The 56,701-nt window shown below is 59.9% G+C and carries 50 protein-coding genes, 1 other RNA gene and 1 pseudogene (2 of these 52 only partly in view); 29 read left to right on the plus strand and 23 right to left on the minus strand.

Going from position 1 to position 56,701, the window contains the following annotated elements:
* The 3 genes from F8N62_RS16245 to psrA form a co-directional block, all read right to left on the minus strand.
* Positions 1–438 carry the 5' portion of an S-methyl-5'-thioinosine phosphorylase gene (locus F8N62_RS16245; RefSeq protein WP_150711630.1) on the minus strand. It extends 300 nt beyond the left edge of the window, so 438 of the gene's 738 nt are visible here — the first part of the coding sequence; its start codon is at positions 436–438; the stop codon falls past the left edge of the window.
* A gap of 12 nt (positions 439–450) precedes the next feature.
* The gene (gene nagZ, locus F8N62_RS16250) at positions 451–1,461 is read right to left on the minus strand and encodes a beta-N-acetylhexosaminidase (protein WP_150711631.1); all 1,011 of its coding nucleotides are present in this window, start codon (positions 1,459–1,461) and stop codon (positions 451–453) included.
* 158 nt (positions 1,462–1,619) lie between these two features.
* A complete protein-coding gene (gene psrA, locus F8N62_RS16255) occupies positions 1,620–2,327 on the minus strand; it encodes a transcriptional regulator PsrA (RefSeq protein WP_150711632.1) in 708 nt (235 codons plus the stop codon).
* A gap of 229 nt (positions 2,328–2,556) precedes the next feature.
* Between psrA and lexA the strand changes: the two genes are divergently transcribed.
* A complete protein-coding gene (gene lexA / locus F8N62_RS16260; protein WP_046026989.1) occupies positions 2,557–3,165 on the plus strand; it encodes a transcriptional repressor LexA in 609 nt (202 codons plus the stop codon).
* A gap of 10 nt (positions 3,166–3,175) precedes the next feature.
* Complete coding sequence (sulA, locus tag F8N62_RS16265; RefSeq protein ID WP_150711633.1) at positions 3,176–3,649, plus strand: SOS-induced cell division inhibitor SulA; 474 nt, start codon at positions 3,176–3,178, stop codon at positions 3,647–3,649.
* An 84-nt stretch (positions 3,650–3,733) separates the two neighbouring features.
* On the opposite strand, the gene F8N62_RS16270 is transcribed toward sulA, so the two are convergent.
* The 7 genes from F8N62_RS16270 to F8N62_RS16310 form a co-directional block, all read right to left on the minus strand.
* Entirely contained in the window at positions 3,734–3,967 is a 234-nt protein-coding gene (locus F8N62_RS16270; protein WP_150582097.1) for a hypothetical protein, read from the minus strand.
* A gap of 147 nt (positions 3,968–4,114) precedes the next feature.
* Positions 4,115–4,639, minus strand: a complete 525-nt coding sequence (locus F8N62_RS16275) for a DUF6586 family protein (protein ID WP_150711634.1) — start codon at positions 4,637–4,639, stop codon at positions 4,115–4,117.
* A gap of 155 nt (positions 4,640–4,794) precedes the next feature.
* Entirely contained in the window at positions 4,795–7,422 is a 2,628-nt protein-coding gene (gene topA, locus F8N62_RS16285) for a type I DNA topoisomerase (RefSeq protein WP_150711635.1), read from the minus strand.
* A gap of 114 nt (positions 7,423–7,536) precedes the next feature.
* A complete protein-coding gene (locus F8N62_RS16290) occupies positions 7,537–7,773 on the minus strand; it encodes a DUF1653 domain-containing protein (RefSeq protein ID WP_150711636.1) in 237 nt (78 codons plus the stop codon).
* A 99-nt stretch (positions 7,774–7,872) separates the two neighbouring features.
* Positions 7,873–9,048, minus strand: coding sequence for an acetyl-CoA C-acyltransferase FadA (gene fadA, locus F8N62_RS16295; protein ID WP_008028488.1), 1,176 nt, complete (start codon positions 9,046–9,048; stop codon positions 7,873–7,875).
* A 32-nt stretch (positions 9,049–9,080) separates the two neighbouring features.
* The gene (fadB, locus tag F8N62_RS16300; RefSeq protein WP_150711637.1) at positions 9,081–11,228 is read right to left on the minus strand and encodes a fatty acid oxidation complex subunit alpha FadB; all 2,148 of its coding nucleotides are present in this window, start codon (positions 11,226–11,228) and stop codon (positions 9,081–9,083) included.
* A 626-nt stretch (positions 11,229–11,854) separates the two neighbouring features.
* On the minus strand, positions 11,855–12,292 hold the full coding sequence (locus F8N62_RS16310; RefSeq protein ID WP_150711638.1) for a hypothetical protein: 438 nt from the start codon (positions 12,290–12,292) through the stop codon (positions 11,855–11,857).
* Positions 12,293–12,396: 104 nt separating this feature from the next.
* Here F8N62_RS16310 and F8N62_RS16315 point away from each other — a divergent pair, with 104 nt between their 5' ends.
* Entirely contained in the window at positions 12,397–12,837 is a 441-nt protein-coding gene (locus F8N62_RS16315) for a universal stress protein (RefSeq protein ID WP_150711639.1), read from the plus strand.
* Between the two features lie 189 nt (positions 12,838–13,026).
* Here the strand turns inward: F8N62_RS16315 and F8N62_RS16320 are convergent, their stop codons facing one another.
* Complete coding sequence (locus tag F8N62_RS16320; protein ID WP_150711640.1) at positions 13,027–14,946, minus strand: ATP-binding cassette domain-containing protein; 1,920 nt, start codon at positions 14,944–14,946, stop codon at positions 13,027–13,029.
* Between the two features lie 213 nt (positions 14,947–15,159).
* Here F8N62_RS16320 and F8N62_RS16325 point away from each other — a divergent pair, with 213 nt between their 5' ends.
* Positions 15,160–17,088 carry a transglycosylase SLT domain-containing protein gene (locus tag F8N62_RS16325; RefSeq protein ID WP_150711641.1) on the plus strand — a complete coding sequence of 643 codons (1,929 nt, stop codon included), beginning with the start codon at positions 15,160–15,162 and terminating at the stop codon, positions 17,086–17,088.
* Between the two features lie 137 nt (positions 17,089–17,225).
* Here the strand turns inward: F8N62_RS16325 and F8N62_RS16330 are convergent, their stop codons facing one another.
* Positions 17,226–19,013 carry an ABC transporter transmembrane domain-containing protein gene (locus F8N62_RS16330; RefSeq protein ID WP_191632394.1) on the minus strand — a complete coding sequence of 596 codons (1,788 nt, stop codon included), beginning with the start codon at positions 19,011–19,013 and terminating at the stop codon, positions 17,226–17,228.
* Positions 19,014–19,261: 248 nt separating this feature from the next.
* On the opposite strand from F8N62_RS16330, the gene F8N62_RS16335 reads away from it, so the two are divergent.
* A complete protein-coding gene (locus tag F8N62_RS16335; RefSeq protein WP_150711643.1) occupies positions 19,262–19,441 on the plus strand; it encodes a PA1571 family protein in 180 nt (59 codons plus the stop codon).
* A gap of 173 nt (positions 19,442–19,614) precedes the next feature.
* On the opposite strand, the gene pdxB is transcribed toward F8N62_RS16335, so the two are convergent.
* Positions 19,615–20,757, minus strand: coding sequence for a 4-phosphoerythronate dehydrogenase PdxB (gene pdxB / locus F8N62_RS16345; RefSeq protein WP_150711644.1), 1,143 nt, complete (start codon positions 20,755–20,757; stop codon positions 19,615–19,617).
* Positions 20,758–21,027: 270 nt separating this feature from the next.
* Here pdxB and F8N62_RS16350 point away from each other — a divergent pair, with 270 nt between their 5' ends.
* Positions 21,028–22,479, plus strand: a complete 1,452-nt coding sequence (locus F8N62_RS16350; protein WP_150711645.1) for an MATE family efflux transporter — start codon at positions 21,028–21,030, stop codon at positions 22,477–22,479.
* Between the two features lie 67 nt (positions 22,480–22,546).
* On the opposite strand, the gene tusA is transcribed toward F8N62_RS16350, so the two are convergent.
* Positions 22,547–22,798 carry a sulfurtransferase TusA gene (gene tusA / locus F8N62_RS16355; protein ID WP_150631624.1) on the minus strand — a complete coding sequence of 84 codons (252 nt, stop codon included), beginning with the start codon at positions 22,796–22,798 and terminating at the stop codon, positions 22,547–22,549.
* 177 nt (positions 22,799–22,975) lie between these two features.
* On the minus strand, positions 22,976–24,049 hold the full coding sequence (gene rlmM / locus F8N62_RS16365; RefSeq protein WP_150711646.1) for a 23S rRNA (cytidine(2498)-2'-O)-methyltransferase RlmM: 1,074 nt from the start codon (positions 24,047–24,049) through the stop codon (positions 22,976–22,978).
* A 222-nt stretch (positions 24,050–24,271) separates the two neighbouring features.
* Between rlmM and acnA the strand changes: the two genes are divergently transcribed.
* Both acnA and F8N62_RS16375 read left to right on the plus strand, forming a co-directional pair.
* A complete protein-coding gene (acnA, locus tag F8N62_RS16370; RefSeq protein ID WP_150711647.1) occupies positions 24,272–27,013 on the plus strand; it encodes an aconitate hydratase AcnA in 2,742 nt (913 codons plus the stop codon).
* Between the two features lie 243 nt (positions 27,014–27,256).
* Entirely contained in the window at positions 27,257–28,822 is a 1,566-nt protein-coding gene (locus F8N62_RS16375; RefSeq protein WP_150711648.1) for a methyl-accepting chemotaxis protein, read from the plus strand.
* Positions 28,823–29,025: 203 nt separating this feature from the next.
* Here F8N62_RS16375 and F8N62_RS16380 read toward each other — a convergent pair whose 3' ends face one another.
* Positions 29,026–29,712: an alpha/beta family hydrolase gene (locus F8N62_RS16380; protein WP_150711649.1), complete on the minus strand. Its 687-nt coding sequence runs from the start codon at positions 29,710–29,712 to the stop codon at positions 29,026–29,028.
* Between the two features lie 93 nt (positions 29,713–29,805).
* Here F8N62_RS16380 and ccoN (F8N62_RS16385) point away from each other — a divergent pair, with 93 nt between their 5' ends.
* The 18 genes from ccoN (F8N62_RS16385) (at position 29,806) to F8N62_RS16470 (ending at position 47,041) form a co-directional block, all read left to right on the plus strand.
* Entirely contained in the window at positions 29,806–31,230 is a 1,425-nt protein-coding gene (gene ccoN / locus F8N62_RS16385; RefSeq protein ID WP_150711650.1) for a cytochrome-c oxidase, cbb3-type subunit I, read from the plus strand.
* A 10-nt stretch (positions 31,231–31,240) separates the two neighbouring features.
* Complete coding sequence (ccoO, locus tag F8N62_RS16390; protein ID WP_150711651.1) at positions 31,241–31,849, plus strand: cytochrome-c oxidase, cbb3-type subunit II; 609 nt, start codon at positions 31,241–31,243, stop codon at positions 31,847–31,849.
* Positions 31,850–31,858: 9 nt separating this feature from the next.
* The gene (locus tag F8N62_RS16395; RefSeq protein ID WP_412071977.1) at positions 31,859–32,071 is read left to right on the plus strand and encodes a cbb3-type cytochrome oxidase subunit 3; all 213 of its coding nucleotides are present in this window, start codon (positions 31,859–31,861) and stop codon (positions 32,069–32,071) included.
* Positions 32,068–33,021: a cytochrome-c oxidase, cbb3-type subunit III gene (gene ccoP / locus F8N62_RS16400; protein WP_150711652.1), complete on the plus strand. Its 954-nt coding sequence runs from the start codon at positions 32,068–32,070 to the stop codon at positions 33,019–33,021. The genes F8N62_RS16395 and ccoP (F8N62_RS16400) overlap by 4 nt, the downstream gene beginning before the upstream one ends.
* Positions 33,022–33,503: 482 nt before the next feature.
* Positions 33,504–34,946: a cytochrome-c oxidase, cbb3-type subunit I gene (gene ccoN, locus F8N62_RS16405; RefSeq protein ID WP_150711653.1), complete on the plus strand. Its 1,443-nt coding sequence runs from the start codon at positions 33,504–33,506 to the stop codon at positions 34,944–34,946.
* Positions 34,946–35,554, plus strand: coding sequence for a cytochrome-c oxidase, cbb3-type subunit II (gene ccoO, locus F8N62_RS16410; protein WP_150711654.1), 609 nt, complete (start codon positions 34,946–34,948; stop codon positions 35,552–35,554). The genes ccoN (F8N62_RS16405) and ccoO (F8N62_RS16410) overlap by 1 nt, the downstream gene beginning before the upstream one ends.
* Positions 35,555–35,559: 5 nt before the next feature.
* Positions 35,560–35,745 (plus strand): CcoQ/FixQ family Cbb3-type cytochrome c oxidase assembly chaperone, encoded by a 186-nt coding sequence (locus F8N62_RS16415; protein WP_003175465.1) that lies wholly within the window; start codon positions 35,560–35,562, stop codon positions 35,743–35,745.
* Positions 35,742–36,725 (plus strand): cytochrome-c oxidase, cbb3-type subunit III, encoded by a 984-nt coding sequence (gene ccoP, locus F8N62_RS16420; RefSeq protein ID WP_150711655.1) that lies wholly within the window; start codon positions 35,742–35,744, stop codon positions 36,723–36,725. The genes F8N62_RS16415 and ccoP (F8N62_RS16420) overlap by 4 nt, the downstream gene beginning before the upstream one ends.
* A gap of 200 nt (positions 36,726–36,925) precedes the next feature.
* On the plus strand, positions 36,926–37,927 hold the full coding sequence (locus F8N62_RS16425) for a metallophosphoesterase family protein (protein WP_150711656.1): 1,002 nt from the start codon (positions 36,926–36,928) through the stop codon (positions 37,925–37,927).
* Positions 37,899–38,321, plus strand: coding sequence for a type II toxin-antitoxin system VapC family toxin (locus tag F8N62_RS16430; RefSeq protein WP_224791371.1), 423 nt, complete (start codon positions 37,899–37,901; stop codon positions 38,319–38,321). The genes F8N62_RS16425 and F8N62_RS16430 overlap by 29 nt, the downstream gene beginning before the upstream one ends.
* A gap of 207 nt (positions 38,322–38,528) precedes the next feature.
* On the plus strand, positions 38,529–39,944 hold the full coding sequence (ccoG, locus tag F8N62_RS16435; protein WP_150711657.1) for a cytochrome c oxidase accessory protein CcoG: 1,416 nt from the start codon (positions 38,529–38,531) through the stop codon (positions 39,942–39,944).
* Positions 39,945–39,955: 11 nt separating this feature from the next.
* Positions 39,956–40,489, plus strand: a complete 534-nt coding sequence (locus F8N62_RS16440) for a FixH family protein (RefSeq protein WP_150711658.1) — start codon at positions 39,956–39,958, stop codon at positions 40,487–40,489.
* A 164-nt stretch (positions 40,490–40,653) separates the two neighbouring features.
* The gene (locus F8N62_RS16445) at positions 40,654–43,104 is read left to right on the plus strand and encodes a heavy metal translocating P-type ATPase (protein WP_150711659.1); all 2,451 of its coding nucleotides are present in this window, start codon (positions 40,654–40,656) and stop codon (positions 43,102–43,104) included.
* A gap of 24 nt (positions 43,105–43,128) precedes the next feature.
* Positions 43,129–43,347 carry a cbb3-type cytochrome oxidase assembly protein CcoS gene (gene ccoS / locus F8N62_RS16450; RefSeq protein ID WP_150711660.1) on the plus strand — a complete coding sequence of 73 codons (219 nt, stop codon included), beginning with the start codon at positions 43,129–43,131 and terminating at the stop codon, positions 43,345–43,347.
* On the plus strand, positions 43,340–44,023 hold the full coding sequence (locus F8N62_RS16455; RefSeq protein WP_150711661.1) for a sulfite exporter TauE/SafE family protein: 684 nt from the start codon (positions 43,340–43,342) through the stop codon (positions 44,021–44,023). The genes ccoS and F8N62_RS16455 overlap by 8 nt, the downstream gene beginning before the upstream one ends.
* A 179-nt stretch (positions 44,024–44,202) precedes the next feature.
* On the plus strand, positions 44,203–45,585 hold the full coding sequence (hemN, locus tag F8N62_RS16460) for an oxygen-independent coproporphyrinogen III oxidase (protein ID WP_150711782.1): 1,383 nt from the start codon (positions 44,203–44,205) through the stop codon (positions 45,583–45,585).
* 93 nt (positions 45,586–45,678) lie between these two features.
* Complete coding sequence (gene fnr, locus F8N62_RS16465; protein WP_150711662.1) at positions 45,679–46,413, plus strand: fumarate/nitrate reduction transcriptional regulator Fnr; 735 nt, start codon at positions 45,679–45,681, stop codon at positions 46,411–46,413.
* 79 nt (positions 46,414–46,492) lie between these two features.
* Positions 46,493–47,041 carry an adenine phosphoribosyltransferase gene (locus F8N62_RS16470; protein ID WP_027921719.1) on the plus strand — a complete coding sequence of 183 codons (549 nt, stop codon included), beginning with the start codon at positions 46,493–46,495 and terminating at the stop codon, positions 47,039–47,041.
* Positions 47,042–47,203: 162 nt separating this feature from the next.
* Here the strand turns inward: F8N62_RS16470 and F8N62_RS16475 are convergent, their stop codons facing one another.
* From F8N62_RS16475 to F8N62_RS16485, 3 genes are all read right to left on the minus strand, one after another.
* Complete coding sequence (locus tag F8N62_RS16475) at positions 47,204–48,352, minus strand: acyl-CoA dehydrogenase family protein (RefSeq protein ID WP_150711663.1); 1,149 nt, start codon at positions 48,350–48,352, stop codon at positions 47,204–47,206.
* 166 nt (positions 48,353–48,518) lie between these two features.
* Entirely contained in the window at positions 48,519–49,121 is a 603-nt protein-coding gene (gene recR / locus F8N62_RS16480; RefSeq protein ID WP_133836727.1) for a recombination mediator RecR, read from the minus strand.
* A gap of 65 nt (positions 49,122–49,186) precedes the next feature.
* Positions 49,187–50,221: an NADP-dependent oxidoreductase gene (locus F8N62_RS16485; protein ID WP_150711664.1), complete on the minus strand. Its 1,035-nt coding sequence runs from the start codon at positions 50,219–50,221 to the stop codon at positions 49,187–49,189.
* An 85-nt stretch (positions 50,222–50,306) separates the two neighbouring features.
* Between F8N62_RS16485 and F8N62_RS32315 the strand changes: the two are divergent.
* Positions 50,307–50,402: pseudogene (locus tag F8N62_RS32315) on the plus strand (N-acetyltransferase); the annotation flags it as partial.
* An 84-nt stretch (positions 50,403–50,486) separates the two neighbouring features.
* Here F8N62_RS32315 and F8N62_RS16490 read toward each other — a convergent pair.
* Positions 50,487–50,825, minus strand: coding sequence for a YbaB/EbfC family nucleoid-associated protein (locus tag F8N62_RS16490; protein ID WP_008028561.1), 339 nt, complete (start codon positions 50,823–50,825; stop codon positions 50,487–50,489).
* A 66-nt stretch (positions 50,826–50,891) separates the two neighbouring features.
* On the minus strand, positions 50,892–52,967 hold the full coding sequence (gene dnaX, locus F8N62_RS16495; RefSeq protein ID WP_150711665.1) for a DNA polymerase III subunit gamma/tau: 2,076 nt from the start codon (positions 52,965–52,967) through the stop codon (positions 50,892–50,894).
* 145 nt (positions 52,968–53,112) lie between these two features.
* On the opposite strand from dnaX, the gene F8N62_RS16500 reads away from it, so the two are divergent.
* Positions 53,113–53,847, plus strand: a complete 735-nt coding sequence (locus F8N62_RS16500; RefSeq protein WP_150711666.1) for a substrate-binding periplasmic protein — start codon at positions 53,113–53,115, stop codon at positions 53,845–53,847.
* A 201-nt stretch (positions 53,848–54,048) separates the two neighbouring features.
* Here F8N62_RS16500 and F8N62_RS16505 read toward each other — a convergent pair whose 3' ends face one another.
* A complete protein-coding gene (locus F8N62_RS16505) occupies positions 54,049–55,749 on the minus strand; it encodes a putative bifunctional diguanylate cyclase/phosphodiesterase (protein WP_150711667.1) in 1,701 nt (566 codons plus the stop codon).
* 416 nt (positions 55,750–56,165) lie between these two features.
* Here F8N62_RS16505 and F8N62_RS16510 point away from each other — a divergent pair, with 416 nt between their 5' ends.
* On the plus strand, positions 56,166–56,480 hold the full coding sequence (locus F8N62_RS16510) for a helix-turn-helix domain-containing protein (protein WP_150711668.1): 315 nt from the start codon (positions 56,166–56,168) through the stop codon (positions 56,478–56,480).
* A gap of 185 nt (positions 56,481–56,665) precedes the next feature.
* Here the strand turns inward: F8N62_RS16510 and ffs are convergent.
* Positions 56,666–56,701: signal recognition particle sRNA small type (gene ffs, locus F8N62_RS16515), an RNA gene on the minus strand; it runs 61 nt beyond the window's last position.

Raw genomic sequence — 56,701 nt, forward strand, 5'->3', positions numbered from 1 at the left:
CGCCAACGCCGCGATCAACTGCTGACGCAGCGGTTCGCTGTAGGGATAGCTGAAATCGATGTGGGTCACCTGTTCAAGGTCATCAGCGAAATAGGTGTGTTCGCGACCGCTGGTGTAGTCGATCAGCTGATGTGGCACGCAGAAATGCCCGGTGCCCATCGCGGCATGAATGCCGCCTACCGCATTGACCGCAAGGATCGCCTCGGCGCCCGCCTGCTTCAGCGCCCACAGGTTCGCGCGGTAGTTCACCTGGTGCGGAGGGAAACGGTGAGGATGGCCATGGCGTGCGAGGAACAACACCTCCTTGCCGGCGTACTCACCGATCTGCACTTCGGCTGAAGGAGCGCCGTAGGGGGTGTCCACTGCCAATGACTGCCGAATGTTCAGGCCTTCGAGCTGAGTCAGGCCGGTGCCACCGATAATCGCGTAAACCGTCATAACGACAAATCCTTATCCAATCAGTTGAGCGTCTTTGAGCGCGCCAATGGCGGTCAGCCAACGCGGGTCTTGACGGTATTCAGTGTTGGCGAACGACTGGCCGCGCATCCGCGCTATGCGCTCGGACGGCTTGACCTTCAGACGCTGGGCCGCGCTCAGCGCAAGTTCCGCAGCGGCGCGGTCGTTGCACACCAGGCCCATGTCGCAACCGGCGGTCAGCGCCGCTTCGATACGACTGGCGGCATCACCGACCACGTGAGCACCGGCCATCGACAGGTCGTCGCTGAAGATCACGCCGTCGAATTGCAGCTCCCCGCGCAAGATGTCCTGCAGCCAGCGACGGGAGAACCCGGCGGGCTGGGAATCGACTTGCGGGTAAATGACATGGGCCGGCATGACGGCGGCCAATTGCTTGCTCAACCTGGCGAACGGCACCAGGTCGTTGGCGCGGATCTCATCGAGGCTACGCTCGTCATTCGGGATCGCCACATGGGAATCCGCCTCGGCCCAGCCGTGGCCGGGAAAGTGTTTTCCGGTGGCGGCCATGCCGGCGCTGTTCATACCGCGGATGAATGCACCGGCCAGCAGCGCGGCGCGTTCAGGGTCACCTTCGAACGAGCGGGTGCCGACCACGGCGCTGCGCTGGTAATCCAGATCCAGCACCGGGGCGAAGCTCAAGTCGAGGCCGACCGCCAGCACCTCAGTCGCCATGATCCAGCCGCACTGCTCGGCCAGGTATTCAGCATTCGGATTGTCAGCGATGGCGCGCATGGCTGGCAGTCGCACGAAACCCTGGCGCAGGCGCTGTACCCGGCCACCCTCTTGATCCACCGCCAACAGCAAATCGGGGCGAATGGCGCGAATCGAGGCGCTCAGTTCGCGCACTTGGCGCGGGGTTTCGATATTGCGCGCAAAAATGATCAGGCCACCCACTTCGGGCTGCCGCAACAAGTGGCGATCTTCGGCCGTCAGCCAGGTACCGGCGACGTCCACCATCAACGAGCCTTGCAGACCAGCAGTCATAGAGATTCCTTGGTAACGATGAATTCGACTCGCACGCATTCGCCGCAGGGGGCTTTGCCCGGCAGGTCGGCGAAAATAATGGGGAGTGAGTTCAGAACGAGAGTCGGCATGGGCGGCTAGCTTAGCGGATGTCAGCTGCCGCGCCCACCCGTGTGCGGTCAAACCTTGGCGGCAACCTGTGTCGATTTGCTGCGCGGACGCAACTGCGCGGTGGCCATGGCCATGTCGGTAACGCCGGTTTCAGCGCGCATGCCGGCCGCCAGGAATGGCACCATCAGCCGCATGACCTGTTCGATTGACGTGTTGACCCCGAAATCGGTCTCGGCAATTGCGCGCAGGGCTTTGATACCGGACATGCTGAACGCGGCGGCACCGAGCATGAAGTGCACACGCCAGAACAATTCGATCGGCGGAATCCGCGGCGCGGCTTCGTTGACCAGCATCATATAGCGGCGGAACACCTTGCCGTACATGTCTTCAAGATAACGACGCAAGTGACCCTGACTTTGACTGAACGCCAGTCCCAGCAATCGCATGAAGATAGAGAGATCGTTGCCGCTGCGTGGCTGCACCACCAGGGCTTGCTCGACGAGAATTTCCAGCAGTTCTTCCAGCGACGGCTTGTTTTCAGGCTTGCCCTGGCGCCGCTCCAGCTCTTTGTCGAGGCTGAGGCAGAACGGTCCGAGAAAGCGGGAGAAGACGGCTTGAATCAGCGCCTTCTTCGAGCCGAAATGATAATTCACCGCCGCCAGGTTGACACCGGCCTTGCTGGTGATCAGACGCAACGAGGTTTCAGCAAAACCTTTTTCCGCGAACAACTGCTCGGCAGCATCGAGAATGCGTTCAACGGTTTCCGACTGGGCCATGGCTACTCCGCCTGACAAACACTTGTTTGAAACATACGTTTCAGCCCTGGCCTTGTCAAGCCTGGCGGTTCGTTTTGGGAATGGTCGGTCAGCTATTTAAGCATACATCTGCGCACTGTTAATCAGGCGGCTGATTGACCGTCTGGCGGCCGGCAAAAAAACGGGCATTGCCAAGATGCTTTCACTGTATATAATCCCAGTCACTGTATAAAAAGACAGAGCGATCAATATGCTAAAGCTGACGCCACGCCAAGCAGAGATTCTGGCCTTCATCAAACGCTGCCTAGAAGACAACGGCTACCCGCCGACCCGCGCGGAAATCGCTCAGGAACTGGGTTTCAAATCGCCAAATGCGGCGGAAGAACACCTCAAGGCGCTGGCTCGCAAGGGTGCGATCGAGATGACCCCGGGGGCTTCCCGCGGCATCCGTATTCCCGGTTTCGAAGCCAAGGCCGACGACTCTACCCTGCCGATCATCGGTCGAGTGGCGGCGGGGGCACCGATTCTTGCCCAGCAACACATCGAAGAGTCCTGCAACATCAATCCAGCCTTCTTCCATCCTCGTGCCGACTATTTGCTGCGCGTCCATGGCATGAGCATGAAGGACGTGGGCATTTTCGACGGCGACCTGCTGGCTGTCCACACCACCCGCGAAGCCCGAAACGGCCAGATCGTGGTGGCACGGATCGGCGACGAAGTGACAGTCAAACGCTTCAAGCGTGATGGCAGCAAAGTCTGGCTAATCGCCGAAAACCCTGAGTTCGCCCCTATCGAAGTCAACCTGAAAGATCAGGAACTGGTAATCGAAGGCTTGAGTGTCGGCGTTATTCGCCGCTAAAGGAGGCTTTATGCAGTTCCCACATACATCACAGCAAGCCCAACTGCCGTTGTTCGAAGCGTTCATGGTGCAGCCGATGGCGCCAATTCTGAAAGACGTGGTCGAGTCGCCCTGGAGCGCCGAGCCTGATGTTTTCAGTGAGCTGTCATTGCGTGGTGCGGCCGGGAACTGCCTTAACCTTCTGGCGCCGATTCTCAGAGAGTTGAGCGAGGACCAGGACGCGCGATGGCTGACTCTGATTGCTCCGCCCGCCAGCCTGACACAGGCTTGGCTACGGGACGCGGGTCTTAATCGAGAACGCATTCTGTTGCTGCAACCACGCGGCGCCCAGAGTGCACACCAGCTGACCTGCGAAGCACTTCGCCTAGGCCGCAGTCACACCGTCGTCAGCTGGCTCAATCCGCTGAGCACAACCTCGCGGCAACAGCTGATCAGCGCAGCCCGGACCGGGGATGCACAAAGTCTGAATATTCGACTGGGTTAAACGAAGCGTGCGTTGGGCAACGCCGGGCTTCTCCAGGGATAGAGAAGCCGATCAGAAAGAGATCAAACAAAGTGACGAACGGGATCAATGAAGGACTCGAGAACTCTCGTCCGTAGTGAAATCACCTTCAACCAAGCGGCCGGCCATCTGTACGCCAACGCTCAACATCGCCTTGGCGACTTCCACATGCTGACCTTGCAGGAACGCCTTGGCATCCTCGGAGAAATCCAAAGTAACCAGAGAACCCTCGTCCTCAGCCCTTCGCAGCTCGATTCGGCCGTCTGGCAACTCAACAATTTCTAGAAAGGACGTTGGCATAAAGGTCTGTTCTCCACGAAAGGCGGGGATTATATAGGCATCGGCCAGGCTTCGCTCGGGATCTTGACCAGATGCTTTTACGAAGAGAAATTTCTGACAGCACCAATACCTGAACCTTTCAGCACCGTCCGTCAAACACACGATTTCTCAGCACTCGTTCAAACCTTCGCGAAAGCGGATTGCCAAGCCTTTGAGGTTCTGACGCCAGCTCTCCAACTCGTCCCGACTCAGCTCCTCTGGCGCGTCTTCCTCATCCAGATTAACGGCCAGAATCAGCGGCTGCATCACATCGCCCTTGGGCTTGTGCGGCGCACGTGGCGGCTGAAACAACGCCGCATGAGCAGACAACAGCTTGGCCAGCCAGGTTTCCGGATTTTGCGCCAGTTCGACCATCTCAGCCATTTCAGGAATAGCGATGGTGTCCAGCACTTCCCGGGTCAACAGCAGCTCTGCCCGAGGCGCATTGGCCTGAGGCAAACGATAGAAACCGGCAATTTCGTGACACAGCCCCAGCAGCGCTCCGTAGAGATGAAACAATGCCGATTCGCGCCCGGCCTGAATCAGCGCCAGGGAATTCATCGCCCGCCCCTCTTCGGCTTTGGCCAGCGCTTCTAGCGACAAGCCGGCGAAATAGATCTTCTGGTTGGTACGGGTATAAAGTTCGTGGGCCATGACGGCAGCCTCCACAACGAAATAATTGCTTCACGCCGGTCATGCAGGAGCGAGCTTGCTCGCGAAGGACGTCAACGATAACGCGGGATGCCTGACACCCCGCGGCGCTCTCAGGTTCATCGCGAGCGAGCTCGCTCCTACAAGGTCTTGCGATTTTAAACCTTCGCAGCCGGTCGCTTGTCCTCGACCTTCCATTTGCCACCATCATAGAACGCCTTCCAGCCAGTCGGCTTACCGTCGACTTCCGTCTGTACGTACTGCTCTTTGGTCTTGCGGCTGTATCGAATCACCGCAGGCAGCCCATCCGGGTCTTTCTTCGGCGCTTCGCAGAGGAAGTGGTACTTCGGATCGATCTCATCCTTGTGCGGCACGATTTCCATGACCAGCGGTGCACGGGTCTCGCGGTTTTTCGGGAACTGGCTCGCGGCCAGGAACAGCCCGGAAGCACCATCGCGCAAGATGTAAGTGTCGTTGACCTTTTCGCATTTCAGCTCGGGCATCTTCACCGGGTCCATTTTCGGCGGCGCCGCGTCGCCGCTTTTCAGCAGTTTGCGGGTGTTTTTGCAGGTTGCGTTGGTGCAACCGAAAAACTTGCCGAAACGGCCGGTCTTGAGTTGCATCTCACTGCCGCACTTGTCGCATTCCAGGCTCGGACCTTCATAGCCCTTGATGCGGTAAGTACCCTCTTCGATCTCATAGCCAGCGCAATCCGGGTTATTACCGCAGATGTGCAGCTTGCGCTTTTCGTCGAGCAGGTAAGCATCCATTGCCGTACTGCAGATCGGGCAACGATGCTTGCCACGCAGCACCAGCGATTCCGACTCACCCTCGTCGTCCGCGGCGATTTCATCGCCCGGCACCAGGTTGACGGTGGCCTTGCAGCGCTCTTTCGGCGGCAGGCTGTAACCCGAGCAACCGAGGAAAACGCCGGTCGAGGCGGTACGAATCTGCATCGGACGACCGCAGGTCAGGCACGGAATGTCGGTCATCACCGGCTGGTTGGCACGCATGCCGCTTTCCGGGCTTTCCGCTACTTCGAGCTTTTTCTTGAAGTCCCCGTAAAACTCGTCGAGCACGCTTTTCCAGTCGCGCTCGCCCTGTGCCACGTCATCGAGATTCTCTTCCATGCCGGCGGTGAAGCCGTAGTCCATGAGATTGGAGAAACTCTCGGACAGACGCTCGGTAACGATGTCCCCCATCTTTTCCGAGTAGAAACGACGGTTGTGCAGCGCCACGTAGCCGCGGTCCTGAATGGTCGAAATGATTGCTGCATAAGTCGAAGGACGACCGATACCGCGTTTTTCCATTTCTTTAACCAGGCTCGCTTCCGAGTAACGCGCCGGTGGCTTGGTGAAGTGCTGGGTCGGATCAAGCTTGATCAGCTTCATCGCATCGCCCTGAGCCATATCCGGCAGCACGTCGTCATCGCCAGGCTTGGCAATTTGCGGCATGACGCGGGTGTAACCGTCGAACTTCAGGATACGGCCCTTGGCGCGCAGCTCGAAGTCGCCGGCACCGACAGTGACGGTGGTCGACAGGTATTGCGCGGGCAACATCTGGCAGGCGAGGAACTGGCGCCAGATCAGCTCGTACAGCCGCTCTGCATCACGCTCCATGCCCGACAGCTTGCTTGGCTCGGTGTTGGCGTCAGACGGACGAATCGCTTCGTGAGCCTCTTGTGCGCCTTCCTTGCTGCTGTAGACGTTCGGATTTTCCGGCAGGTATTTCTTGCCGAACTCGCTTTCAATATAAGAGCGCGCCATCGTCACGGCATCGGCCGAGAGGTTGGTGGAGTCGGTACGCATGTACGTGATGTAGCCCGCTTCGTACAGACGCTGGGCCATCATCATGGTTTTCTTCACACCGAAGCCCAGGCGGTTACTCGCGGCCTGCTGCAAGGTGGACGTAATGAACGGCGCCGACGGTTTGCTGCTGGTCGGTTTGTCTTCACGCTTGACGATGCTGTAGCTGGAAGCCTTGAGCTTCTCCAGCGCGGCCATGGCCTGGGCTTCGTTCAGCGGCTTGAAGGCTTCGCCTTTTTCACGAGCCACGTCGAAGCGCACGGTAGCGCCTTTGGCGGTGCCGAGGTCAGCGTGGACTTCCCAGTATTCTTCCGGATTGAACGCACGGATTTCGCGCTCACGCTCAACCACCAGTTTTACCGCAACCGATTGCACGCGACCGGCAGACAGGCCTCGCGCGATCTTCGCCCACAGCAGCGGCGAAACCATGTAACCCACCACGCGGTCGAGGAATCGACGCGCCTGCTGGGCGTTTACACGGTCGATGTCCAGCTCGCCCGGCTTGGAAAAGGCTTCCTGAATCGCCTTCTTGGTGATTTCGTTAAAGACCACGCGCTTGTAGCGGCTGTCGTCACCACCGATGGCTTCGCGCAGGTGCCAGGCAATGGCTTCCCCCTCGCGATCCAAGTCGGTTGCGAGATAGATGGTGTCAGCATCTTTGGCGAGCCGGCGCAGCTCTTCGATGACCTTCTCTTTGCCCGGGAGGATCTCGTACTTGGCTTTCCAGCCATGATCGGGATCGACACCCATGCGCGAGACCAGCTGCTTGCGCGCCTTCTCTTTCGGCGTGAGCACCGGACCTTCACCCGCGGCGGCCTTGCCGCGCTTGGCGGCTGGCTCTTTGCTGGCGCTAGCCGAACCGCTGGTGGGCAGGTCTCGGATATGGCCGATACTCGACTTCACCACGTATTGGTTACCCAGATACTTGTTGATGGTCTTGGCCTTAGCCGGGGATTCCACAATGACCAGCGATTTGCCCATGGATCAGAAAATTCCTGAATTCTAGAAGTGAAAGGCGGTTGGCGCCTGACGCGGCACCGCTATATATAGTGGCTACAAGATGAGGTCAAGCGCAGGGTATTGCGCGCACTCAGCTTATGGCTTCGAAAAAAGGCTCGGTTCGGCCTGCACCAAAGCAAAGCGTGGCACCTGTTCGCCGTCAACCTCGACCGACTCCAGGAACATGCTCAAGGGACGCACCCAAAAGCCGTAATCGCCATACAGGGCTTGGTAGAAGACCACTTGTTCTTCGGTTTCCGAGTGCTGCGCAACACTGAATACGCGGTACTGCGGACCTTTGTAATGTTGGTAGAGCCCAGGTTGTATCGGCATGCTTTGGCCCTCTCTCAAATCTTTTCAAAAAAAAAACAAAAATAAATTCAGAAAAACAAAAACCGGGGCACTTGGCCCCGGCTTCCGTCAACGGAACGCTTAAACGCGTTCGAAGACGGTGGAGATGCCTTGGCCGAGACCAATGCACATGGTAGCTACCCCGAAGGTGCCGCCATTTTGCTTCATCACGTTCAACAGCGTGCCGGAAATACGCGCACCGGAGCAGCCGAACGGGTGACCCAGGGCAATGGCGCCGCCGTGCAGGTTAACCTTCTCGTTCATCTTGTCGAGCACTTTCAGATCTTTCAACACGGGCAGAGCCTGTGCGGCGAAAGCTTCGTTGAGTTCGAAGAAGTCGATATCGTTAATGCCAAGGCCTGCGCGCTTCAGGGCTTTCTGGGTCGCCGGTACTGGACCATAGCCCATGATTGCCGGGTCTACACCTGCCACTGCCATCGAACGAATCACCGCCAGAGGCTGGATGCCCAGGTCCTGTGCACGTTGCGCCGACATCACGATCATGCACGAAGCACCGTCGGTGATCTGCGACGAGGTACCGGCTGTCACGGTGCCGCCCTTCGGGTTAAACGCTGGCTTCAACGCCGCCAGGCTTTCCAGGGTCGTTTCCGGACGAATGGTTTCGTCGTAGTCGAACAGTTTCAGGAAACCGTTCTCGTCATAGCCCTGCATCGGGATGATTTCGTCTTTGAACTTGCCTTCCACAGTTGCCTTGTGGGCGAGCTGGTGGGAGCGCACGCCGAAAGCGTCCTGCTGTTCGCGAGTGATGCCGTGCATTTTGCCGAGCATTTCAGCGGTCAGGCCCATCATGCCCGAGGCTTTTGCCGCGTACAGCGACATGTGCGGGTTCGGATCGACGCCGTGCATCATGCTCACGTGGCCCATGTGCTCAACGCCGCCGACGACGAACACGTCACCGTTGCCGGTCATGATCGCTTGCGCGGCAGTGTGCAGCGCGCTCATCGACGAGCCACACAGGCGGCTGACGGTCTGGCCGGCAGCGGTGTGCGGGATCTGCGTCATCAACGATGCCATGCGGGCGATGTTCCAGCCCTGCTCCAGGGTCTGGTTCACACAGCCCCAGATCACGTCTTCGACTTCGTTCGGGTCGACCTTGACGTTGCGTTCCAGCAATTTGCTGATCAGGTGCGCCGACATGTCTTCAGCGCGGGTGTTGCGGTGCATGCCGCCCTTGGAGCGGCCCATCGGAGTACGACCGAAGTCGACAATCACGACGTCTCTTGGATTCAAGCTCATAAAATTTCACTCTCGCTCAAGTGTTGGGACGCTTAACCGAAGAACCGTTGGCCGGTTTTGGCCATTTCACGCAGTTTTGCGGTCGGGTGGTACAGCGCGCCCAAATCAGCGTACTGGTCAGCCAGGGCAACGAACTCGGCGACACCGATCGAATCGATGTAGCGCAGCGCACCGCCACGGAATGGAGGGAAGCCAATGCCGTAGACCAGACCCATGTCGGCTTCGGCAGCGGTCTCGACGATACCGTCTTCCAGGCAACGCACGGTCTCCAGGCACAGCGGGATCATCATCCAGTTGATGATGTCTTCGTCAGTGACTTCGCGCTGCTCGTAAACGATCGGCTTGAGCACTTCCAGCACCGAAGGATCGGCAACTTTCTTCTGCTTGCCCTTCTTGTCGGTCTCGTAGGCGTAGAAACCCTTGCCATTCTTCTGGCCCAGGCGCTTGGCTTCGTAGAGCACATCGATCGCCGAACGACGGTCGTCTTTCATGCGGTCCGGGAAGCCTTCAGCCATGACGTCACGACCGTGGTGACCGGTGTCGATGCCGACCACGTCCATCAGGTACGCCGGGCCCATTGGCCAGCCGAATTTTTCCATGACCTTGTCGATGCGCACGAAGTCCACACCGGCGCTGACCAGCTTGGCGAAACCACCGAAGTACGGGAACAGGACGCGGTTGACCAGGAAGCCCGGGCAGTCGTTGACGACGATCGGGTTCTTGCCCATTTTCTTGGCGTAGGCCACGGTGGTGGCAACAGCCAGTTCGCTGGACTTCTCGCCGCGAATCACTTCAACCAGCGGCATCATGTGCACCGGGTTGAAGAAGTGCATGCCGACGAAGTTTTCCGGACGCTTGAGGGCCTTGGCCAGCAAGGTGATGGAAATGGTCGAGGTGTTGGACGCGAGGATGGTGTCCTCTTTGACCTTGTCTTCGACTTCAGCGAGAACGGCCTGCTTGACCTTTGGGTTCTCGACAACAGCTTCGACGACCAGGTCGACGTGACCGAAGTCACCGTAGGACAGGGTCGGACGAATGCCGTTGAGCACTTCAGCCATTTTCGCTGCGGTCATGCGACCTTTATCAACGCGGCTCACCAGCAACTTGGCGGCTTCTGCCAGGCCTTGCTCGATACCGTGCTCGTTGATGTCTTTCATCAGGATCGGCGTGCCTTTGGAGGCCGACTGATACGCGATACCGCCACCCATGATGCCGGCGCCCAGTACGGCAGCCTGCTTCACGTCTTTGGCGATTTCGTCGTAGGCCTTGGCCTTCTTCTTCAACTCCTGATCGTTCAGGAACAGACCGATCAAGCTCTGCGCGGCAGAGGTCTTGGCCAGTTTGACGAAACCCGCAGCTTCGACTTCCAGCGCTTTGTCGCGACCGAAGTTCGCCGCTTTCTGGATGGTCTTGATGGCTTCAACCGGCGCCGGGTAGTTCGGGCCAGCCTGGCCTGCCACGAAACCTTTGGCGGTTTCGAAAGCCATCATCTGTTCGATGGCGTTCAGCTTCAGCTTTTCCAGCTTCGGCTGACGTTTGGCCTTGTAGTCAAATTCGCCGGAGATGGCGCGTTTGATCAGTTCCAGAGCGGCTTCCTGGAGTTTCTCAGGGGCAACCACGGCGTCCACTGCGCCGACTTTCAGCGCGTCTTCAGCACGGTTTTCCTTGCCGGCGGCAATCCACTCGATCGCATTGTCGGCACCGATCAGGCGCGGCAGACGCACGGTGCCGCCGAAGCCCGGGTAGATGCCCAGCTTGACTTCCGGCAGACCAATCTTGGCCGTGACGGACATGACGCGGTAGTCCGCCGCCAGGCACATTTCCAGACCGCCACCCAGGGCGATGCCGTTGATCGCGGCGACAGTCGGGACATTGAGGTCTTCGAAATCGCTGAAAATCTTGTTGGCTTCCAGGTTGCCAGCAACAAGCTCTGCATCAGGCAGCTTGAAGTTCTCGACGAATTCGGTGATGTCGGCGCCGACGATGAACACGTCCTTGCCGCTGCTGACGATCACACCCTTGATCGAAGCATCTGCCTTGATGGTGTCTACGGCCTGACGCAATTCGTTCAGGGTTAGACGGTTGAACTTGTTGACGGACTCACCCTTGAGGTCGAATTTCAATTCGACGATGCCACTTTCAAGAGCCGTAACCGTGATGGCTTTACCTTCGTAAATCATCAACTGATCTCCACGATATGGAAGCTGAACAGTACACGTCGGACGCAGGCGGATGGCTTGGCAGTGACGTTTACCGTCGATGCTACGCTCATCCACCCGACACACCCGCCAACGCGATAGTCGGGATTCTGTAGGAGCCGTTTGCAATACAAACGCTCAATTCATACGCCCGTTTGATTTGGGTACGTCACCTTCACGGAATTTCCGACAATTGTCAATCGCCCAAAATACGGGTTGAAACGCGACTTTCCGGTCATTTCTGTAGGACGTAGCCCTGCAACACGCGCATGCATGCGAAGTCATTCATAGAATCAATAGTTAGAAAAGTCGCCCTAATTCGCGGCAGCCTTTGTTTAAAGGGCTACGCTAGCGCAGACGTTGAAAAAAATTTGAACGCTATTGGCGAATGCCCAGCGTAAGATCAGCCAACACCGAATTTCCGGCCTGCCTGGCCAACTCCAGCCCGATGATGAATGTCGGGCTTTTTATTGCCCAGACAATGCGGATACGCCTCCTGTAGGAGCGAGCTCGCTCGCGATGGTCGCCAACGATAACGCTGGGTGCCTGACAATCAGCGGTGTTCTCAGGTTTTTCGCGAGCAAGCTCGCTCCTACAAGGGATCGTGGTCAGGCGAGGGCTTTGAGGGTTGCATCGATTTGTTGCAAAACCGTCGCTTCGCCCTTCTCGCCCCAATACAAGGTGATCATTTGCTTGTCGGCTTCGACTTTGTAGACGTTGGCCGGCAATTTCTCGAAATAATTGAGCAGCGCCCGATCCTCACAGGCTTCCTGCCACTGATTCACCCACATTCCCGGTGACTTCTGCCAGTAACTCCAGCACGCCGGCTGATTGCCGCGACGCGGGCGATGGTACTGCGCGCAGGGGCTGGGCGGCTCCTGGCTGAGCCAGTGCGGCCATTCCTGAGGTGCCAATTGCATGGCCAGGCCAATGCGTCGCGCCTCCATGCGCAAAGCCATCCGTCCGCTCTGACCACGGGACGGCCGCAACCATGCCAGCGGGCTCAGAACCACTAACAGGATTGACACCACTATCCAGACCGTCATATCTGTACTCCCGATTCTTGATGAGCGCTTTGGATCACTTTGAAACCAATGCGCTTGAAACCAGCCATACTTACCAATATTGCAATCCTCAGGAGGAGCACCTCATGCCCTACACCCACATTCTGGTCGCTGTAGATCTAACCGAAGAGTGCGATCCTGTAATCCACCGCGCTCGCGAATTGTCGGTGAGCAATGGTGCGAAGTTGTCTCTGGTACACATTGTCGAGCCGATGGCCATGGCCTTTGGTGGCGACGTGCCGATGGACCTGTCGCAACTGCAACAGCAGCAGTTTGATCAGGCCAAGGAGCGCCTGGATCGACTGATCGTGAAGTATCCGGAACTCTCCAAAGAATACAGCCACCTGACCTACGGCCAACCCCGACAGGAGATTCACCATCTGGCCAAGGAACAAACCTGCGACCTGATCGTGGTCGGCAGCCATGGCCGGCATGGCCTGGCATTGCTGCTGGGCTCCACCGCCAATGACGTGCTGCACGGTGCACCTTGCGATGTGCTTGCGGTGCGCCTGCAAAAGAAAAGCTGACACACCGTCCCAGTGTGGGAGCGAGCTTGCTCGCGATGGCGATCGAGCATTCAACACTTTTGTTGACTGTCAGTCCGCCATCGCGAGCAAGCTCGCTCCCACAGGATCCGCGCCAGTTTGCAGATCGCATTACATACGAAAAGCCCGGCATTCATCACTGAACGCCGGGCTTTTTTGTTACTGGATCAATCAGGCATCCAGCTCGGCCCAACGCTCGACCATCACGTCGTGCTCGGCCTGCAACTGCTCAAGCTGAGCGATCACCGCAGCCGTCTCGGCAGCCGGACGCTGATAAAAACCGCCATCCGCCATCTGCGCTTCAACTGCAGCGATCTGCTGCTCCATGGCTTCGATCTGGGCCGGCAACATTTCCAGCTCGCGCTGCAACTTGTAGCTGAGCTTCTTCTTCGCCACCGGTGCTTCGACGGCGGCAGCGACTGGCGCAGGCTCGGCCGAGACAACGGCAGAGTTCAGGTCAGCCTTGCCGGATTTGCTTTCGGTCACGCCCAACAGACGCGGCGAGCCGCCCTGACGCAGCCAGTCCTGATAACCACCGACGTATTCGCGAACCTTGCCTTCACCTTCGAAGACCAGGGTGCTGGTGACCACGTTGTCGAGGAATGCCCGGTCGTGGCTGACCATCAGCACGGTGCCGTTGAAGGTCAGCAGAACCTCTTCGAGCAATTCGAGTGTTTCCACGTCGAGGTCGTTGGTCGGTTCGTCGAGGACCAGCAGGTTGGCTGGCTTGCTGAACAGTTTCGCCAGCAACAGGCGCGCACGCTCACCACCCGACAGCGCCTTGACCGGCGTGCGGGCACGCTGCGGGCTGAACAGGAAGTCGCCGAGGTAGCTGAGTACGTGACGGCTCTGACCATCGATGTCGATGAAATCGCGACCTTCGGCCACGTTGTCGATCACGGTTTTTTCCAGGTCCAACTGATGGCGCAACTGGTCGAAGTAGGCCACGTCGATGCGCGTCCCCTCTTCCACTGTGCCGCTGGTCGGCTGCAGACCGCTGAGCATCAGTTTCAGCAGTGTGGTCTTGCCGGTACCGTTGGCGCCGAGCAGACCGATACGGTCGCCGCGCGTCAGGACCATCGAGAAATCCTTGATCAGGAACGGGCCACCCGGATGCGCGAAACTCACGTTCTCGAGGACCATCACCTGCTTGCCGGACTTGTCGGCGGTGTCCAGCTGGATGTTGGCCTTGCCGGTGCGCTCGCGACGTTCGCTACGCTCGACGCGCAGGGCTTTCAATGCGCGCACGCGGCCTTCGTTACGGGTGCGACGGGCCTTGATGCCTTGGCGGATCCAGACTTCTTCCTGGGCCAGTTTCTTGTCGAACAGCGCGTTGGCGGTTTCTTCAGCGGCCAGCGAGGCTTCTTTGTGCACGAGGAAGCTGGCGTAGTCGCCGTTCCAGTCGATCAGGCCGCCGCGATCCAGTTCGAGGATGCGGGTCGCGAGGTTTTGCAGGAAAGAACGGTCGTGCGTGATGAACAGCACGGCGCCCTGGAAATCCTTCAACGCTTCTTCGAGCCAGGCGATGGCGCCGATGTCCAGGTGGTTGGTCGGTTCGTCGAGCAGCAGCAGATCCGGCTCGGACACCAGGGCCTGGGCCAGCAGGACGCGACGACGCCAGCCGCCGGACAATTCGGCGAGGGTCTTGTCGGCCGGCAACTGCAGACGGCTCAACGTGCTGTCCACCAGTTGCTGCAAACGCCAGCCGTCACGGGCTTCGAGGTCGTGCTGGACGTGCATCAGTTTGTCCAGATCCGCGTCGGTGACGATGTTCTGGCTCAGGTGGTGATACTGCGCGAGCAGCTCGCCAACACCGTCCAGGCCTTCGGCCACCACGTCGAACACGGTCCGCTCGTCGGCCACCGGCAATTCTTGCGGCAATTCGCCAATTTTGAGGCCGGGCGCACGCCAAACGGAGCCTTCATCGGGCTTCTGGTCGCCCTTGACGAGCTTCATCATGCTGGACTTGCCAGTGCCGTTGCGGCCGATGATGCACACCCGCTCACCACGGGCGATCTGCCAGGACACCTTGTCCAACAACGGCATAGCGCCGAAAGCAAGGGACACATCGCTGAATTTGAGCAGGGTCATGAGCTTCTCCAAAAACCGGGCGCGCATTCTACCTGACTTGAGGCTTCAGAAGGCCGGCAATTTCACCTTCGCGACACTCTGCATGACAAATGTTGCGAACTGATGCTGACAGGCCGGCAAAGCTTTCGCCCGTTGCTGGCAAAAGGCTAAGCTACAGATTATTCAGTGCGGGCATTGCCTGCACTTGTCATGATTTCTCTGCCCGGATGTCTCATGCGCAGTCGCCTTTTCAGTCTTTTATCCTGTTTGCTTCTTTCCGCCACTGCCGTTCAAACCGCCCAGGCGGTGGACCTGTCCACCCAGCGCCAGTATTACGATGAAGCCAAGCGTGCCTTGGCCAAGGGTGATACCGGCCCCTATTTCCGTTACAGCCAGGCGCTCAGGGACTATCCGTTGGAACCCTATCTGGCTTACGACGAACTTACCGCACGCCTGAAAACCGCCAGCAACGCCGAAATCGAGAAATTCCTCGCCGAACACGGTGACCTGCCGCAAGCCAACTGGATGAAGCTGCGCTGGTTGCGCTGGCTGGCCGAGCGCGGCGATTGGGCAACGTTCGTCAAGTATTACGACCCCAAGCTGAACTTCACCGAGCTGGACTGCCTGAATGCGCAGTATCAGATTGGCCATAACCTCAAAACCGAAGGTTACGCCAATGCCAACAAACTCTGGCTGACCGGCAAATCCCAACCCGCCACCTGCGACGCACTGTTCGGCCAGTGGGCCGCCGAAGGTCAGTTGACCGAGCAGAAACGCTGGGAGCGCACGAAGCTGGCCGCTCAGGCACGCAACTATCCGCTGGCCAACAGCTTGGTCAACGGCCTGACCACCCTCGCCTCACGCGGCCGTTTGCTGGTGGATGTGGCGCAAAAACCTGAACTGCTGAACCAGCCGTCGCGCTTCACCCCGGCTGACGAACCGATGTCCGACGTGGTCAGTCTCGGCCTGCGCCGCCTGGCCAAACAGGACCCGGACAGGGCCATGAACCTGCTCGACGGGTATGCCAGCAGCATGCATTTCTCCCGCGACGAGAAAGTCGCGATTGCCCGTGAAATAGGGTTGACCCTGGCCCGGCGTTTCGACCCGCGCGCACTGGACGTGATGACCAAATACGATCCGGAACTGCGCGACAACACCGTGTCGGAATGGCGCTTGCGCCTGTTGTTGCGCCTGGCTCGCTGGGACGATGCCTATCAGTTGACGCGTCGCCTGCCTCAGGACCTGTCGACCACCAACCGCTGGCGTTACTGGCAGGCGCGCAGCCTGGAACTGGCTCAACCGCAGAACCCGGAAGCGCAGACGCTGTATAAAGGCCTGGCCCGCGAGCGTGATTTCTACGGCTTCCTCGCCGCTGACCGCTCGCAACTGCCGTACTCGCTGAACAACAAACCACTGGTGCTGAGCCAGGCGCTGATCAACAAGGTACGCAACACCCCGGGCGTGCGCCGCGCCCTGGAATTCCACGCCCGTGGGCAGATCGTTGACGGTCGCCGCGAGTGGTATCACGTCAGCCGCCACTTTAACCGTGACGAAATGGTCGCCCAGGCGAAACTGGCCTTCGACTTGAAGTGGTATTTCCCGGCGATCCGCACCATCAGCCAGGCGCAGTATTGGGATGACCTGGATATTCGTTTTCCGATGGCGCACCGCGAAACCCTGGTGCGTGAAGCCAAGGTGCGTGGCCTGCACTCGAGCTGGGTCTTCGCGATCACTCGTCAGGAAAGTGCGTTCATGGCCGACGCCCGCTCCGGCGTCGGCGCCAGCGGCCTGATGCAACTGATGCCCGGCACCGCCAAGGAAACTGCGCGCAAGTTCAGCATTCCGCTAGCCTCACCGCAGCAAGTGTTCGATCCGGACAAGAACATTCAGCTCGGTGCCGCGTACCTGAGCCAGGTGCACAGCCAGTTCAACGGCAACCGGGTCCTCGCCTCAGCCGCCTACAACGCCGGCCCGGGCCGCGTGCGCCAGTGGCTGCGCGGTGCAGACCACCTGAGCTTCGACGTCTGGGTAGAAAGTATTCCGTTCGACGAAACCCGCCAGTACGTGCAGAACGTGTTGTCGTACTCGGTGATTTACGGCCAGAAGCTCAATTCTCCGCAGCCGCTGGTGGATTGGCATGAGCGGTATTTTGATGATCAATAACAGGTGATACTGGAGCTGCGTAGGAGCTGCGTAGGAGCTGTCGAGTGAAGCGAGGCTGCGATCTTTTCGCACATACCGCTAAAGGTCAAAATCAAAAGATCGCAGCCTCGTTGCACTCGACAGCTCCTACGCGGCTCCTACGCGTGCAGATCGAGTTCAGCCTTGTCATCGTTAAACTGCAATGCCGCCAGGCGCGCATACAACGCATTGCTCGCGATCAGTTCTTGATGCGTGCCCACCGCAACCAGTTTCCCCTGATCCATCACCGCAATCCGGTCGGCGTTTTTCACGGTCGCCAGGCGATGGGCGATGACCAGCGTCGTGCGGTTTTTCATCAGGCTGGGCAGGGCTTGCTGGATCAAGTGTTCGCTTTGGGCGTCGAGGGCGCTGGTGGCTTCGTCGAGCAGCAGGATCGGCGCGTCTACCAGCAGCGCGCGAGCGATGGCCAGGCGTTGGCGCTGGCCGCCGGATAAACCGAGGCCGCCGTCGCCAAGGTGGGTCTGGTAGCCGTCGGGCATGGCTTCGATAAAGTCGTGGGCGTAGGCGATCTTCGCAGCTTCCTGAACCTGTTTCAGACTCGCTGTCGGGTTGCCGTAGCGAATGTTCTCTTCGATGCTGCCGAAAAACAGCGCAGGGTTTTGCGAGACCAGGGCGAAGCACCGGCGCAAGTCCAGCGGATCAAGCTGAGTCAGCGCCACGCCGTCGAGCAGGATGCGTCCTTCGGCAGGGTCGTAAAAGCGCAGCAGCAGGTCATAGACCGTCGACTTGCCGGCACCGGATGGCCCAACCAGCGCGAGGGTTTCGCCGGCCTTGACGGTCAGATTCAAGCCATCGACGGCAAAGCTTTCTGGGCGCGAGGGGTAGGAAAAGCGCACGTCTTGCAGCAGTAAATTCCCCGAAACCCGCTCCGGCAAGGTCACCAGACCTGTGGTCGGTGGCTGAATAATATTCTCGGATCGCAACAGCTCGGCAATCCGTTCAGCGGCCCCGGCGGCGCGCTGCAACTCGCCGATCACTTCGCTCAAGGTGCCAAACGCGCTGCCGACGATCAGGCTGTAGAACACAAACGCCGCGAGTTCGCCGGCAGAAATCCGCCCGGCCATCACGTCCATGCCACCGACCCACAACATGACACCGACCGCGCCCAGCACCAGCACGATCACCAGGGTAATCAACCAGGCCCGCTGAAAGATTCGCTTGCGCGCGGTGTTGAACGCTTCCTCCACGGTCACCGCAAATCGCTGCTCGTCCTGGACCTGATGGTTGTAGGCCTGCACGGTTTTGATCTGGCCGAGTGTCTCGGAGACGTAGCTGCCGATGTCGGCAATCCGGTCCTGACTCTGGCGCGACAAGCTGCGCACGCGGCGCCCGAAAATCAGGATCGGCGCGATCACCAGCGGCAACGCGACGACCACGATGCTGGTGAGTTTGGGGTTGGTGATAAACAGCAGGACGATCCCGCCGATCACCATCAACAGGTTGCGCAGAAACAGCGACAGCGAGGAGCCAATCACCGATTGCAGCAACGTGGTGTCGGCGGTCAACCGCGACTGGATTTCGGAGCTGCGGTTATTTTCGTAGAACCCCGGGTGCAGATAAACCAGATGGTTGAACACCTGACGGCGGATGTCGGCCACCACGCGCTCGCCGATCCACGACACCAGATAAAAACGCGCAAAGGTGCCGACCGCCAGGCCGATCACCAGCAGCATGAACAGGCCGATGGTCTGGTTGAGCAAGTGCGGTGACTGGGTCATGAACCCCTGATCAACCAGCAATCGAATGCCCTGCCCCATGGACAACGTGATGCCGGCCGTGACGATCAGCGCGAGCAAGGCGCCGAGGGCTGGCCAGCGATAGGGCACCAGGAAGCGGCTGGTGAGGCGTATCGCGCGGCGGTGACGGGCAGAAAGCATCGGGTTCATCCGGTTACGCAATTGATGGGGCAAGCCTGATTGCTCAATGGGGGGGAACTCTGTAAATCACAATGAGTCAGGTTAATTATGTCCGCAATGACCATCCCCTAGAGGCTATTGGTCTAAAGTTCGGGTGGCAACGTTGCTGCATTTCTGGTGGACTGTCATGGCCGCCCCGGAAGACCGCAGGGAGTTTGTCACAGCCCGGTCACCTGGCGGTTCTACAGTAAGCACACAACCTGATGAGGAGACAGGCCATGTCCTTGCAACAAAGCAGCGAAGACAAGATTGAAGTGATCCGTACGCAGCCAAACCAGTCTCTGGGTTGCTCAATCATTGACGAAAAGGGCGACGAAGTACCGATCACTGAAAGCATGATCCAGGACGCTTGCCGCGAACTGGAGCAGCGATTGGTCAAGCCTGCCAAACAAGATTGATATAGCCACCGTCTTCTTGACCCGGCCCTGATGGCCGGGTTTTTTGTGGGTGATTGATTTGTGCAGCTTATGTAGGAGCTGCCGAAGGCTGCGATCTTTTGATCTTGCTTTTCAAAAAAATCAAGGTCAAAAGATCGCAGCCTCCGGCAGCTCCTACGGAAGCCGGGCGGTTGCTAAATTACCGAAGCACCCAACGCTGCCACAATTTTTCGCAATTCAGGCGACTCCCCCTCAACCCGCACTTGCAACCCGTCAATCTCCCGCCGCGGCGGATAATTTTTGCGCAGCGCATCAAACGCTGCACGCTGCTCATTCACACTGCCGACAAGACTGCGACGAAAATCCGCATCGTCACGGCGCGGGTCGTACACGCCACGGCACAGCATCGCCAGCGCCCAGGCCGGATCGCTGGCAGCGTTCAAGGTCACTTGCGCCAGCCACGGCGCCGGCAGCAAATCACTCAGGCTGACCTGCGCCGGTTGCCCGAGAAAATCGCAATACGCCTGATAGATCTGCGCGGTACCGCGTTGCTTGCCGTCGAGGCTGTAACCGGCAATGTGCGGCGTCGCCAGCACACACAGATCGGCCAGCGCCACATCGACTTCGGGCTCGCCTTCCCAGACGTCCAGCACCGCTTGCAGGTCTTCGCGTTGCAGCAACACCTCGCACAGCGCAGCGTTATCCACCACCGGGCCACGGCTGGCGTTGATCAGCCAGGCACCGGGCTTGAGCTGGTTCAAGCGCTTTTTATCAAACAGGTGCCAGGTCGATTCGGCCCCGTGCTTCTTTAGCGGCGTGTGCAAACTGATCACGTCGCACCGCTCGATGATCTGCTCGAGGCTGACGAAATCCCCCCCTTGCGCAGCCTGCCGTGGCGGGTCGCACACCAGCACGTTCCAGCCCAGCCCTTGCAGCACCTTCACCAGGCGGCCGCCCACTTCGCCCGCACCGACCACTCCGTAAGTGCGCTTGTCCAGCTCCACACCTTCGATTTCGGCTAGCGTCAACAAACTCCCCAGCACGTAGTCGACCACGCCACGGGCGTTGCAGCCGGGGGCACTGGACCAGGTGATGCCGGCCTGCTGAAAATAATCGAGGTCCAGGTGATCGGTGCCGATGGTGCAGGTGCCGACAAAGCGTACTTTGCTGCCTTCGAGCAACGAGCGATTGACGTTGGTCACCGAGCGTACCAGCAACACATCGGCCTGCTCGACCGTGGCCCGGTCGATAGAACGTCCCGGCACCCGGCGGATTTCGCCGAAACCTTCGAAGAAGGCATCGAGCAGCGGAATATTTTCGTCGGCAACAATCAGCATGGCAGGCTCCTTTGGCGGATCGGCAGTGTAGGCGCAGAAGCCACATCACGCCTAGCACGTAACTTGTAGGAGCGAGCTTGCTCGCGATGGAGGTTAACGATAACGCGTGCTGCCTGAATGAAAGCGTTGTCCGAGCATTTTTCGCGAGCAAGCTCGCTCCTACAGGGTGTGGTGTGATTACAAATAGCTAACACAGGAGTTTTCCTGACCGCTGCGTCAAGGCGTAGAATGCGCCGCCTCGCGCATCATTATCTTCTGGACGTTTTGCCCTTGAATCCCCTGACTGACCGTCTCGCCGCTACCGCCCTCACACGCCCTGCCCGGGTTCGCCTCGAATTGAAAAACCTGCTGGGCCTGGCGCTGCCGATCATGATCGCGCAGCTGGCCACCACCGCGATGGGCTTTGTCGATGCGGTAATGGCCGGCCGCGTGGGCCCGCGGGATCTGGCAGCAGTGGCGCTGGGCAACTCGATCTGGGTGCCGGTGTTTCTGTTGATGACCGGCACCTTGTTGGCCACTACGCCGAAAGTCGCCCAGCGCTTCGGTGCCGGCACTCACAGCGAGATCGGCCCGATCGTGCGCCAGGCGCTGTGGCTGGCCTTCGTGGTGGGGTTGATCGCGACCGCCATGCTGCTCGGCGCCGAGCCGATCCTGCACATCATGAAGGTCGATCCCGAGCTGATCGGCCCCTGCATGCAATACCTGCACGGCATCGCCAGCGGTTTGCCCGCCGTCGCGATCTACCATGTGTTGCGCTGTTTCAGTGATGGCCTGGGACGCACGCGCCCGGCGATGGTCCTGGGGCTGTGCGGGCTGGCACTGAACATTCCGCTGAACTACGTGTTCATTTATGGCCATTTCGGCGTGCCCGCCATGGGCGGTGTCGGCTGCGGCTGGGCCACGGCGATTGTGATGTGGGTGATGGCGCTGGGCATGGCCGGCTGGGAACGCTGGGCGCCGGCGTATCAGTCGAGTCAATTGTTCAGCCGTTTTGACTGGCCGCAATGGTCAGTGATCAAGCGCCTGCTGAGCATCGGCCTGCCGATCGGCATCGCGGTGTTCGCCGAGTCGAGCATCTTTGCGGTGATCGCCCTGCTGATCGGCAGCCTTGGCGCAACAGTAGTGGCCGGGCATCAAATCGCCCTGAATTTCAGTTCGCTGGTGTTCATGATCCCCTACTCTCTAGGCATGGCCGTGACCGTGCGGGTCGGCCAGGCACTTGGGCGCCAGGAACCTCGTGAAGCGCGTTTCGCCGCCGGTGTCGGCATGGCCACGGCGCTGGCTTATGCGTGCATTTCGGCGAGCATGATGCTGTTGCTGCGCGAGCACATCGCAACAATCTACACGGCGGACCCGACGGTGATTCGAGTGGCGGCGATGCTGATCGTGTACTCGGCGCTGTTCCAGTTTTCCGATGCGATCCAGGTCACCGCGGCCGGTGCTTTGCGCGGCTATCAAGACACGCGAGTGACGATGATCCTGACGCTGTTCGCCTATTGGGGCATTGGTTTGCCGGTGGGTTACGCGCTGGGCCTGACCGACTGGTTGGGTGCACCAAGCGGCCCGAGCGGACTGTGGCAGGGTTTGATCGTAGGCCTGAGTTGCGCGGCGCTGATGCTGTCGATCCGCCTGACGCGCAGCGCGCGCAAGCGGATCCGTGTAGGAGCTGGCTTGCCAGCGAAGAACTCCAGAACGACACGAACAACCGATGAACACGCGTAATCGTTAGCGACCATCGCAGGCAAGCCAGCTCCTGCAAGGGCCATAACTCCCACGCAGTTTTTTGCTTCTAATCGGACTTCTTGCGGATCCAGTACAGGTAGGTGCCGGCCTCTTCGTGCTGCGCGACCAGTTCGTGGTCGAGGAACACGCAAAACTTGGGAATATCGCGACGGGTCGACGGGTCGGTGGCAATCACCTTGAGCAGGCCGCCGGGCGCCAGGTCGCGGATGTGCTGGTGCAGCATCATCACCGGTTCCGGGCAGTTGAGGCCGCTGGCGTCGAGGGTGCCGTCTACCGGCGTATCAAGCATTTCACTCATGATTCACTCCTGAAACTGGCCGGCATTGTCGCGCATTGCCGGGTGTACAGTCATCTGTGGCATACACCGATCCCTGTGGGAGCGGGCTTGCCCGCGATGGCGGACTGTCAGGCACATCTATGTTGAATGTGCCGCCCTCATCGCGGGCAAGCCCGCTCCCACAGGAATATCACCGTATCAACGGGACTTGGGCTTCTTCACGTCGAGCCGGCGCAGGTGGCACGTGACTTCTTCACGGTCGTGATACAGCTGCTTGCAGCCGATCTCGACCCGAATCCCGCGTTCCTTGAAGCCGTCAGCAATGCGCTCCAGCAAGCGTTTCACTTCAGCGTAACGCTGCTTCATCGGCAGCTTGAGATTGACCACCGCTTCGCGGCAATGCCCTTCGCCAATCCACTCTTCCAGCATCGCCGCATTGCGCGCCGGTTTCTCGACGATGTCGCAGACCATCCAGTCCACCGGTTGCCGGGGCTTGAAGGTGAAACCGTCGGCCATCAAGTGTTGCACCAGACCGGTGTCCATCAGGCTCTCGGCCATCGGGCCGTTGTCGATGGCGGTCACCAACATGCCGCGATTGACCAGTTGCCAGGTCCAGCCGCCGGGCGCGGCGCCGAGATCAACGCCGGTCATGTCACTGTGCAGGCGCTCGTCCCACTGGTCGCGCGGGATGAAATGGTGCCACGCCTCTTCCAGCTTCAGGGTCGAGCGACTTGGCGCCTCGCGAGGAAACTTCAGGCGCGGAATGCCCATCGGCCACATCGCCGAGTTGTTCGACTCGGCCAGGCCCATGAACACTTCGCGACCGCTTTTGAACGTCAGCAGCAGGCGCGGCTTGTGGGCGTCTTCCACCAGTTTGCCGGCCGCCATCAGCGCCTTGCGCAGGTGCACTTCGAACTTCTTGCAGAAATTCGACAGTTCCTTGCCATCGTTGGTGTCGACCATCTCCAGCCACAGGCTGCCGCACAGCGGGAAGTCCGCCATGTGGGCGAGGATCACGCTGATACGGTCGGTTTCCGGCAGGTCGATGAACATCCCGCGCGCCCATTGGCGCGGAAAGATCAGATCGGTAAAACGCTGGCCGCGCATCAAACGCTCGGCGCCGTCTTCTTCGGTGCAGATGAATTCGGCGCAGGCGCTGGCGGTCTTGGCCTTGGCATAGCCGGCCACGTTCAGCCGTGCGGCGTGTTCGGAAATCTCGGAGCAGACTTCGCCTTCGAAGCCCGGTCGGCAATGCATAAATAGCGTGTTCATTGTTACTCCTGGGCAGTTGGCGAAGAATTCAGCCACTGCGCGATGCCCAGGCTTGCGTTGAAGCAAAGCCTGTCACGAAAACCGGCGCATGATAGCCGAGTTCGGAACCTCGAACTTGTCGATAGAGTCCAGTTATTAGCCAGCTACCCGAAACAGGGCTAGGTTTAATGCTCTGTCCGTCCCCTCAGTCCGTAGCCGTGCGGACTCAAAGGAGTGATCGCAATGCCGTCCCTCGATAGCCTGAAGACCCTTAAAACCCTGCAAGTCGACGACAAGACCTACCACTATTTCAGTCTGCCCGACGCTGCCAAAAGCCTCGGTGATCTCGACAAACTGCCCATGTCGTTGAAAGTCCTGCTGGAAAACCTGCTGCGCTGGGAAGACGAAAAAACCGTCACCGGCGCGGACCTGCGGGCGATTGCCGCCTGGCTCAAGGAGCGCCGCTCCGACCGCGAAATCCAGTACCGCCCTGCCCGCGTGTTGATGCAAGACTTCACCGGCGTCCCCGCCGTGGTCGACCTCGCGGCCATGCGCGCCGCCATGGCCAAGGCCGGCGGCGACCCGCAGCGGATCAACCCGCTGTCGCCGGTGGATCTGGTGATCGACCACTCGGTGATGGTCGACAAGTTCGGCAGCGCCAGCGCCTTTGAACAAAACGTCGACATCGAAATGCAGCGCAACGGTGAGCGCTACGCGTTCCTGCGCTGGGGCCAGAGCGCTTTCGATAATTTCAGCGTGGTGCCGCCGGGCACCGGCATTTGTCACCAGGTCAATCTCGAATACCTCGGCCGCACGGTCTGGACCAAAGACGAGGATGGCCGCACCTACGCGTTCCCCGATACCCTGGTCGGTACCGACTCCCACACCACCATGATCAACGGCCTCGGCGTACTCGGCTGGGGCGTCGGCGGGATCGAGGCGGAAGCGGCGATGCTCGGCCAGCCGGTATCGATGCTGATTCCGGAGGTGATTGGTTTCAAACTCACCGGCAAGTTGAAAGAAGGCATCACCGCCACCGATCTGGTGCTGACCGTCACGCAGATGCTGCGCAAGAAAGGCGTGGTCGGCAAATTCGTCGAGTTCTACGGCGACGGCCTGGCCGACTTGCCGCTGGCCGACCGCGCGACCATCGCCAACATGGCGCCGGAGTACGGGGCGACGTGCGGCTTCTTCCCGGTGGACGAGGTGACGCTGGAATACCTGCGCCTGTCCGGCCGTCCGCTTGAAACGGTGAAACTGGTCGAGGCTTACAGCAAAGCGCAAGGCCTGTGGCGTCTGGCAGGTCAGGAACCGGTGTTCACCGACAGTCTGGCGTTGGACATGGGCAGCGTCGAAGCCAGCCTCGCCGGGCCGAAACGCCCACAGGACCGGGTGTCACTGCCCAATGTCGCGCAAGCGTTCAGTGATTTTCTCGGCTTGCAGTTCAAACCCACCAGCAAGGACGAAGGTCGCCTGGAAAGTGAGGGCGGTGGCGGCGTCGCCGTCGGCAACGCCGACCTGGTCGGCGAAACGGATTATGAGTACGACGGCCATACCTATCGCCTGAAAAACGGCGCGGTGGTGATCGCCGCGATTACCTCGTGTACTAACACGTCCAATCCAAGCGTGATGATGGCCGCCGGGTTGGTGGCGAAAAAAGCCGTGGAGAAAGGCCTTACGCGCAAACCGTGGGTGAAAAGTTCGCTGGCTCCGGGCTCGAAAGTGGTCACCGATTATTACAAGGCGGCCGGCCTGACGCAGTACCTCGACCAGCTGGGTTTCGACCTGGTGGGTTATGGCTGCACGACCTGCATCGGCAACTCCGGGCCGCTGCCGGAGCCGATCGAAAAAGCCATCCAGCAAGCCGACCTGACCGTCGCCTCCGTGTTGTCGGGCAACCGCAACTTCGAAGGCCGCGTGCATCCACTGGTGAAAACCAACTGGCTGGCATCGCCGCCGCTGGTGGTCGCGTATGCGCTGGCCGGCACGGTGCGAATTGACATCAGCAGCGAACCGCTGGGGAATGACAGGGACGGTAACCCGGTGTATCTGCGGGACATCTGGCCGAGCACCCGGGAAATCGCCGAGGCGGTGAATAAGGTCAACACCGCGATGTTTCACAAGGAATACGCCGAAGTATTCGCCGGCGACGAGCAATGGCAGGCGATTGAAGTGCCGCAGGCGGCGACGTATGTCTGGCAGGACGATTCGACGTACATCCAGCATCCACCGTTTTTCGACGACATCGGTGGACCGCCGCCGGTGGTCAAGGACGTCGCGGGCGCCCGGGTCCTTGCGCTGCTTGGCGACTCGGTGACCACAGACCACATCTCCCCGGCCGGCAACATCAAGTCCGACAGCCCGGCGGGCAACTACCTGCGCGAAAAAGGCGTGGAACCCCGGGACTTCAACTCCTACGGCTCCCGTCGCGGCAACCATGAAGTGATGATGCGCGGTACCTTCGCCAACATCCGCATTCGCAACGAGATGCTCGGTGGCGAGGAAGGCGGCAATACGATCTACATTCCCACGGGGGAGAAACTGGCGATCTACGACGCGGCGATGCGCTATCAAGCATCGGGGACACCGCTGGTGGTGATTGCCGGCCAGGAATACGGCACCGGCTCGAGCCGCGACTGGGCGGCCAAGGGCACCAATCTGCTGGGTGTGAAAGCGGTCATCGCCGAAAGCTTCGAGCGGATTCACCGCTCCAATCTGGTGGGCATGGGCGTGTTGCCGCTGCAGTTCAAACTGGATCAGAACCGCAAGAGTCTGAATCTGACCGGTAAGGAGACGTTCGACATCCAAGGGTTGACCGCTGTGGAGCTGACACCGCGGATGAACCTGACGCTGATCATTACCCGTGAGGATGGCAGTCGCGAGAAGATCGAGGTGTTGTGCCGGATCGATACGCTGAATGAGGTGGAGTACTTCAAGGCGGGGGGGATTTTGCATTATGTGTTGCGGCAGTTGATTGCTTCGTAGGGTTGATCGTGCACGAAATCTGGCGATCTCATGTGGGAGCGAGCCTGCTCGCGAAGCGGGAGTGCCAGCCACTATCAATGTTGGCTGACACGACGCTTTCGCGAGCAGGCTCGCTCCCACAATGGAAAATGTACGGGCGATTTTGTGACGCGCCGCCGATTATCAAAAAATAATCTCAACAAATCCCCACCAGTGCCGACAACTTGTCAAAGCCTTGTTAAAGCCTTGCGGATTGAAAAAGCCATGCGTAACAACCAACCCATTACACAACGCGAACGGACCTTTCCCGCTCAGCAACGGTTGATTTCCACCACCGATGCCAAAGGCGTGATCACTTACTGCAACGACGCTTTCGTCGAAATCAGTGGGTATTCCTATGAGGAACTGCTCCGTGCACCGCACAACCTGGTCCGCCACCCCGACGTGCCGGCCGCCGTGTTCGCGCACATGTGGGGGACATTGAAACAAGGCTTGCCATGGATGGGCATCGTCAAGAATCGCTGCAAGTCCGGCGACCACTACTGGGTCAACGCCTACGTCACACCGGTGTTCGAAGGCAATCAGGTGGTCGGTTACGAGTCGGTGCGGGTCAAACCCACCGCCGAACAGATCCAGCGTGCCGAAGCGCTCTATAAACGCATCAACCAGGGCAAATCGGCGATTCCTTCGACCGATAAATGGCTGCCGGTGCTTCAGGACTGGCTGCCGTTCATTCTGGTCAGCCAGTTGAGCTTCATGATCGGTGCCACGCTTAACTCCCAATGGGGTTTTGCGCTGGCCGCCGGTCTTTCGGTGCCCTTGGGCCTGCTCGGTTTGAGCTGGCAACAGCGCGGTCTCAAGCGCTTGCTGCGCCTGGCCGAGCAGACCACGTCCGACCCGCTGATCGCGCAGATGTACACCGACAGCCGCGGTGCGCAGGCGCGTCTGGAGATGTCGATCCTCAGCCAGGAAGCCCGCCTGAAAACCTGCCTGACCCGTCTACAGGACACGGCTGAGCACCTGACCGAGCAAGCGAAGCAGTCCGACACCCTGGCGCACAACAGCTCCTCAGGCCTGGAACGTCAGCGCGTCGAGACCGAGCAAGTGGCCACCGCCGTCAACCAGATGGCCGCCACCACTCAGGAAGTCGCCAGCCATGTGCAGCGCACCGCGGACGCGACTCAGGAAGCCAATCGCCTGACCGGGCGCGGTCGTGACATCGCCGGGGAAACCCGCGAAGCGATTGAACGCCTGTCGGTGGTGGTCGGTGAAACGGGCATGACCGTGACGCAGCTGGCCAAGGACAGCGATGAAATTGGCGGTGTAGTCGACGTGATCAAGGGCATTGCCGATCAGACCAACCTGCTCGCGCTGAACGCGGCCATTGAAGCGGCACGTGCCGGCGAGATGGGCCGAGGCTTTGCCGTGGTGGCGGATGAAGTTCGCCAATTGGCGCAACGCACCAGCGAATCCACCGGGCAGATTCACGCGCTGATCGCCAAACTCCAGCAAACGGCCAGCACCGCAGTGCAAACCATGGAAGCCGGGCATCGACAGGCTGAAGAAGGTGTGGCGCGGGTACTGGAAGCGGATCAGGCACTGGTCGGGATCAGCGAAGCGGTGGCGCACATCACTGACATGACCACGCAGATTGCGGCCGCGACCGAAGAGCAAAGCTCGGTGGCCGAAGAAATCAGCCGCAACATCAGCAACATCTCGCAACTGGCGGACCAGACCTCGGAACAGGCGCAGCACTCGGCGTTGTTGAGTGAAGAGCTGACGAAGACGGCGAATACCCAGTATTCGCTGGTGGAGCGGTTTAACCGCTGATTGCTGGTGGAAACACAAAACCCGGACGGTGAAAGCTTCCGGGTTTTTTATTGCCCGCCTGAAAGTAAAGTTGCCCATTAGGGCCTCATCGCGGGCAAGCCCGCTCCCACAGGTTTATGCGTGTGAGTACGATTGATGCCACACAGCAGAACTCTGTGGGAGCGGGCTTGCCCGCGATGAGGCCTACAGGGACACCGAAAATCTCACTGAAGAAACGCAGCCACCCGATCCGCCGCCGCCGCCAAATGTTGCTCATGGGTAAACCCCGAAGCCTTCAACGGCTTCAAATCGTGATCCCCCGCCGCCAGCCAAAACACCTCGATGCCCGGCGCCAGGGTGTAGGCCTCAACCGCCTGACGATTGCCCAGCGCATCCCGCTCACCCTGCACAATCAGCGTCCGCGTCTTCAGCGAAGACAAATGTTCAACCCGAGGTTTCTCTGGCTTGCCCACCGCATAAAACGGATAGCCCAGACAGACGAGCGCATCCGCCTCCAATTCATCGGCGAGCAAACTCGCCATCCGCCCGCCCATGGACTTGCCGCCAATGGCCAGGCGCCCAGCGACATGGCGTCGCACCACCGCATACACCTCACGCCAGCATTCGAGCAGTTTTGGCGCCGGGTTCGGCGGGCGTTTACCGCCATCGGCACGCCGCTGGGCCATGTAGGGAAATTCGAAGCGCAGCACGCTGACGCCTTGAGCAGCGAGGCGCGCAGCCATGTCATTCATCCAGTCGCTGTCCATCGGCGCACCGGCACCATGGGCGAGAATCAGCGTCACCGGGTCAGCCGAGCCCGGTGAAACCGCCTCGTTCCAAAGCCATCCATGATCGCGCACACACTTCGCCCATTGATCCCCGTCAATACTGGCCTTGTGCTCTTTGTCCATGCTTGCCTCGCTTTTAGTCTGCCTATAACTCCAGGCGAAGCGAGCGTCTGCCTTGCGCAAACGTCACTTCGGCTGAACCGTGGATGGGGAACCATGAACACTTCTATCAGTACCGCCTACAACTACAAGGTGGTCCGCCAATTCGCCATTATGACGGTGGTGTGGGGCATCGTCGGCATGGGGCTCGGGGTTTTTCTCGCCGCCCAATTGGTCTGGCCTGAACTCAACTTCGATTTGCCGTGGACCAGTTTCGGCCGCTTGCGCCCGCTGCACACCAACGCGGTGATCTTCGCGTTCGGCGGTTGCGCCTTGTTCGCCAGTTCATTCTATTCGGTGCAACGCACCTGTCAGACGCAATTGTTCGCACCGAAAATCGCCGCGTTCTGCTTCTGGGGCTGGCAGCTGGTCATTCTCCTGGCAGCCATCAGCCTGCCGCTGGGTTACACCAGCTCCAAGGAATACGCCGAGCTGGAATGGCCGATCGACATTCTGATCACCATCGTCTGGGTCGCCTACGCCATCGTGTTTTTCGGCACCTTGGCCAAGCGCAAGACCAAGCACATCTACGTCGGCAACTGGTTCTTCGGTGCGTTCATCCTCACCGTGGCGATTCTGCACATCGTCAACAACCTTGAGCTGCCGGTGAGCTTCACCAAGTCCTACTCGCTGTACGCCGGTGCGACCGATGCCATGGTGCAGTGGTGGTACGGCCACAACGCCGTAGGCTTTTTCCTCACCGCCGGTTTCCTCGGGATGATGTACTACTTCGTGCCGAAACAGGCCGAGCGTCCGGTGTATTCCTATCGCCTGTCCATCGTGCACTTCTGGGCCCTGATCACCCTGTACATCTGGGCCGGTCCGCACCACCTGCACTACACCGCGCTGCCGGACTGGGCGCAGTCGCTGGGCATGGTGATGTCGCTGATCCTGCTGGCACCGAGCTGGGGCGGGATGATCAACGGCATGATGACCCTCTCGGGCGCCTGGCATAAGTTGCGCAGCGACCCGATCCTGCGCTTCCTCGTGGTCTCGCTGGCGTTCTACGGCATGTCGACCTTCGAAGGGCCGATGATGGCGATCAAGACAGTCAACGCCCTCTCCCACTACACCGACTGGACCATCGGCCACGTGCACGCTGGCGCGCTCGGTTGGGTGGCAATGATTTCCATCGGCGCGCTGTACCACATGATTCCGAAAATCTTCGGTCGTGCGCAGATGCACAGCATCGGCCTGATCAACGCGCACTTCTGGCTCGCGACGATCGGCACCGTGCTCTACATCGCGTCGATGTGGGTCAACGGCATCGCCCAGGGCCTGATGTGGCGCGCAATCAATGAAGACGGCACGCTGACCTACTCCTTCGTCGAAACCCTGGTGGCCAGCCACCCAGGCTTCATCGTGCGACTGGTGGGCGGTGCGATCTTCCTCTGCGGCATGTTCCTGATGGCTTACAACACCTGGCGCACCGTACGGGCCTCGCAGCCTGCCGAAGTCGCCGCTGCCGCGCAGATGGCCTGAGGAGTCCGCCATGAAACACGAAACAATCGAGAAAAACGTCGGCCTGCTGATGCTGCTGATGGTCCTGGCCGTGAGCATCGGCGGTCTGACCCAGATCGTCCCGCTGTTCTTCCAGGACGTGACCAATAAACCGGTGGAAGGCATGAAGCCCTACACCGCGCTGCAACTGGAAGGCCGCGACATTTACATCCGTGAAGGCTGCGTCCAGTGCCACTCGCAGATGATCCGGCCGTTCCGTGCCGAAACCGAACGCTACGGCCACTACTCGGTGGCCGGGGAAAGCGTCTGGGATCACCCGTTCCTGTGGGGCTCCAAGCGCACCGGCCCGGACCTGGCCCGCGTCGGCGCGCGTTACTCGGATGACTGGCACCGTGCGCATTTGTATAACCCGCGCAACGTTGTGCCTGAATCGAAGATGCCGGCCTACCCGTGGCTGGTCACGCAAGCGGTGGACAGCAGCAGCACCGAAACCAAGCTCAAGGTCATGCGCACCCTGGGCGTGCCGTACACCGATGACGACATCGCCGGCAGCGTCGAGTCGGTCAAGGGCAAGACCGAAATGGATGCGTTGGTCGCCTACCTGCAAGTGCTCGGCACTGCCATCAAGAGCAAGAGGTGAGCCATGGCCATGCCCTTTGAAATTATGAGTGTGATGAGCAGTGGAATGATTCGCGGCCTGGGCACGGTCGTGGTGTTCCTGGCCTTCATCGGCCTGACGCTGTGGGTGTTCAACCGCAAGCGCACGCCGGAATTTGCCGAAGCGCGTTTGCTGCCGTTCGCCGATGAGCCCCTGCCCGACGATGCCACCCAAGAACCTGAAACAAGGAGTACCCGGCCATGACCACCTTCTGGAGTACGTGGATCTGCGTACTGACCATCGGCAGCCTGATCGGCCTGACCTGGCTGCTGATCGGCACCCGCAAGGGCGAAACCAAGGGCAGCGTCGACCAGACCATGGGCCACAGCTTCGACGGCATCGAGGAGTACGACAACCCGTTGCCGCAGTGGTGGTTCATGCTGTTCGCCGGCACGCTGGTGTTTTCCGTGGGGTATCTGGTGCTTTATCCGGGCCTTGGCAACTGGAAAGGCATCCTGCCGGGCTACGAGGACGGCTGGACCGGCGTGCACGAATGGGAGAAGGAGATGAGCAAGGCCGATGCGAAGTTCGGTCCGATCTTCGCCAAATTCGCCGCCATGCCCCTGGAAGAAGTGGCGAAAGACCCGCAAGCGCTGAAAATGGGCGGTCGCCTGTTTGCGTCGAACTGCTCGGTGTGCCACGGCTCGGATGCCAAGGGCGCTTTCGGTTTCCCGAACCTGGCCGACAGCAACTGGCGCTGGGGCGGTGACGCCGAAATGATCAAGACCACGATCATGGGCGGTCGCATGGCGGCGATGCCGGCCTGGGGTGAAATCCTCGGAGAAGCCGGCGTGAAGAACGTTGCCGCATATGTGCGCCATGAACTGGCCGGCCTGCCACTACCGGCCGACAGTACCGCCGATCTGCAAGCCGGACAGCAAGCGTACAGCACCACCTGCGTCGCCTGTCACGGGGCCAATGGTCAAGGCACTGAAGCCATGGGCGCGCCGAACCTGACGCAACCGGCCGGTTTCATCTACGGAACGAGCCTGGCGCAACTGCAACAAACCATCCGCCATGGTCGCCAGGGCCACATGCCGGCGCAGAACGAGTTGCTCGGCAACGACAAAGTGCAATTGCTGGCCGCTTATGTGTACAGCCTGTCCCACGGCCTGAATACAGAGCGTTTGCAGGCTGAAGGCAAAAGCGAATAATTCTTGACCGCTCTGCTGCCGCATTCTTCCCGGATGCGGCAGTTCCCTGCTCCTTTGCGACCCATTGTCGCACCCTCCGATAGTCCTCCTTTCAGTTCCCCGGTTTCGGGTCTAAGCTTTCTCCGATGCGAACTGGCATGAGCTGGTTCCAGGTCGACCCAACCCGATGTGTTCGACGAATCTGCCCGATGACAGGCCGCAAAGGCTGGTAGATACCGGCTGTCGTGCCAATTGCTATCGGTCACCCGGTCGCTGCGTTTGAACACACCGCGTTACATCTGACCTGACCCCCTCACCTCATTCGTTCGCCGGGATTTTTCCCCGAGGGCAATTTTGTCCTTACGCGGCGCATGGAAAGGCCGCAGAATCAGCATTTGAAAGCATTGACCCAGGTCATGGCGCGTTGCAATGACCCCCTGCTTTCTCCATACTTGCGGCCGATTTTTACTCCTAATAAAACACCCAAACCGTGGAACCTTAGAATGAGCACAGCAATCAGTCCGACTGCTTATAACTATAAGGTAGTCCGCCAGTTCGCCATCATGACGGTGGTCTGGGGGATCCTTGGCATGGGGCTCGGTGTCTTCATCGCCTCGCAACTGGTCTGGCCGGAGTTGAACTTCGGTCTGCCGTGGACGAGCTTTGGACGCCTGCGCCCGTTGCACACCAACCTGGTGATTTTCGCCTTCGGTGGTTGTGCACTGTTTGCCACTTCTTATTACGTCGTGCAGCGAACCTGCCAAACGCGACTGATTTCCGACAGCCTCGCCGCCTTCACCTTCTGGGGTTGGCAAGCGGTGATCGTCGGGGCCATCGTTACCTTGCCGCTGGGTTACACCACCACCAAGGAATACGCTGAGCTGGAATGGCCGCTGGCTATTCTGCTGGCCATCGTCTGGGTCACCTACGGTCTGGTGTTCTTCGGCACCATTACCAAGCGCAAGACCAAGCACATCTATGTCGGCAACTGGTTCTACGGTGCCTTCATCGTCGTGACGGCGATGTTGCACATCGTCAACCACGCCTCCCTGCCGGTCAGTTTCTTCAAGTCCTACTCGGCCTACGCCGGTGCGACTGACGCGATGATCCAGTGGTGGTACGGGCACAACGCGGTGGGTTTCTTCCTGACTACCGGCTTCCTCGGGATGATGTATTACTTCGTACCGAAGCAGGCCGAGCGTCCGATCTACTCCTATCGCCTGTCGATCGTGCACTTCTGGGCGCTGATCACCCTGTACATCTGGGCCGGTCCGCACCACCTGCACTACACCGCACTGCCGGACTGGGCTCAGTCGCTGGGCATGGCAATGTCGATCATCCTGCTGGCTCCGAGCTGGGGCGGCATGATCAACGGCATGATGACCCTGTCGGGCGCCTGGCATAAGCTGCGCACCGACCCGATCCTGCGCTTCCTCGTGGTCTCGCTGGCGTTCTACGGCATGTCGACCTTCGAAGGCCCGATGATGGCCATCAAGACCGTGAACTCGCTGTCGCACTACACCGACTGGACCATCGGCCACGTACACGCCGGGGCCTTGGGCTGGGTAGCGATGATCTCGATCGGCGCCATCTACCACATGATCCCGAAACTGTTCGGTCGCGCGCAGATGCACAGCATCGCCCTGATCAACGCGCACTTCTGGCTCGCGACCATCGGCACCGTGCTCTACATCGCGTCGATGTGGGTCAACGGCATTACCCAGGGTCTGATGTGGCGTGCAATCAACGATGACGGCACGCTCACCTATTCGTTTGTCGAAGCGCTGCAAGCAAGCCACCCTGGTTTCATCGTTCGTGCCCTGGGCGGTGCGTTCTTTGCCAGCGGCATGCTGTTCATGGCCTACAACGTATGGCGCACCGTACGTGCCTCGAACCCGGCCGAAGCTGAAGCGGCCGAACAGATTGCTGTAGTTGGAGCTCACTGATGAAGCATGAAGCAGTCGAGAAGAACATTGGCCTGCTGGCCTTCTTCATGGTTATCGCCGTCAGCATCGGCGGCCTGACCCAGATCGTTCCGCTGTTTTTCCAGGACGTGACCAACAAGCCGGTCGAAGGCATGAAGCCTCGCACCGCCCTTGAGCTGGAAGGTCGCGACGTGTACATCGCCAACGGTTGCGTACAGTGCCACTCGCAGATGATCCGCCCGTTCCGTGCTGAAACCGAACGTTATGGCCACTACTCGGTGGCCGGTGAAAGCGTCTGGGACCACCCGTTCCTGTGGGGTTCCAAACGTACCGGTCCGGACCTGGCCCGGGTCGGCGGTCGTTACTCCGATGACTGGCAGCGTGCGCACTTGTACAACCCGCGCAACGTAGTGCCCGAGTCGAAAATGCCGGCCTACCCGTTCCTCGTGGAAAACAAGCTCGACGGCAAAGACACCGCCAAGAAAATGGAAGTCTTGCGCACGCTCGGCGTCCCTTACACCGACGAAGACATCGCCGGCGCCAAGGATGCTGTGAAGGGCAAAACCGAAATGGACGCGCTGGTGGCCTATTTGCAAGGCCTGGGCACCATCATCAAAAGCAAACGGTGATTTAGATGGATATCGGGATGATTCGTGGCCTGGGCACCGTCGTTGTGATGGTGGCCTTCATCGGTCTGGCGTTGTGGGTATTCAGCCCCAAGCGCAAGTCGGAGTTTGAAGACGCGACCTTGCTGCCTTTCGCGGATGATCCCGAAGCCATCAAGCACGTCGAGCAAGCTTCTAGGAGTAACAAAGAATGACTACGTTCTGGAGTCTGTACGTCACAGTCCTCAGTCTCGGCACCATCTTCGCCCTGACCTGGCTGCTGCTGTCGACCCGCAAGGGCCAGCGCAGCGAAGCCACTGAAGAGACGGTTGGCCACTCCTTCGACGGGATCGAGGAGTACGACAACCCACTGCCGAAATGGTGGTTCATGCTGTTCGTGGGCACCATCATCTTCGCCCTCGGCTACCTGGTGCTGTACCCGGGCCTGGGCAACTGGAAAGGCCTGCTGCCGGGTTACAACTACCTCGATAACGAGAAGCAGACCGCGTTCGCCAACGGCCAGAGCGGCTGGACCGGCGTTCACGAGTGGGAAAAGGAAATGGCCAGGTCGGACGCCCGTTTTGGCCCGATCTTCGCCAAGTTCGCTTCCATGCCGATCGAAGAAGTCGCCAAAGACCCGCAAGCCTTGAAGATGGGTGGCCGCCTGTTCGCCTCCAACTGCTCGGTTTGCCACGGTTCCGACGCCAAGGGCGCTTATGGCTTCCCTAACCTGACCGACGCCGACTGGCGCTGGGGCGGTGAAGCGGAAACCATCAAGACCACCATCATGGGCGGTCGTCACGCCGTGATGCCGGCCTGGGCTGAAGTGATCGGTGAGCAAGGCGTTGCGGACGTTGCGGCGTTTGTACTGACCAACCTTGATGGCCGCAAGCTGCCGGAAGGCACCAAGGCTGACCCGGTTGCCGGGCAGAAACTGTTCGCCGGCAACTGCGTCGCCTGCCACGGTCCGGCCGGCAAAGGTACGCCAGCAATGGGCGCGCCCGACCTGACTCACCCGGGCGCGTTCATCTACGGTTCGAGCTTCGCGCAACTGCAGCAGACCATCCGTTACGGCCGTCAGGGCCAGATGCCTGCGCAAGAGCAGCTGCAAGGCAACGACAAGGTCCACCTGCTGGCCGCTTACGTCTACAGCCTTTCGCACGGCGAAAAGGCTCCGGCGGAAGATGCCCAGTAAGGCAAACGCCTGATGCAAAAACGGCCCCGCCAATGAGAATTGGCGGGGCCGTTTTCATTTAAAGATAAATCAAATCCCGATCCGCTCGAAACATGCCCAATCAATCCGGCCACGGCAACTGTTTGAATAGTCGTGAGCCTTGGCATACCTTCGAAAACGCAAACTTACACCTCAACTTAAACCTGGAAATGGAATTCCAAATGAACTTGTCAAACTGCATTAAAAGACTGAGCCTGCTGATAGTTGCCTGTAGCGTAACTATCATGCCGGTGATCGCGTCCGAACTTAATCCACACTCTATCGTGCTGGCTTCCAGCCCAAAATTCCCCTCCAGTGAAAAGTCGGAAAACGGCGACGTTGAATCCGCCTCGGACAAACAGGCACGTTCAAGGTGGCTGATCGATGCGCAGTATTCCAGCATCGCCGACTTCCGGGCGCAATCCGGTGGAACTGCCGCCGTTCCCGTGATGATCAATGGCAATCTCACCGCTACCGGAGAGGACAGCGAACGCTCATACATCCGTTCGGTGTTGCAAAACAAACTTAACAACGTCTATGACTACGGCCTCGGCAATTTTGACTACGACAACAACGTCGCAGGCCGCCCGGAGTGGGCGGCCGGAAGTGTCAATGAACTGAAAGATCGGTACTGGGGGAAAGTTAGCAACTTCGACCTCGCTGCGCGAGCGTCCGGCATGACGAAAACATGGTATGGAAGCCTGGCTTACTCCAGGGACTTTGGCGATGTTCATCTGGTTCAACTGAATAACGAACCCACCTACTCAGTCCGTTTTTCCACCCGTGCGTTATTCAATACCACCGCTTATGAAATCACGCCTGCCCTCGACTGGCTGGAACGCGATCTGCGGCAAGCGCGCGCGCAAGGGAAAATCATCCTGCTCAACCTCAGTCAACCGTTCCACTGGCCCGTGAAGGAAGCCGAGATTTCGCGATTCACCAAGATGATCGAGGACTACGGTGTGACCGCCGTGTTTTCCGCGAATGCGCACAAGCGCAGCGGGAAATATGAGTCGAGCAACTACATTTACGGCGACATTCCCTTGTTCATGAGTGGCTCGGCGGTTCAGCAGAGCTGGTTGTTTGCCGCTCTTTCAACCGATAGAACGCAACTGACGGTGAAGGTCGTTGCCGGTAACGACTGGCGTAACCCCGTTGCGACTCACACTGTCCCGGTCAGGTAGCCGTCTGGCGCCAACACTACGCAAACCCCGGGCAGACGCCAACGTCGTCGCCTGGGCCAAAAGTGTCATCGCCCCACGGATGTTTATTTCGGCCATCACCCTGAAGGAACTGGAGACCGGGGTTCTGCGAATGGAACGTCGTGACCCGGCGCAGGGGAAGGTATTGCGCACTTGGCTGAAGCGTCATGTCATGCCCGCCTTTGATGCCAGGATCTTGCAGGTCGACGCCGCCGTGGCGCTGCGTTGTGCCGGCCTGCACGTTCCAGACAGCACCAATGAAAGCGATGCCCTGATTGCAGCGACTGCCTTGGTTCATGGCCTGACGGTGGTCACTCGCAATATCAGCGACTTTCAGTCCAGCGGCGTTGCCCTGCTCAATCCATGGGCCGATTGAACGCCGACACTGGCAAAAACGGCCATAATTCCACCCGTCAATTGATTCAAGTCATTACACCGCCAATTGATTTCCACCAACGTGACCAAAGGTCGCACCCTTGAGCCAGACCTACAGGCGTATCATTGCGCCACTGCAGCACCTCTTTTTGACCGCGGTCGGCATGTACTGACCGAGGCATTTTTCCACTGCCGTGGGATGCATTCGATGAGTAACCAGATTCCTGTACACGACGTTACGCCGCCTGCCAAAAACGCGAACAACAGCGTCGATCTCTACGCCTCACGAGAAAAGATCTACACCCGCGCCTTCACCGGCCTGTTCCGCAATCTGCGGATGGTGGGGGGTGCTTTGCTGTTTCTGTTGTATTTCGGCACGGTCTGGCTGAACTGGGGCGGTCATCAAGCCGTCTGGTGGAACCTGCCGGAGCGCAAATTCTTCATTTTCGGCGCCACCTTCTGGCCTCAGGATTTCATCCTGCTCTCGGGAATTTTGATCGTCAGCGCCTTCGGCCTGTTTTTCATAACCGTGTACGCTGGCCGCGTCTGGTGCGGTTATACCTGCCCGCAAAGCGTCTGGACCTGGATTTTCATGTGGTGTGAAAAGGTCACCGAAGGCGACCGCAACCAGCGCATCAAACTCGACAAGGCGCCGATGAGCGCCAACAAATTTCTGCGCAAACTCAGCAAGCACGCGATGTGGCTGATGATCGGCTTTGTCACCGGCATGACCTTTGTCGGTTACTTCTCGCCGATCCGCGAACTGACCATCGCGTTCTTCACCGGCGAGGCAGATGGCTGGTCGTATTTCTGGGTCGGTTTCTTCACCCTCGCGACCTACGGCAATGCCGGCTGGCTGCGTGAGCAAGTGTGTATTTACATGTGCCCGTACGCGCGCTTCCAGAGCGTGATGTTCGACAAGGACACTTTGATCGTCTCCTACGACCCACGTCGCGGTGAAAGCCGCGGCCCGCGCAAGAAAGGTGTCGACTACAAGGCACAGGGCCTGGGCGACTGCATCGACTGCACCATGTGCGTGCAGGTCTGCCCGACCGGTATCGACATCCGCGACGGCCTGCAGGTCGAATGCATCGGTTGCGCCGCGTGCATTGATGCCTGCGACAGCATCATGGACAAGATGGATTACCCGCGCGGCCTGATCAGCTACACCACCGAGCACAACCTGTCCGGGCAAAAAACCAATAAACTGCGGCCGCGCCTGATCGGCTACGCCACCGTATTGCTGGCCATGATCGGATTGCTGGCGGCGGCATTTTTCATGCGCTCGCTGGTGGGGTTCGATGTCAGCAAGGACCGCGTGCTGTATCGCGAGAACGCCGAAGGCCGGATCGAAAACGTCTACAGCCTGAAAATCATGAACAAGGATCAGCGCGACCACACGTACGTGCTCGAAGCCGCCGGCCTGCCGGACCTCAAGCTGCAAGGCAAGCGCGAGATCAAAGTCGCCGCGGGCGAGATTTTCAGCCAGCCGGTCGAACTGTCCATGGCCCCGGAAAAACTGCCATCGAGCACCAACGAGGTGAAATTCATCCTCAAGGATGCCGATGACGAAAGCATTCACGTTGAAGCCAAGAGCCGATTCATCGGCCCACAAATTCGTTGAGAGAAGTGATCATGCCCGCAGCAAACGCCGCAAGTCCCTGGTACAAGCACCTTTGGCCATGGATCATCATTGCCATCCTCGCCTGTTCGGTGACCCTGACCTTGTCCATGGTGACCATCGCGGTGAACAACCCGGACAACCTGGTCAACGACAACTACTACGAGGCCGGCAAAGGCATCAACCGCTCTCTGGACCGTGAATTGCTGGCGCAGACGCTGCTGTTGCGCGCCAGCATTCATCTGGATGACGTGACGGGCGAAGTCGACCTGCGCCTGAGCGGCAACAGCCAACCGAAAACCCTGGAGCTGAACCTGATTTCGCCGACCCAGCCGGAGAAAGATCGCAAGATCACCCTCGCCCAAAGCACCACTGAACAAGGCCGCTACATCGGCCAGTTGAGTGACAAGGTCGATGGCCGGCGTTTTGTCGAATTGCTGGGCACTCAGGACGACCACATCTGGCGCATGTTCGAAGAAGAACTGGTCAGCCATGACAAGGATCTGCTGCTGGGTGACGAACCGCTGCAAGGCGCCGAAGACTTGTAGGCGCCGTAGGACCCGTAGGAGCTGTCGAGTGAAACGAGGCTGCGATCTTTTGACTTTGATTTAAAAACAAGATCAAAAGATCGCAGCCTCGTTTCACTCGACAGCTCCTACGGTTCCTACAAGCCACAAGTATGTGCCTCTCCCAGACAAAATAGACTCATCCCATGACCACTCCACTTCCCTGCTACCACTGCGCCCTGCCCGTCCCGGCCGGCAGCCGCTTCACCGCTGCCGTCCTCGGTGAAACCCGCGAGTTCTGCTGCCCGGGTTGTCAGGCCGTGGCCGAGGCGATTGTCGCCGGGGGTCTGGAAAGCTACTACCAGCATCGCAGCGAGGCGTCGGCCAACCCCGAAGCCTTGCCCGTGCAACTGGTGGATGAACTGGCGCTGTACGATCGCGCCGACGTGCAAAAACCCTTCGTGCGCCATGACGGCGAACTCGCCGAAACCACCCTGTTGATGGAAGGCATCAGCTGCGCCGCTTGCGGCTGGCTGATCGAGAAACACCTGCGCGGTTTGCCGGCAGTGGCCGAGGCGCGCTTGAACCTGTCCAACCACCGCCTGCACGTGCGCTGGGCCGACGCGCAATTGCCGCTGAGCCAGGTGCTCAGCGAACTGCGCCACATCGGTTACGCCGCCCATCCTTATCAAGCCGACCGCGCCAGCGAACAACTGGCCAGCGAAAATCGCCTGGCCCTGCGCCAACTCGGCGTGGCTGGACTGCTGTGGTTCCAGGCGATGATGGCGACCATGGCCACCTGGCCGGAATTCAACATCGACCTCAGCCCCGAACTGCATACGATCCTGCGCTGGGTCGCGCTGTTTCTCACCACACCGATCGTGTTCTACAGTTGTGCGCCGTTCTTCAAAGGCGCCATGCGCGACCTGCGCACCCGCCACCTGACCATGGACGTTTCGGTGTCGCTGGCGATCGGCGGTGCCTACATCGCCGGGATCTGGACCTCGATCACCGGGGTCGGCGAATTGTATTTCGATGCCGTCGGCATGTTTGCCCTGTTCCTGCTGGCCGGGCGCTATCTTGAACGACGCGCCCGGGAACGCACCGCCGCCGCGACCGCACAACTCGTCAACCTGTTGCCCGCCTCATGCCTGCGGCTGGGCGGCGACGGTCAGAGCGAGCGGATTTTGCTCAGCGAACTGCGCGTCGGCGATCACGTGCTGGTGCACCCCGGTGCGATCCTTCCCGCGGACGGCAAGATCCTCGACGGCCAGTCGAGCATCGACGAATCCCTGCTCACCGGTGAATACCTGCCGCAGCCGCGCACGTTGGGCGATGCGGTCACCGCCGGCACCCTCAACGTCGAAGGCGCGTTGACTGTGGAAGTTCTCGCACTGGGCCAGGACACCCGACTGTCCGCCATCGTCCGCCTGCTCGATCGCGCTCAGGCGGAAAAGCCCCCGCTGGCAGAAATCGCCGACCACGCCGCGCAGTGGTTCCTGTTGCTGTCGCTGATCGCCGCTGCGGTGATTGGTCTGGTCTGGTGGGAACTGGATTCATCGCGAGCCTTCTGGATCGTCTTGGCGATGCTGGTCGCGACCTGCCCCTGCGCCTTGTCACTCGCCACGCCAACTGCCCTCACCGCCGCCACCGGCACACTGCACAAGCTGGGGCTGTTGTTGACGCGTGGCCATGTGCTGGAAGGCCTGAACCAGATCGACACGGTGATCTTCGACAAGACCGGCACCCTCACCGAAGGGCGCCTGGCGCTGCGTTCGATCCGCCCCCTCGGCACACTGGACAGCGATCAGTGCCTGAGCCTCGCCGCCGCCCTCGAAAACCGTTCCGAACACCCGATCGCCCGTGCGTTTGGCCGTGCGCCGCTGGCCGCCGAAGAAGTCCACAGCACACCGGGACTGGGTCTGGAAGGTGTGGTCGGCGAACGCCGCCTGCGCATCGGCCAACCTGGTTTTGTCTGTGAACTCAGTGGCGCTTCGCTTCCCCTGATGCCCGAGGAAGCCGGCCAGTGGCTGCTGCTCGGCGATAGCCAGGGCCCGCTGGCGTGGTTTGTCCTCGACGACCGTTTGCGCGCCGATGCCCCTGCTTTGTTGCAAGCCTGCAAGGCACGGGGCTGGCGGACGTTGCTGCTGTCGGGCGACACCTCGCCGATGGTCGCCAGCGTTGCCGCGCAATTGGGCATCGACGAGGCGCGGGGCGGTTTGCGCCCCGACGACAAACTGCAGGTCCTGCAACAGCTGCACAGGGAAGGTCGCAAGGTGTTGATGCTCGGTGACGGGGTCAACGACGTGCCGGTGCTCGCCGCTGCCGACATCAGTGTCGCCATGGGTTCGGCCACCGACCTGGCGAAAACCAGTGCCGACGCGGTGTTGCTGTCGAATCGGCTCGACGCGCTGGTGCAGGCCTTCAGCCTGGCGCGGCGTACCCGTCGGGTAATCATCGAGAACCTGCTGTGGGCCGGGTTGTACAATGGCCTTATGTTGCCGTTCGCCGCCCTCGGCTGGATTACGCCGGTGTGGGCCGCGGTCGGCATGTCCATCAGTTCATTGACCGTGGTGCTCAACGCCCTGCGCCTGACTCGAATGCCGAGCGCGCCAGCCACTCGCACCACGCCAGAAACCCGCCCGCTGCCGGCCTGAGCCGCACGGGCATGGAGCCTTCCCATGCCAGCTCTTTACGTGATGATCCCGGCCGCGCTGCTGATCGTGGCCATCGCGATCTACATCTTTTTCTGGGCAGTCGACAGCGGTCAGTACGACGACCTCGACGGCCCGGCCCACAGCATCCTTTTCGACGACCAGGACCCGAACCACACGGCGGCGGTCGATGAGGCCAGCGGCCAAACGGCCAAACCGGACGACAAGGCGCCTCCCCATGTTTGAACTGGCACCGCTGTTGGTGTCGGCGGTAATCCTCGGCCTGCTCGGCGGCGGGCATTGCCTGGGCATGTGCGGCGGCTTGATGGGCGCGCTGACCCTGGCCATTCCCAAGGAACAACGCAGCCGCCGGTTTCGCTTGCTGCTGGCGTACAACGTTGGGCGAATTCTCAGTTACGCGGCGGCCGGTTTGCTCATTGGTCTGGCCGGTTGGGCGGTGGCAAACAGCCCGGCGGCGATGTTTATGCGCATCCTCGCCGGATTGCTGCTGATCGCCATGGGCCTTTACCTCGCCGGCTGGTGGAGCGGCCTGACCCGTATCGAAAGCCTCGGTCGTGGGCTGTGGCGGCATATCCAGCCGCTTGCCAATAAACTGCTGCCGGTGTCGAGCCTGCCGCGCGCCTTGTTGCTGGGCGCGCTCTGGGGCTGGTTGCCGTGCGGGCTGGTTTACAGCACGTTGCTGTGGTCGGCCAGCCAGGGCAATGCGCTCGACAGTGCGCTGCTGATGCTCGCGTTCGGGCTGGGCACCTGGCCGGTCTTGCTCGCCACCGGGCTGGCAGCCGAGCGGGTCACGGCCGTGTTGCGCAAACGCTATGTGCGCATGACGGGCGGCTTGCTGGTGATGTTGTTCGGAATCTGGACCCTGCCGGGGCCGCATCAGCATTGGCTGATGGGGCATTAACACAAGGATCAAAAGATCGCAGCCTTCGGCAGCTCCTACTGGAGTTCGCAATACCCTGTAGGAGTTGCCGAAGGCTGCGATCTTTTGATCTGGCGCCTGTTGATACAAATCAAGATGCCCCAACGCCGCACCCCATAGACTCGCCGGCACTGCCAGACTATCCGGGGGATGCCCGCATGATGCTCGACACCATTCGTTGGGATACCGATCTGATCCGCCGTTATGACCTGGCGGGACCGCGTTACACCTCCTACCCGACCGCCGTGCAGTTCGACGGCCATGTCGGCACCTTTGACCTGTTTCATGCGCTGCGCGACAGCCGCAAAGCCCTGCGCCCGTTGTCGCTGTACGTGCACGTGCCGTTCTGCGCGAACATTTGCTATTACTGCGCGTGCAACAAAGTCATCACCAAGGATCGCGGCCGCGCCCAGCCCTATTTGCAGCGCCTTGAACAGGAAATCCAGCTGATTGCCTGCCACCTCGACCCCGCACAGAAGGTCGAGCAATTGCACTTCGGTGGCGGTACGCCGACCTTTCTCAGCCACGACGAACTGCGTCAACTCATGGCCCGGTTGCGCAAAAGCTTCAATTTGCTCGACGACGACTCCGGCGACTACAGCATCGAGATCGACCCGCGCGAAGCCGACTGGTCGACCATGGGGCTGCTCCGTGAACTGGGTTTCAATCGGGTCAGTATCGGCCTGCAAGACCTCGACCCGGCGGTGCAACGGGCGGTCAATCGCCTGCAAAGCCTGGAAGAAACCCGTGCAGTGATCGAGGCCGCGCGGACCTTGCAATTCCGTTCGATCAACATCGACCTGATCTACGGCTTGCCCAGACAGACACCCGAAAACTTCGCCCATACCGTCGACGAAGTGATCAACCTGCAACCGGACCGGCTGTCAGTGTTCAACTACGCGCATTTGCCCGAACGCTTCATGCCGCAACGGCGCATCAACAGCGACGAACTGCCAACCCCGGCGCAGAAACTGGAGATGCTCCAACGCACCATCGAACAACTGACGGCGGCCGGCTACCGTTACATCGGCATGGACCACTTCGCCCTGCCCGACGATGAATTGGCGATTGCCCAGGAAGAGTCGACCCTGCAACGTAATTTCCAGGGCTACACCACCCACGGACATTGCGATTTGATCGGCCTGGGCGTCTCGGCCATCAGCCAGATCGGCGATCTGTACTGTCAGAACAGCAGCGACCTCAATCAATATCAGGGCGCCCTGGCCTCGGCGCAGCTGCCGACCAATCGCGGCCTGCTGTGCAATCCCGACGACCACGTGCGCAGGGCGGTGATTCAACAGTTGATCTGCCGTTTCAACGTGGAGTTTGCTGACATCGAACAGGCGTTCAACATTGATTTTTGCGGTTACTTCGGTGAGCTGTGGCCGCAGTTGCAAACCATGGCCGAGGACGGCCTGATCGAACTCGACAATCAACGGATCACCGTGTTGCCGGCCGGACGTTTGCTGGTGCGATCGGTGTGCATGGTGTTCGACGCGTATCTTGAGCAACAGCAGCGCCAGCGCTTTTCGCGTGTCATTTGAAAGGGTGGCAAAATCGCCGCGCACTGGCTTGAATGTCCTCTTGTGAGTTACCCTTACGGCTTATGTGTGTTTTTTCCCACAAGGATTGAAGAAATGTCCGAGCCAGTAAAACTGCGCGCTCACAACCAGGCCCATTGCAAGGATTGCAGCCTGGCCCCCCTCTGCCTGCCACTTTCTCTGAATCTGGAAGACATGGATGCGCTGGACGAGATCGTTAAACGTGGCCGCCCGCTGAAAAAGGGCGAGTTCCTGTTCCGCCAGGGCGACGTGTTCGATTCCGTTTATGCAGTTCGCTCTGGCGCCCTCAAGACCTTCAGTCTCAGCGATGGCGGAGAAGAACAGCTCACCGGGTTCCACCTGCCGAGCGAACTGGTCGGTTTGTCGGGCATGGACACTGAAAAACATCCAGTGTCGGCGCAAGCAATGGAAACCACCTCGGTCTGTGAAATTCCGTTCGAACGCCTGGACGAACTGGCGCTGCAATTGCCACAACTGCGCCGTCAGTTGATGCGTGTGATGAGCCGCGAAATTCGTGACGATCAACAAATGATGTTGCTGCTGTCGAAGAAAACCGCCGACGAGCGCATTGCCACGTTTCTGGTCAACCTGTCGGCACGGTTCCGCGCTCGCGGCTTTTCGGCCAATCAGTTCCGCCTGAGCATGTCGCGTAATGAAATCGGCAATTACTTGGGCCTGGCGGTGGAAACCGTGTCGCGGGTGTTCACCCGCTTCCAGCAAAACGAACTGATCGCCGCCGAAGGCAAGGAAATCCACATCCTTGACCCGATACAGCTTTGCGCCTTGGCCGGCGGTTCGATCGAAGGTTGACTGCGACAATTGCGGCTGAGCGAAACGCTTCAGCCGCCGTTATACTGCGACGTTTGCAGCCTGCCAGGACACCTTGACGATGGTCTTTGACTCCTTCGACATCAAATCCCTGATCCGCCCGGTGATCGACTTCCCGAAACCGGGCGTTATCTTTCGCGACATTACCCCGCTGTTCCAGTCGCCCACGGCCCTGCGCCTGGTGATGGACAGCTTTGCCCACCGATACGTCGAGGCCGACTTCACCCACATCGGCGCCATGGATGCCCGCGGATTCCTGATTGGTTCGGTACTGGCCTATCAGTTGAACAAGCCGCTGGTGTTGTTCCGCAAGCAGGGCAAACTGCCGGCGGATGTGCTGGCCGAAGGTTATGCGACCGAGTACGGCGAAGCCTTCCTTGAAGTGCATGCCGACAGCCTGTGCGAAGGCGATTCAGTGGTGATGTTCGATGACCTGATTGCCACCGGGGGCACGCTGATCGCGGCGGCGAACCTGATTCGGCGCATGGGCGCACGAGTGCATGAAGCGGCGGCGATTATTGACCTGCCGGAGCTGGGTGGCTCGCAGCGACTGGAAGATATGGGGATTCCTACGTTTTGCCTGACGCAGTTTGCCCTTACCGATAAATAAGCAGCGTCTGTTTATTACGTAGCGTCTGCACTGACGCCATCGCGAGCAAGCTCGCTCCCACAGGGTTCAGTGGCGTTTACACATTTTGTTGACGACACAACTACTGTGGGAGCGAGCTTGCTCGCGATAGCGTCAGCCGCAACAACATCAATCCAAACCCTGTTACAGCCCCATCTGCTTACTGATGATCTCGTTCATCACTTCCCGCGTCCCGCCGCCAATCGATAGAATCCGGTTATCCCGATACAACCGCTCCACCAGACTCTCGCGCATGTACCCCAGACCACCGAGGATCTGCACCGCATCGGTCGTGATCCGATCCGCCGTGTCAGTCGCGAAATTCTTCGCCATCGAAATCTCTTTGATCACACTCTGCCCCGCAGCCATTTTCGCCGCCTGCCGGTAAGTGAATTCCCGTGACACTTCCAGCGCCGTGGCCATTTCAGCCAGGCGATGCTTGAGCACCTGGAACTTGCCGATGGGTTTGCCGAACGCTTCGCGCTGCCGGGCCCATTTCAGGCTTTCTTCCAGCGCCAGTTGCGCGGTCATGTTGGCCATCAGCGCCAGGGCCAGACGTTCGCTCTGGAAGTTGCCCATGATGCAGGCGAAGCCCATGTTCTCGGCACCGATCAGATTTCCCACAGGCACCCGGCAATCGTCGAAAAACAACTCGGCGGTGTCCGACGCCCACCAGCCCATTTTCTTCAACTGGCGGCCGACAGTGAATCCCGGTGTGCCTTTCTCGATCAGCAGCAAGCTGATGCCGCCGAAACCGGGAGCGCCGGTGCGCACCGCGACGGTGTAGTAATCCGCGCGCACGCCGCTGGTGATAAAGGTTTTGCTGCCGTTGACCCGGTAGACATCGCCGTCACGCACGGCGCGGGTTTGCAGGTTGGCCACGTCGGAACCGCCGCTAGGCTCGGTGACAGCCAGGGCGCTGATCTTCTCGCCCGCCAGGACGTGCGGCACAACACGATCACGGACCTCGGGCTTGGCCCACTTGAGGATCGGCGGCAAGCCAATGTCCAGCGAGCCGAGCCCCGCCACCACTCCCCCGGAGCCGCAACGCATCAACTCTTCGCTGGCGGCGATCTTGGCAAACAGGTCACCTTGGTGGCTACCGCCCAGGGCTTCGGGGTAACCGATACCCAGAATCCCCGCAGCACCGGCTTTCAAGTACAACTCGCGGGGAAAGCTTTCAGCTTCTTCCCACTGGTCAATGTCCGGAAGAATCTCACGCTCGACGAAACGTCTGACGCTGTCGCGGACCAATTGGTGGCTGGGGTCGAAGTATTCCTGAAAGGCAGGCATCGGCGAACTCCACTGAAGGTTCAGCGACGTTAACCGAGCGCTTGCTTGGTTTTCAACAGGAAGATGGATGCAAAAGCAAAAAGATCGCAGCCTTCGGCAGCTCCTACGAGATGTTCACAATCCTGTAGGAGCTGCCGAAGGCTGCGATCTTTTGCCGATATCACGTTTACAGCGCTATCGGCTTACGCCCCGCAAACGAATGCGCCAACGTCCCGCCGTCCACCAGCTCCAGCTCGCCACCCAACGGCACGCCGTGGGCAATGCGTGATGCAATCAAGCCCTTGTTGCTGAGCAACTGGGCGATGTAATGCGCCGTGGCTTCGCCTTCGACCGTCGGGTTGGTCGCGAGAATGACTTCAGTAAAGGTGCCCGCCTCTTCGATCCGTGCGAGCAATTGCGGAATGCCGATCGCCTCAGGCCCCAGCCCGTCGAGCGGCGACAGATGGCCCTTGAGCACGAAGTAGCGACCACGGAAACCGGTCTGCTCCACCGCGTAGACATCCATCGGCCCTTCCACCACGCACAGCAAGGTGTCATCGCGACGGTTATCGGCGCATTGCGGGCACAGGTCGTCTTCAGTCAGCGTTCGACACAACCGGCAATGGCCGACCCCTTCCATGGCCTGGCTCAACGCCAGCGCCAAACGCGAGCCACCGCTGCGATCACGCTCGAGTAGCTGCAACGCCATGCGCTGGGCAGTTTTCTGACCCACCCCTGGCAGCGTTCGCAGGGCATCAATCAGTTGGCGAATCAAAGGGCTGAAGCTCATGGGGAAACGTCCGACATAACAACGAGACGCGGTTTATACCCGCGCCTCTCTTTAGCGTCAAATACTCAGTCTTGCGCGACTCGCACCACCAGTTTGCCGAAGTTGCGACCTTCCAGCAGACCGATGAACGCCTCGGGTGCATTCTCAAGGCCATCGACCACGTCTTCGCGGAATTTCACCTTGCCGTCACGCACCCACGGCGCCATGGCGCTGACGAATTCCGGCTGACGGTCGCCGTAATCGTCAAACACGATGAAACCCTGAATCCGCACGCGTTTGGTCAGCAGCGTGCGCTGCAATTGCGGCAGGCGATCCGGGCCGCTCGGCGCTTCGTGAGCGTTGTAGGACGCGATCAGGCCGCACAAAGGAACCCGCGCCTTGGAATTGAGCAGCGGCACTACGGCGTCGAAAACCTTGCCTCCGACGTTCTCGTAATAAATGTCGATGCCATCGGGACACGCGGTAGCCAATTGATCGGCGAAGTCGGGACTTTTGTGATCGACGCAGGCATCAAAACCCAGCTCTTCAACCACATAACGGCACTTGTCCGCGCCGCCGGCCACGCCAACCACCCGCAGGCCTTTGATCTTCGCCACTTGGCCGACCACCGAACCCACCGCACCGGAGGCCGCCGCCACCACGAGCGTTTCGCCCTCTTTGGGCTGACCGATGTCCATCAGGCCCATGTAAGCGGTCATGCCCGGCATCCCGAGCACGCCGAGCGCCATGGAAGGGCTTGGCAACCCGGACGGCACCGGAATGATGTCGCGACCGTCGCTGATGCTGTGGCTCTGCCACCCCGTGGCGCCAACGACCAGATCACCTTCGTGGAACTTGGGATTGAGCGAACGCTCGACCCGGCTGACAGCGCCACCGGTCATCACCTCGTCGATTTCGACCGGTGCCGCGTAGGAAGGAGCGTCGCTCATGCGCCCGCGCATGTAGGGGTCGAGCGACAGGAACAGGGTTTTGAGCAACACCTGGCCGTCGACCAGGTCCGGCAGCGCTTCACGCTCCAGGCGAAAATTCTCCGGCGTCGGCGCGCCCACCGGGCGAGACGCCAGGACGATACGTTGGTTGAGGGTCAATGCGTCTGGCATGAGAGCGTCTCCTGTGATCGAAGAATGGGTCGGTATAGGGAAGCAGACCGTTGTGTCGGTATGGCGTTCGATGTTTCTTCCTTGATTGTGGCGAGGGAGCTTGCTCCCGCTGGGCCGCGAAGCGGCCCCAAAAAAAGGGACTGCTGCGCAGTCCAGCGGGAGCAAGCTCCCTCGCCACAGGGAATGGCAGATACCCGTCAAAAACGAAAATGCCAGGCACGATGCCTGGCATTTTTTTGTAGCTCATCCGACGCGCCTTGGCGAATCAGAATGGCAATTTCATACCCGGAGGCAATTGCATGCCCGCCGTCATGCCGGACATTTTGTCCTGGCTGTTGGCTTCGATCTTGCGCACAGCGTCGTTGACGGCGGCGGCGAATACAGCCTCCAGCATCTCTTTGTCGTCTTCGCTCAGGCCTTCGACCAGGCTTGGGTCGATGGTCACGCGCTTGACGTCGTGACGACCGGTCATCACCACGGTGACCATATCGCCGCCGGCCTTGCCAGTGACTTCGGCGTTGGCCAGTTCTTCCTGCATCTTGGCCATTTTTTCCTGCATCTGCTGCGCCTGCTTCATCAGGCCGGCCATGCCACCTTTCATCATGGGAATCACCTCAAAGTACTTGGATAAACACAGCGCCCGGCCCGTTCGGCCAGACGCCCTCAGTTATTAGCCCTGACTGACCAGGGCTTCGACAGGTTCAATAGTATCGTTACGGACCACCGCACCGAACTGCTGCATCATTTGCTGGATGAACGGATCACCGTGGATCGACTCCTCGGCCTCGCGCTGACGGTCTGCCCGACGCCGCGCCCCAGCCTGGGCCGGGGTTTCCTGCTCGGGCTTGATCAGCTCCATGGTCAGGGTCAGCGTGCGCCCGTGAAACTGGTTCAACGCGTCGTTGAGACGACGTTGCTGTGTCGCGTTGAACAGCGCGCTGTGAGCCGGATCCAGGTGCAGCAGCCAGTTGTCGCCATCGACAGCGATCAGCGTGCAGTTGGCGGCGATGCTGCCGGTCATGCCGGAGATCGGCAACTTCGGGAACAGCTCCAGCCATTGCAGCGCCAGACCGGTGGCGGGCATGGCGGCCGGTTCAGGCTCGGGTTCCGGTGCCGGTTCGGCGGCGTGCTCACTGGCCAATTCGTCGAGGTAGCTATAAGCCGAATCCATGTCCGGCTCGATGTAATCCTCGTCCAGCGGCGGCTCGTCGTCGAGGTCGATGCCCGGCGTGGCGGCATCGACCTCGGCCACTGACGGCTCGGGGATCGGCGTGGCGGCCCATTCCGGCGCATCCGGCACGACGCTGTCGGGTGTCGGCAACGGCATCGGTGGCAATTCGGGTTGTTCGCTTGCGGTTTCCAGCACCGGTTCGACAGCGGGCTGCTGCACAACCTCTGGCTCGACCGGGTCATTCCAGGGCAGGTCGACGACGGCTTCGACCGCAACGGGCTCGGGCACGACAACCGGTTCAGGCACGACCACGGGCGCGACCGCCTCAGGCTCTGGCGCGGGAACCGGGGCAACAACCGCAGCAACGGGTGCAACTGCCGCAGCGGCTACCGGCGCAGCAATCGGCGCGGCAGCCACTGAATTAGCGGAATCAACTGTGGCCTGGCTGATCCCCACTGGCTTTAGCGGTTGCCTCGGTGCGTCCTCGGTGTCTGCCGGGCGGAACGCGAGCATGCGCAGCAAGACCATTTCGAAACCACCGCGGGGGTCCGGCGCCAGCGGCAAATCGCGGCGGCCGATCAGGCCCATCTGGTAATAAAACTGCACGTCTTCGGCCGGCAAGGCCTGAGCCAGCGCCAGCACCCGATCGCGGTCGCCTTGGCCATTGTCGACGCCTTCAGGCAAGGCCTGAGCGATCGCGACACGGTGCAGCACGTTGAGGATTTCCGAGAGCACGCCGTTCCAGTCCGGGCCCTGTTCAGCCAGGTGGCGGACGCCTTCGAGCAACGCCTTGGCATCGCCTTCGATCAGCGCATGCAGAACGTCGTAGACCTGACCGTGGTCAAGCGTGCCCAGCATCGCGCGCACGTCGGCCGCCATGACCTTGCCTTCACCGAAGGCAATGGCCTGATCGGTCAGGCTCATGGCATCGCGCATCGAGCCATCGGCGGCGCGGCCGAGCAGCCACAGGGCGTCGTCTTCGAACGGCACGTTCTCGACACCCAGCACGTGGGTCAAATGCTCGACGACCCGTTCAGGGGTCATGTTTTTCAGGGAGAATTGCAGGCACCGCGACAGAATCGTTGCAGGGAGTTTCTGCGGGTCGGTGGTGGCCAGGATGAACTTGACGTAGGGCGGCGGCTCTTCGAGAGTTTTCAGCAGCGCATTGAAGGAATGGCTGGAAAGCATGTGCACTTCGTCGATCAGGTAGACCTTGAAGCGCCCGCGGCTCGGGGCGTACTGAACATTGTCGAGCAGCTCGCGGGTGTCCTCGACCTTGGTCCGGCTCGCGGCGTCGATTTCGATCAGGTCGACGAAGCGCCCTTCGTCGATCTCACGGCACACCGAGCATTCGCCGCACGGTGTCGAAGTGATACCTGTTTCACAGTTCAGGCATTTGGCGATGATCCGCGCGATGGTGGTCTTGCCGACCCCGCGCGTCCCGGTAAACAGGTAGGCGTGGTGCAGCCGCTGGCTGTCCAAGGCATTGATCAGAGCCTTGAGCACATGGGTCTGGCCGACCATTTCGCGGAACGAGCGCGGACGCCATTTACGTGCAAGAACCTGATAACTCATCGAAAACCGTCGCCACGAAGGAACACAAGCGGCTAATGCTAGCGGAGCAAGGCCAAAATTGCATCCGGCGCGCTCGTCTAATCTGGCTAAGATGCAATTTGGGGGGCTTTTTATCGGATCGGGTTTCATCGGTAGCGGAGCGTTTATGCGGCTGGCCTTGGGGGCACTGTTGTTGATGAGCCTGAATGTCATGGCCGCCGCGCCATTGCGCTTTGTGGTGCCTGACAGTTGGGCGATGCCGATGGTCCAACTTGACCGTGGGCGCCCGACCCAGGGGATCTTGCATGACGTGATGGTCAGCCTGGCGACCCAGGTCGGCGTTCCGGCGCAGTTTCACGTACTGCCGCGCGCCCGCGTGCAGAGTGCCATGGAGCACGGCGAGGTCGATGTCCGCTGCTATGCCGCGCAATCGTGGGGGTCGAACCAGTCCGGGGACTATATCTGGAGCATCCCGCTCTGGACCCAGCCTGATGTGCTGATCAGCCGACCGGAACAACTGCCCGGCGCGGTGCCGGAAAATTTGTCGCGACAATCCATCGGCACGGTGCTCGGCTACAGTTACCCGACCTTGCAGCCCTTGTTCGACAGCGACCGCCTGCTCCGCGAAGACGCGCGCAACCAGGAACAAGTGCTGGAGAAACTCCTGGCCGGACGCTATCGCTACGCCGTGAGTAATCAGTGGACGCTGGACTGGTTCAATCAGCGCCTGTTACCCGAGCGGCAGCTCAAGGGAGGCGTGGTGTTGCAGGAGCAAAGTGTCGGCTGCTATGTGCGCAACGCCCCGGACGTGCCGGTGCAGCGCATATTGCGCACACTGCTGAGGATGAAAATGTCGGGGGAGATTGATGACATTATCCAGCTCTATGTCGGGGGAGATTGATGACATTATCCAGCTCTATGTCGGCAAACCCTGAACCTGTGGGAGCGGCTTTGTGGCGAGGGGATTTATCCCCGTTGGGCTGCGAAGCGGCCCCGGCAGTTCACACTAAACCGCGTGTGCGACTGCTTCGCAGCCGAACGGGGATAAATCCCCTCGCCACATAAGCCGCTCCCACATTTGATCTTCAGTCGCCTGAAAGTCTCAGGATATTTGATCGAGCACCCGCCATTGCAGCGGCGCAACGAACCCATCCACCCAACCCGCCACCTCGTCCGCCGGCATCGGGCGGGCGATGAAATAGCCTTGGGCAACGTCGCACCCCAGTTGCAGCAGCAATTCACCGTGCTCGATGCTTTCCACGCCCTCGGCAATGACTTGCCGGCCAAATGCCCGCGCCAGGCCAATGACCGCTTTGGTGAGCGCCAGGTCATCGTGGTCATGCAGAATGTCGCGGATAAACGACTTGTCGATCTTGATGGTCTGGGTGCGTAACCGCTTGAGGTAGCTCAACGACGAATAACCGGTGCCAAAGTCGCCCAAGGAAAACTGCACCCCGAGTGCCTGACACGCCTGCAGGCAGGCACTGACATGCTGGATGTTTTCGATGGCCACCGACTCGACGATTTCCAGGTCAAGCATCTGCGGCGCAACCCGGGCATGCCGGGCGAGCAAGTGCCGCAGGCGGTCGACGAAATCCGCCCGCTGAAAATGCCGGGCGGCAATGTTGACGCTGATCGGCCAGCCCTGCCCTGCTTGCTGCCAACGGTCCAACTGCAGCAACACCTGGTCCATCACCCACTCACCGATGTCGATGATCAGGTCCGTCTCTTCCACCGCCGGCAGAAAATCCCGGGCCTGCACCGTGCCGTCCTGCGGGTGCTCCCAGCGCAATAACGCCTCGAAGCCGACGACAACTGCGCGACGCATGTTCACTTTGGGCTGGAAGTACAGGCGTAACTCACCGGCGGCCAATGCCTGTCGAACCCGTTCGACGGTCTGGTGCGTGGCCTTGACCTCCCGGTCCCGGGACACGTCAAACAGTTGAAAGCGATTGCGCCCGCGCTGTTTGGCCACGTACATGGCCTGATCGGCATGCCGCAACAGGGTTTCGGCGTCTTCGTTATCGTGAGGAAACAGGGTGACACCGATGCTGGCAAAGACATTCAGGACTTTATCCTGCAGCAGGTACGGCGCGGAAATCGCGCCTAATACCCGATTCAGTGCCGCGCGCAATTCCGGCAGATCGCGCACATAACGTAACACCAGCACAAACTCGTCGCCCGCCAGCCGCGCCACCACATCCTCACCGCGAACGATGTCGCGCAGGCGTCTGGCTACCTCCACCAGCAACAGATCGCCACTGGCATGCCCGTAGCCGTCGTTGACCGCCTTGAAGCCGTCGAGGTCGAGCATGCACACCGCCAGCGGGATGTTTTCCTGCCGGGAGAACGCCAGCGCCTGATCCAGCAAATCCGACAGAAACGCGCGGTTGGGCAGCCCGGTCAGCACATCGTGGCCAACCCGCCATTGCAGGGAATGCAGCAGTTGGCGTTTTTCGCTGATGTCGAACCGAATCGCCAGGTAGCGGTGAATGCGCCCGGTGTCGTCTTCCAGCACCGGCACCAGGGTGCTCTCGACCCAATACAGGCGACCATCCTTGGTGCGATTGCAGATCTCGCCTTTCCAGACATTGCCGAGTGCGATGGTGCGCCACATCTCGGCGAAGAAGTCAGCAGAATGCAGGCCAGAGTTGATCAGCCGATGATTCTGCCCGAGCAGTTCATCACGGCTATAACCGGACACGGCGCAGAACTGGTCGTTGACGTAGGTAATCCGGCCGGTCAGATCGGTCTCGGAAAAAATCGCGGCGGCGTCCACGGCCCTGCGGTATTTCTCATCCATGAGTCAGGCTCACTGTCGCTAGCGGTGGTACCGCTCGACCAGCACAACAAGCCCGGCAGAGATGTTTTTGATCGAACTGCGCAGAGCCACTTGATCACTCCATGAACAGCCATTGATGGCCCCTTGGCAGCTGAAGATCAACTAGTCTCAAGGACCCTGACGAAGGGCAGCAACAGCCATTTCGGTAACTTTTTGCAAGGCTTCAAGCCTGCTTGAGCCCTCCGCACACCTTGTGAGGCAGCGCAGTATTGGCTCTCCCCTGTCAGCCAGACTTCAGAGAACAGGTCACCCGTTCGTCTTTTCGAACGGCAATTCTACGAAATGCATCACATTTTGCAAAGCAAGGTGATGGATCATGCGGTTGTCTAATGCAAAAATCTATCGTTAAGTTCTTGATTCTAAATGGGAATTGAGCGATGCAAATTTCAAGTTTGGGTCCAGCCATTCGGCGTTACCGCAAGGTCGCGGGGCTTACTCAGGCTGAACTTGGCGAAAAAACCGGTTTTGACCCCAAAACCATCAGCCGTTTCGAAACCGGCACCTACACCCCCAGCGTGGAAGCTCTGTTCCTGCTGGCGGATGTGCTGGGCGTGAAGCTGAAAGCCTTTTTCGCCGATTTGGGCGATGAAGACGAGCAGCGGGCGTATCTCTACGCAGTCATACATAAAGCCACCCCGAAGGATCTGGGAAAGCTGATTGCAGCGGTTGACCAGGCCTTGTCCAAGCCTTAGTGGCAGAAATAAAAAAAGGAGGCCGACCTGTCGTGGTTCGACAGGTCGGCCTCCTTTTTCATGCGCCGTTTTCTTCAATCGGAAACGACGAAAAATCCGCCCCGGACCGAATCCATGGCAGAACAACAAAACGAATATAGTGGATTGTTAACGCGAGAGAAGACTCGCGGGCGTTATGGAGGCAACCCCACCAGCCACACCCCGGCACACAATGTTCCCGC

It is taken from the genome of Pseudomonas fluorescens, from assembly GCF_902497785.1.
In the GTDB taxonomy this organism is placed as follows: domain Bacteria; phylum Pseudomonadota; class Gammaproteobacteria; order Pseudomonadales; family Pseudomonadaceae; genus Aquipseudomonas; species Aquipseudomonas fluorescens_BO.

Bases quoted from the DNA above. Each gene is read 5' to 3' on its own strand.
- F8N62_RS16425 (WP_150711656.1), top strand. From the start codon at position 36,926: ATGAACTTGTCAAACTGCATTAAAAGACTGAGCCTGCTGATAGTTGCC.
- ccoP (WP_150711652.1), top strand. From the start codon at position 32,068: ATGACCACCTTCTGGAGTACGTGGATCTGCGTACTGACCATCGGCAGC.
- ccoN (WP_150711653.1), top strand. From the start codon at position 33,504: ATGAGCACAGCAATCAGTCCGACTGCTTATAACTATAAGGTAGTCCGC.
- F8N62_RS16485 (WP_150711664.1), bottom strand. From the start codon at position 50,221: ATGCCAGACGCATTGACCCTCAACCAACGTATCGTCCTGGCGTCTCGC.
- lexA (WP_046026989.1), top strand. From the start codon at position 2,557: ATGCTAAAGCTGACGCCACGCCAAGCAGAGATTCTGGCCTTCATCAAA.
- ccoO (WP_150711651.1), top strand. From the start codon at position 31,241: ATGAAACACGAAACAATCGAGAAAAACGTCGGCCTGCTGATGCTGCTG.
- ccoG (WP_150711657.1), top strand. From the start codon at position 38,529: ATGAGTAACCAGATTCCTGTACACGACGTTACGCCGCCTGCCAAAAAC.
- F8N62_RS16270 (WP_150582097.1), bottom strand. From the start codon at position 3,967: ATGCCAACGTCCTTTCTAGAAATTGTTGAGTTGCCAGACGGCCGAATC.
- fadA (WP_008028488.1), bottom strand. From the start codon at position 9,048: ATGAGCTTGAATCCAAGAGACGTCGTGATTGTCGACTTCGGTCGTACT.
- F8N62_RS16335 (WP_150711643.1), top strand. From the start codon at position 19,262: ATGTCCTTGCAACAAAGCAGCGAAGACAAGATTGAAGTGATCCGTACG.
- acnA (WP_150711647.1), top strand. From the start codon at position 24,272: ATGCCGTCCCTCGATAGCCTGAAGACCCTTAAAACCCTGCAAGTCGAC.
- F8N62_RS16440 (WP_150711658.1), top strand. From the start codon at position 39,956: ATGCCCGCAGCAAACGCCGCAAGTCCCTGGTACAAGCACCTTTGGCCA.
- F8N62_RS16375 (WP_150711648.1), top strand. From the start codon at position 27,257: ATGCGTAACAACCAACCCATTACACAACGCGAACGGACCTTTCCCGCT.
- F8N62_RS16475 (WP_150711663.1), bottom strand. From the start codon at position 48,352: ATGCCTGCCTTTCAGGAATACTTCGACCCCAGCCACCAATTGGTCCGC.
- topA (WP_150711635.1), bottom strand. From the start codon at position 7,422: ATGGGCAAATCGCTGGTCATTGTGGAATCCCCGGCTAAGGCCAAGACC.
- F8N62_RS16290 (WP_150711636.1), bottom strand. From the start codon at position 7,773: ATGCCGATACAACCTGGGCTCTACCAACATTACAAAGGTCCGCAGTAC.
- rlmM (WP_150711646.1), bottom strand. From the start codon at position 24,049: ATGAACACGCTATTTATGCATTGCCGACCGGGCTTCGAAGGCGAAGTC.
- F8N62_RS16395 (WP_412071977.1), top strand. From the start codon at position 31,859: ATGCCCTTTGAAATTATGAGTGTGATGAGCAGTGGAATGATTCGCGGC.
- ccoN (WP_150711650.1), top strand. From the start codon at position 29,806: ATGAACACTTCTATCAGTACCGCCTACAACTACAAGGTGGTCCGCCAA.
- ccoS (WP_150711660.1), top strand. From the start codon at position 43,129: ATGCCAGCTCTTTACGTGATGATCCCGGCCGCGCTGCTGATCGTGGCC.
- F8N62_RS16380 (WP_150711649.1), bottom strand. From the start codon at position 29,712: ATGGACAAAGAGCACAAGGCCAGTATTGACGGGGATCAATGGGCGAAG.
- F8N62_RS16470 (WP_027921719.1), top strand. From the start codon at position 46,493: ATGGTCTTTGACTCCTTCGACATCAAATCCCTGATCCGCCCGGTGATC.
- recR (WP_133836727.1), bottom strand. From the start codon at position 49,121: ATGAGCTTCAGCCCTTTGATTCGCCAACTGATTGATGCCCTGCGAACG.
- F8N62_RS16330 (WP_191632394.1), bottom strand. From the start codon at position 19,013: ATGAACCCGATGCTTTCTGCCCGTCACCGCCGCGCGATACGCCTCACC.
- F8N62_RS16455 (WP_150711661.1), top strand. From the start codon at position 43,340: ATGTTTGAACTGGCACCGCTGTTGGTGTCGGCGGTAATCCTCGGCCTG.
- F8N62_RS16315 (WP_150711639.1), top strand. From the start codon at position 12,397: ATGCCCTACACCCACATTCTGGTCGCTGTAGATCTAACCGAAGAGTGC.
- F8N62_RS16415 (WP_003175465.1), top strand. From the start codon at position 35,560: ATGGATATCGGGATGATTCGTGGCCTGGGCACCGTCGTTGTGATGGTG.
- F8N62_RS16325 (WP_150711641.1), top strand. From the start codon at position 15,160: ATGCGCAGTCGCCTTTTCAGTCTTTTATCCTGTTTGCTTCTTTCCGCC.
- tusA (WP_150631624.1), bottom strand. From the start codon at position 22,798: ATGAGTGAAATGCTTGATACGCCGGTAGACGGCACCCTCGACGCCAGC.
- pdxB (WP_150711644.1), bottom strand. From the start codon at position 20,757: ATGCTGATTGTTGCCGACGAAAATATTCCGCTGCTCGATGCCTTCTTC.
- F8N62_RS16510 (WP_150711668.1), top strand. From the start codon at position 56,166: ATGCAAATTTCAAGTTTGGGTCCAGCCATTCGGCGTTACCGCAAGGTC.
- F8N62_RS16310 (WP_150711638.1), bottom strand. From the start codon at position 12,292: ATGACGGTCTGGATAGTGGTGTCAATCCTGTTAGTGGTTCTGAGCCCG.
- fadB (WP_150711637.1), bottom strand. From the start codon at position 11,228: ATGATTTACGAAGGTAAAGCCATCACGGTTACGGCTCTTGAAAGTGGC.
- F8N62_RS16500 (WP_150711666.1), top strand. From the start codon at position 53,113: ATGCGGCTGGCCTTGGGGGCACTGTTGTTGATGAGCCTGAATGTCATG.
- dnaX (WP_150711665.1), bottom strand. From the start codon at position 52,967: ATGAGTTATCAGGTTCTTGCACGTAAATGGCGTCCGCGCTCGTTCCGC.
- F8N62_RS16320 (WP_150711640.1), bottom strand. From the start codon at position 14,946: ATGACCCTGCTCAAATTCAGCGATGTGTCCCTTGCTTTCGGCGCTATG.
- F8N62_RS16275 (WP_150711634.1), bottom strand. From the start codon at position 4,639: ATGGCCCACGAACTTTATACCCGTACCAACCAGAAGATCTATTTCGCC.
- fnr (WP_150711662.1), top strand. From the start codon at position 45,679: ATGTCCGAGCCAGTAAAACTGCGCGCTCACAACCAGGCCCATTGCAAG.
- sulA (WP_150711633.1), top strand. From the start codon at position 3,176: ATGCAGTTCCCACATACATCACAGCAAGCCCAACTGCCGTTGTTCGAA.
- F8N62_RS16445 (WP_150711659.1), top strand. From the start codon at position 40,654: ATGACCACTCCACTTCCCTGCTACCACTGCGCCCTGCCCGTCCCGGCC.
- nagZ (WP_150711631.1), bottom strand. From the start codon at position 1,461: ATGACTGCTGGTCTGCAAGGCTCGTTGATGGTGGACGTCGCCGGTACC.
- hemN (WP_150711782.1), top strand. From the start codon at position 44,203: ATGCTCGACACCATTCGTTGGGATACCGATCTGATCCGCCGTTATGAC.
- ccoP (WP_150711655.1), top strand. From the start codon at position 35,742: ATGACTACGTTCTGGAGTCTGTACGTCACAGTCCTCAGTCTCGGCACC.
- F8N62_RS16505 (WP_150711667.1), bottom strand. From the start codon at position 55,749: ATGGATGAGAAATACCGCAGGGCCGTGGACGCCGCCGCGATTTTTTCC.
- F8N62_RS16490 (WP_008028561.1), bottom strand. From the start codon at position 50,825: ATGATGAAAGGTGGCATGGCCGGCCTGATGAAGCAGGCGCAGCAGATG.
- ccoO (WP_150711654.1), top strand. From the start codon at position 34,946: ATGAAGCATGAAGCAGTCGAGAAGAACATTGGCCTGCTGGCCTTCTTC.
- psrA (WP_150711632.1), bottom strand. From the start codon at position 2,327: ATGGCCCAGTCGGAAACCGTTGAACGCATTCTCGATGCTGCCGAGCAG.